Annotated in this window: 56 protein-coding genes, 6 tRNA genes, 1 other RNA gene and 1 riboswitch (1 of these 64 running past the window's edge); of the genes, 24 read left to right on the plus strand and 39 right to left on the minus strand. The window is 37.4% G+C overall.

Annotated elements, in window-relative coordinates; translation table 11 throughout:
- Positions 1–453, minus strand: a 453-nt coding sequence (locus SKM54_RS05130; protein ID WP_455350660.1) for a DUF6414 family protein, incomplete at its 3' end; no start/stop codon positions are given.
- 67 nt (positions 454–520) lie between these two features.
- Complete coding sequence (locus SKM54_RS05135; RefSeq protein WP_321094557.1) at positions 521–3,415, minus strand: valine--tRNA ligase; 2,895 nt, start codon at positions 3,413–3,415, stop codon at positions 521–523.
- A gap of 194 nt (positions 3,416–3,609) precedes the next feature.
- On the opposite strand from SKM54_RS05135, the gene SKM54_RS05140 reads away from it, so the two are divergent.
- Positions 3,610–4,278, plus strand: coding sequence for a hypothetical protein (locus SKM54_RS05140; protein ID WP_321094559.1), 669 nt, complete (start codon positions 3,610–3,612; stop codon positions 4,276–4,278).
- Positions 4,279–4,289: 11 nt separating this feature from the next.
- Complete coding sequence (locus SKM54_RS05145; protein ID WP_321094561.1) at positions 4,290–5,096, plus strand: SDR family oxidoreductase; 807 nt, start codon at positions 4,290–4,292, stop codon at positions 5,094–5,096.
- Between the two features lie 58 nt (positions 5,097–5,154).
- Here SKM54_RS05145 and SKM54_RS05150 read toward each other — a convergent pair whose 3' ends face one another.
- The 7 genes from SKM54_RS05150 to sdsA form a co-directional block, all read right to left on the minus strand.
- Positions 5,155–5,589 (minus strand): YbjQ family protein, encoded by a 435-nt coding sequence (locus SKM54_RS05150; RefSeq protein ID WP_321089213.1) that lies wholly within the window; start codon positions 5,587–5,589, stop codon positions 5,155–5,157.
- 5 nt (positions 5,590–5,594) lie between these two features.
- Positions 5,595–5,951, minus strand: coding sequence for a YbjQ family protein (locus SKM54_RS05155; protein ID WP_321094563.1), 357 nt, complete (start codon positions 5,949–5,951; stop codon positions 5,595–5,597).
- 102 nt (positions 5,952–6,053) lie between these two features.
- Positions 6,054–7,517: a multidrug efflux RND transporter AdeIJK outer membrane channel subunit AdeK gene (gene adeK / locus SKM54_RS05160; RefSeq protein ID WP_321094803.1), complete on the minus strand. Its 1,464-nt coding sequence runs from the start codon at positions 7,515–7,517 to the stop codon at positions 6,054–6,056.
- Positions 7,517–10,696, minus strand: a complete 3,180-nt coding sequence (locus tag SKM54_RS05165; RefSeq protein WP_321094566.1) for an efflux RND transporter permease subunit — start codon at positions 10,694–10,696, stop codon at positions 7,517–7,519. Before SKM54_RS05165 ends, adeK begins: the two co-directional genes overlap by 1 nt.
- A 12-nt stretch (positions 10,697–10,708) precedes the next feature.
- The gene (locus tag SKM54_RS05170; RefSeq protein ID WP_321091016.1) at positions 10,709–11,932 is read right to left on the minus strand and encodes an efflux RND transporter periplasmic adaptor subunit; all 1,224 of its coding nucleotides are present in this window, start codon (positions 11,930–11,932) and stop codon (positions 10,709–10,711) included.
- A 774-nt stretch (positions 11,933–12,706) separates the two neighbouring features.
- A complete protein-coding gene (locus SKM54_RS05175) occupies positions 12,707–14,758 on the minus strand; it encodes a site-specific recombinase (RefSeq protein ID WP_321094805.1) in 2,052 nt (683 codons plus the stop codon).
- Between the two features lie 50 nt (positions 14,759–14,808).
- Positions 14,809–15,786: an All-trans-nonaprenyl-diphosphate synthase gene (sdsA, locus tag SKM54_RS05180; protein WP_321088171.1), complete on the minus strand. Its 978-nt coding sequence runs from the start codon at positions 15,784–15,786 to the stop codon at positions 14,809–14,811.
- 420 nt (positions 15,787–16,206) lie between these two features.
- On the opposite strand from sdsA, the gene rplU reads away from it, so the two are divergent.
- The 8 genes from rplU (at position 16,207) to SKM54_RS05220 (ending at position 22,599) form a co-directional block, all read left to right on the plus strand.
- Positions 16,207–16,518, plus strand: a complete 312-nt coding sequence (gene rplU / locus SKM54_RS05185; protein WP_004280640.1) for a 50S ribosomal protein L21 — start codon at positions 16,207–16,209, stop codon at positions 16,516–16,518.
- A gap of 19 nt (positions 16,519–16,537) precedes the next feature.
- Entirely contained in the window at positions 16,538–16,792 is a 255-nt protein-coding gene (rpmA, locus tag SKM54_RS05190) for a 50S ribosomal protein L27 (RefSeq protein WP_005097774.1), read from the plus strand.
- A gap of 214 nt (positions 16,793–17,006) precedes the next feature.
- On the plus strand, positions 17,007–17,705 hold the full coding sequence (gene lolA, locus SKM54_RS05195) for an outer membrane lipoprotein chaperone LolA (RefSeq protein ID WP_321094568.1): 699 nt from the start codon (positions 17,007–17,009) through the stop codon (positions 17,703–17,705).
- A gap of 162 nt (positions 17,706–17,867) precedes the next feature.
- Positions 17,868–18,653, plus strand: coding sequence for an RsiV family protein (locus SKM54_RS05200; protein WP_321094570.1), 786 nt, complete (start codon positions 17,868–17,870; stop codon positions 18,651–18,653).
- A 121-nt stretch (positions 18,654–18,774) separates the two neighbouring features.
- The gene (serS, locus tag SKM54_RS05205; RefSeq protein ID WP_321088174.1) at positions 18,775–20,046 is read left to right on the plus strand and encodes a serine--tRNA ligase; all 1,272 of its coding nucleotides are present in this window, start codon (positions 18,775–18,777) and stop codon (positions 20,044–20,046) included.
- 82 nt (positions 20,047–20,128) lie between these two features.
- A complete protein-coding gene (cysG, locus tag SKM54_RS05210; protein ID WP_321094572.1) occupies positions 20,129–21,505 on the plus strand; it encodes a siroheme synthase CysG in 1,377 nt (458 codons plus the stop codon).
- A 35-nt stretch (positions 21,506–21,540) separates the two neighbouring features.
- The gene (locus SKM54_RS05215; RefSeq protein WP_171501227.1) at positions 21,541–22,020 is read left to right on the plus strand and encodes a tRNA (cytidine(34)-2'-O)-methyltransferase; all 480 of its coding nucleotides are present in this window, start codon (positions 21,541–21,543) and stop codon (positions 22,018–22,020) included.
- A gap of 198 nt (positions 22,021–22,218) precedes the next feature.
- Positions 22,219–22,599: a hypothetical protein gene (locus tag SKM54_RS05220; RefSeq protein WP_321094574.1), complete on the plus strand. Its 381-nt coding sequence runs from the start codon at positions 22,219–22,221 to the stop codon at positions 22,597–22,599.
- An 82-nt stretch (positions 22,600–22,681) separates the two neighbouring features.
- Here SKM54_RS05220 and SKM54_RS05225 read toward each other — a convergent pair whose 3' ends face one another.
- The 6 genes from SKM54_RS05225 to rpoD form a co-directional block, all read right to left on the minus strand.
- The gene (locus SKM54_RS05225) at positions 22,682–24,070 is read right to left on the minus strand and encodes an APC family permease (RefSeq protein WP_154772291.1); all 1,389 of its coding nucleotides are present in this window, start codon (positions 24,068–24,070) and stop codon (positions 22,682–22,684) included.
- A 261-nt stretch (positions 24,071–24,331) separates the two neighbouring features.
- Positions 24,332–25,516, minus strand: coding sequence for an iron-containing alcohol dehydrogenase (locus tag SKM54_RS05230; RefSeq protein WP_248102244.1), 1,185 nt, complete (start codon positions 25,514–25,516; stop codon positions 24,332–24,334).
- 2 nt (positions 25,517–25,518) lie between these two features.
- Positions 25,519–26,052, minus strand: a complete 534-nt coding sequence (locus tag SKM54_RS05235) for a hypothetical protein (protein WP_321094576.1) — start codon at positions 26,050–26,052, stop codon at positions 25,519–25,521.
- An 81-nt stretch (positions 26,053–26,133) separates the two neighbouring features.
- Positions 26,134–26,814 (minus strand): lipoyl(octanoyl) transferase LipB, encoded by a 681-nt coding sequence (lipB, locus tag SKM54_RS05240; protein ID WP_407061296.1) that lies wholly within the window; start codon positions 26,812–26,814, stop codon positions 26,134–26,136.
- A gap of 97 nt (positions 26,815–26,911) precedes the next feature.
- Entirely contained in the window at positions 26,912–27,199 is a 288-nt protein-coding gene (locus tag SKM54_RS05245; protein ID WP_321088179.1) for a YbeD family protein, read from the minus strand.
- A 111-nt stretch (positions 27,200–27,310) separates the two neighbouring features.
- On the minus strand, positions 27,311–29,191 hold the full coding sequence (gene rpoD, locus SKM54_RS05250) for an RNA polymerase sigma factor RpoD (RefSeq protein WP_321091024.1): 1,881 nt from the start codon (positions 29,189–29,191) through the stop codon (positions 27,311–27,313).
- 372 nt (positions 29,192–29,563) lie between these two features.
- Here rpoD and SKM54_RS05255 point away from each other — a divergent pair, with 372 nt between their 5' ends.
- Complete coding sequence (locus SKM54_RS05255) at positions 29,564–29,767, plus strand: PA3496 family putative envelope integrity protein (protein ID WP_171501229.1); 204 nt, start codon at positions 29,564–29,566, stop codon at positions 29,765–29,767.
- A gap of 66 nt (positions 29,768–29,833) precedes the next feature.
- Complete coding sequence (locus SKM54_RS05260) at positions 29,834–30,358, plus strand: YecA/YgfB family protein (RefSeq protein ID WP_154772296.1); 525 nt, start codon at positions 29,834–29,836, stop codon at positions 30,356–30,358.
- A 98-nt stretch (positions 30,359–30,456) separates the two neighbouring features.
- Here SKM54_RS05260 and SKM54_RS05265 read toward each other — a convergent pair whose 3' ends face one another.
- The 4 genes from SKM54_RS05265 to trhO form a co-directional block, all read right to left on the minus strand.
- Complete coding sequence (locus SKM54_RS05265; RefSeq protein ID WP_321089202.1) at positions 30,457–30,870, minus strand: ABZJ_00895 family protein; 414 nt, start codon at positions 30,868–30,870, stop codon at positions 30,457–30,459.
- A gap of 34 nt (positions 30,871–30,904) precedes the next feature.
- On the minus strand, positions 30,905–31,522 hold the full coding sequence (locus SKM54_RS05270; RefSeq protein WP_321094580.1) for a DedA family protein: 618 nt from the start codon (positions 31,520–31,522) through the stop codon (positions 30,905–30,907).
- Between the two features lie 42 nt (positions 31,523–31,564).
- A complete protein-coding gene (locus tag SKM54_RS05275; RefSeq protein ID WP_321094582.1) occupies positions 31,565–31,852 on the minus strand; it encodes a hypothetical protein in 288 nt (95 codons plus the stop codon).
- A gap of 295 nt (positions 31,853–32,147) precedes the next feature.
- Positions 32,148–33,080, minus strand: a complete 933-nt coding sequence (trhO, locus tag SKM54_RS05280) for an oxygen-dependent tRNA uridine(34) hydroxylase TrhO (protein ID WP_321088183.1) — start codon at positions 33,078–33,080, stop codon at positions 32,148–32,150.
- Between the two features lie 169 nt (positions 33,081–33,249).
- Between trhO and SKM54_RS05285 the strand changes: the two genes are divergently transcribed.
- Positions 33,250–33,738, plus strand: a complete 489-nt coding sequence (locus SKM54_RS05285; protein WP_321088184.1) for a DUF1289 domain-containing protein — start codon at positions 33,250–33,252, stop codon at positions 33,736–33,738.
- An 18-nt stretch (positions 33,739–33,756) separates the two neighbouring features.
- Here SKM54_RS05285 and ribB read toward each other — a convergent pair whose 3' ends face one another.
- Positions 33,757–34,416, minus strand: coding sequence for a 3,4-dihydroxy-2-butanone-4-phosphate synthase (ribB, locus tag SKM54_RS05290; protein ID WP_248102250.1), 660 nt, complete (start codon positions 34,414–34,416; stop codon positions 33,757–33,759).
- A gap of 123 nt (positions 34,417–34,539) precedes the next feature.
- Positions 34,540–34,681, minus strand: a riboswitch (FMN riboswitch).
- 168 nt (positions 34,682–34,849) lie between these two features.
- Here ribB and SKM54_RS05295 point away from each other — a divergent pair.
- Together SKM54_RS05295 and SKM54_RS05300 are read left to right on the plus strand one after the other, a co-directional pair.
- Positions 34,850–36,655 carry a DUF2157 domain-containing protein gene (locus SKM54_RS05295; protein WP_321094587.1) on the plus strand — a complete coding sequence of 602 codons (1,806 nt, stop codon included), beginning with the start codon at positions 34,850–34,852 and terminating at the stop codon, positions 36,653–36,655.
- Between the two features lie 2 nt (positions 36,656–36,657).
- The gene (locus SKM54_RS05300) at positions 36,658–37,233 is read left to right on the plus strand and encodes a GDYXXLXY domain-containing protein (RefSeq protein WP_321094590.1); all 576 of its coding nucleotides are present in this window, start codon (positions 36,658–36,660) and stop codon (positions 37,231–37,233) included.
- A gap of 80 nt (positions 37,234–37,313) precedes the next feature.
- Here the strand turns inward: SKM54_RS05300 and panD are convergent, their stop codons facing one another.
- The 11 genes from panD to SKM54_RS05355 all read right to left on the minus strand — a co-directional run bounded on the left by panD (position 37,314) and on the right by SKM54_RS05355 (position 43,399).
- Complete coding sequence (gene panD, locus SKM54_RS05305) at positions 37,314–37,694, minus strand: aspartate 1-decarboxylase (protein ID WP_153372096.1); 381 nt, start codon at positions 37,692–37,694, stop codon at positions 37,314–37,316.
- A 140-nt stretch (positions 37,695–37,834) separates the two neighbouring features.
- Complete coding sequence (pth, locus tag SKM54_RS05310; RefSeq protein ID WP_321094592.1) at positions 37,835–38,416, minus strand: aminoacyl-tRNA hydrolase; 582 nt, start codon at positions 38,414–38,416, stop codon at positions 37,835–37,837.
- Between the two features lie 19 nt (positions 38,417–38,435).
- Positions 38,436–38,732 (minus strand): 50S ribosomal protein L25, encoded by a 297-nt coding sequence (rplY, locus tag SKM54_RS05315; RefSeq protein WP_154772304.1) that lies wholly within the window; start codon positions 38,730–38,732, stop codon positions 38,436–38,438.
- A gap of 99 nt (positions 38,733–38,831) precedes the next feature.
- Positions 38,832–39,785 (minus strand): ribose-phosphate pyrophosphokinase, encoded by a 954-nt coding sequence (locus tag SKM54_RS05320; protein ID WP_154772305.1) that lies wholly within the window; start codon positions 39,783–39,785, stop codon positions 38,832–38,834.
- Positions 39,786–39,821: 36 nt separating this feature from the next.
- A tRNA-Gln gene (locus SKM54_RS05325) sits at positions 39,822–39,896 on the minus strand.
- Between the two features lie 91 nt (positions 39,897–39,987).
- Positions 39,988–40,062, minus strand: a tRNA-Gln gene (locus SKM54_RS05330).
- A gap of 19 nt (positions 40,063–40,081) precedes the next feature.
- Positions 40,082–40,156, minus strand: a tRNA-Gln gene (locus SKM54_RS05335).
- Positions 40,157–40,184: 28 nt separating this feature from the next.
- A tRNA-Gln gene (locus SKM54_RS05340) sits at positions 40,185–40,259 on the minus strand.
- Positions 40,258–41,088 (minus strand): 4-(cytidine 5'-diphospho)-2-C-methyl-D-erythritol kinase, encoded by an 831-nt coding sequence (gene ispE / locus SKM54_RS05345; protein WP_321094807.1) that lies wholly within the window; start codon positions 41,086–41,088, stop codon positions 40,258–40,260. Before ispE ends, SKM54_RS05340 begins: the two co-directional genes overlap by 2 nt.
- A 12-nt stretch (positions 41,089–41,100) precedes the next feature.
- Positions 41,101–41,679, minus strand: a complete 579-nt coding sequence (gene lolB / locus SKM54_RS05350) for a lipoprotein insertase outer membrane protein LolB (RefSeq protein WP_321088189.1) — start codon at positions 41,677–41,679, stop codon at positions 41,101–41,103.
- 7 nt (positions 41,680–41,686) lie between these two features.
- Positions 41,687–43,399: a tetratricopeptide repeat protein gene (locus SKM54_RS05355; protein ID WP_321094809.1), complete on the minus strand. Its 1,713-nt coding sequence runs from the start codon at positions 43,397–43,399 to the stop codon at positions 41,687–41,689.
- 76 nt (positions 43,400–43,475) lie between these two features.
- Here SKM54_RS05355 and hemA point away from each other — a divergent pair, with 76 nt between their 5' ends.
- Positions 43,476–44,759, plus strand: a complete 1,284-nt coding sequence (gene hemA / locus SKM54_RS05360) for a glutamyl-tRNA reductase (RefSeq protein ID WP_154772307.1) — start codon at positions 43,476–43,478, stop codon at positions 44,757–44,759.
- Between the two features lie 43 nt (positions 44,760–44,802).
- Here the strand turns inward: hemA and SKM54_RS05365 are convergent, their stop codons facing one another.
- Together SKM54_RS05365 and SKM54_RS05370 are read right to left on the minus strand one after the other, a co-directional pair.
- Complete coding sequence (locus SKM54_RS05365) at positions 44,803–46,692, minus strand: DNA primase (protein WP_321094594.1); 1,890 nt, start codon at positions 46,690–46,692, stop codon at positions 44,803–44,805.
- Between the two features lie 205 nt (positions 46,693–46,897).
- Positions 46,898–47,911, minus strand: coding sequence for an outer membrane protein assembly factor BamD (locus SKM54_RS05370; RefSeq protein WP_154772309.1), 1,014 nt, complete (start codon positions 47,909–47,911; stop codon positions 46,898–46,900).
- A gap of 71 nt (positions 47,912–47,982) precedes the next feature.
- Between SKM54_RS05370 and rluD the strand changes: the two genes are divergently transcribed.
- From rluD to SKM54_RS05385, 3 genes are read left to right on the plus strand one after another with little or no spacing between them, the layout of a single operon-like run.
- The gene (rluD, locus tag SKM54_RS05375; protein ID WP_154772310.1) at positions 47,983–49,035 is read left to right on the plus strand and encodes a 23S rRNA pseudouridine(1911/1915/1917) synthase RluD; all 1,053 of its coding nucleotides are present in this window, start codon (positions 47,983–47,985) and stop codon (positions 49,033–49,035) included.
- Positions 49,036–49,074: 39 nt separating this feature from the next.
- Entirely contained in the window at positions 49,075–49,815 is a 741-nt protein-coding gene (gene pgeF / locus SKM54_RS05380) for a peptidoglycan editing factor PgeF (protein WP_321094596.1), read from the plus strand.
- 39 nt (positions 49,816–49,854) lie between these two features.
- Positions 49,855–50,406 (plus strand): flavodoxin family protein, encoded by a 552-nt coding sequence (locus SKM54_RS05385; protein WP_321094598.1) that lies wholly within the window; start codon positions 49,855–49,857, stop codon positions 50,404–50,406.
- Positions 50,407–50,463: 57 nt separating this feature from the next.
- On the opposite strand, the gene smpB is transcribed toward SKM54_RS05385, so the two are convergent.
- Complete coding sequence (smpB, locus tag SKM54_RS05390) at positions 50,464–50,937, minus strand: SsrA-binding protein SmpB (protein WP_154772313.1); 474 nt, start codon at positions 50,935–50,937, stop codon at positions 50,464–50,466.
- 188 nt (positions 50,938–51,125) lie between these two features.
- Here smpB and coaD point away from each other — a divergent pair, with 188 nt between their 5' ends.
- The 4 genes from coaD (at position 51,126) to SKM54_RS05410 (ending at position 52,435) form a co-directional block, all read left to right on the plus strand.
- Positions 51,126–51,617, plus strand: coding sequence for a pantetheine-phosphate adenylyltransferase (coaD, locus tag SKM54_RS05395; protein ID WP_321094600.1), 492 nt, complete (start codon positions 51,126–51,128; stop codon positions 51,615–51,617).
- Position 51,618: 1 nt separating this feature from the next.
- Positions 51,619–51,882: a YfhL family 4Fe-4S dicluster ferredoxin gene (locus tag SKM54_RS05400; protein ID WP_321094602.1), complete on the plus strand. Its 264-nt coding sequence runs from the start codon at positions 51,619–51,621 to the stop codon at positions 51,880–51,882.
- Between the two features lie 26 nt (positions 51,883–51,908).
- Positions 51,909–52,286: RNase P RNA component class A (gene rnpB / locus SKM54_RS05405), an RNA gene on the plus strand.
- A 72-nt stretch (positions 52,287–52,358) separates the two neighbouring features.
- Positions 52,359–52,435: transfer RNA gene (locus SKM54_RS05410), tRNA-Met, on the plus strand.
- 58 nt (positions 52,436–52,493) lie between these two features.
- Here the strand turns inward: SKM54_RS05410 and SKM54_RS05415 are convergent.
- Complete coding sequence (locus SKM54_RS05415; RefSeq protein ID WP_321094605.1) at positions 52,494–52,835, minus strand: hypothetical protein; 342 nt, start codon at positions 52,833–52,835, stop codon at positions 52,494–52,496.
- Between the two features lie 254 nt (positions 52,836–53,089).
- Here SKM54_RS05415 and SKM54_RS05420 point away from each other — a divergent pair.
- Positions 53,090–53,166, plus strand: a tRNA-Met gene (locus SKM54_RS05420).
- Between the two features lie 129 nt (positions 53,167–53,295).
- Here the strand turns inward: SKM54_RS05420 and SKM54_RS05425 are convergent.
- The 4 genes from SKM54_RS05425 to SKM54_RS05440 form a co-directional block, all read right to left on the minus strand.
- Entirely contained in the window at positions 53,296–54,921 is a 1,626-nt protein-coding gene (locus tag SKM54_RS05425) for an NAD+ synthase (RefSeq protein ID WP_321094607.1), read from the minus strand.
- Between the two features lie 275 nt (positions 54,922–55,196).
- Positions 55,197–55,706 (minus strand): hypothetical protein, encoded by a 510-nt coding sequence (locus SKM54_RS05430; protein ID WP_321094609.1) that lies wholly within the window; start codon positions 55,704–55,706, stop codon positions 55,197–55,199.
- Positions 55,707–55,823: 117 nt separating this feature from the next.
- The gene (locus tag SKM54_RS05435; RefSeq protein ID WP_321094611.1) at positions 55,824–57,368 is read right to left on the minus strand and encodes a peptide MFS transporter; all 1,545 of its coding nucleotides are present in this window, start codon (positions 57,366–57,368) and stop codon (positions 55,824–55,826) included.
- 227 nt (positions 57,369–57,595) lie between these two features.
- A protein-coding gene (locus tag SKM54_RS05440) for an aminopeptidase P family protein (RefSeq protein ID WP_321094613.1) crosses the window boundary here: on the minus strand, positions 57,596–57,671 show its 3' end. 1,718 nt of this gene lie beyond the right edge of the window; only the last 76 of its 1,794 coding nucleotides appear in the window; its start codon lies off the right edge, out of view; its stop codon occupies positions 57,596–57,598.

A 57,671-nucleotide genomic window follows, 5' to 3' on the forward strand; every position in this document is an offset into this window, starting at 1 on the left:
ATTAAATAAAGGTTTTAATTGAGGTGTAATTGCTTTTAAAAGTTGTATTAGTTCAAAAAAATCTACAGGTCTAATGTTTGCTTTAATCCTTTTAAAAGGGGTATTACTTATAATTCCAGTATTAATTTGTAGCTCTTCAATGAGCTTATCTTCTACTAATTTATCTAAAGACTTCATATGCAGTGCACCTAAAGTTAAAGTTTTTATAGTGTTAAATGCATAATTACTATTAATCTGACTTTCATAATTAGCATCAATATTGCCACCTGCTTTTGCTATAAAATCTATAAAGCTACTTGACTCAACAGCTCCTGAAGCATTTAAATTTTTACTTGTATTTTCAATGCTCGTATTATTAATTTCTTGAGTGAGCCCTATACCATCAAATAGATATCCAGCACAATTGAGCAGCATTTTTTCATTAAGATATATTGGTTCTAATAAGTCTTTCATATTTATAAAAATAAAGGGCTGAATAATCAGCCCTTTATACTACAAATTAGATCAAACTAACAACATCTTAAAGCGCTGCAATTTGCTCCATATTTGCTTTAATCTTCGCTAACTGATCAGCAAACTCAGCAAGTTTAACTTTTTCACCTTCAACCACAGCGGCAGGTGCTTTTGCCACAAAACCTTCATTGCCAAGTTTAGTTGCAATTTGGTCATGTTGTTTTTGAACCTTGTCTAAGTCTTTTTGTAAACGCCCCAATTCCGCTTTAGGGTCAATTAAACCCTTCATTGGAACGAATACAGACACATGACCGACTACAGAAGATGAAGACAATGGCGGTTGTTCAGCATCTGCAAGGAAAGTAATGCTTTCAACTTTTGCCAATGCTTTAAACAATGGTTCAATACGAGCAATCTGTGCCTTTTCAGCTTCAGTTGTGTTTTGAAGCAGAACAGGCAATAAGCGAGCATTACCTAAGCCCATCTCACCACGGATGTTACGTACCGCACCAATCAAACCTTGCAGCCATTGCATATCTGCTTCAGCTTGGTCATTGATGAGCGCTTGGTCAGCAACAGGGTACTGTGCAAGCATAATCGTTTCGCCAACGATGTTGAGTTTCGGCGCAAGTGTTTGCCAGATTTCTTCTGTCAAGTAAGGCATCAACGGATGCGCCAAACGTAAAGACGCTTCCATCACAGAAAGAAGAACACGACGTACTTCAGCTTTACGCTCAATCGATACATTTTCGTCATTGAGAACAGGCTTCGTCAGCTCTACATACCAGTCACAGTATTCATTCCAAATGAACTCGTAAATCGCTTGTGCAGCCAAGTCTAAACGGTAAGTCGAAAATGCGGTTTGCACCGCTTGTTCCGCTTTTTGTAGACGGCTTACGATCCACTGTTCAGGCAATTCCCAAAGATCTTGGCGAACTTCTTGACCAATCACTTGCTCTTCGCAGTTCATCATCACGAAACGGGTTGCGTTCCAGATTTTGTTGGCAAAGTTACGGTAACCTTCAACACGTTTCATATCGAACTTAATGTCACGACCTGTGTTTGCAAGCGCACAGAATGTGAAACGAACCGCATCTGTACCGTAAGATTGAATCCCTTCAGGGAATTCTTTACGCGTTGATTTTTCAATTTTCGCCGCTTGTTTAGGGTTCATCAAACCTGTTGTACGTTTTTGTACTAAAGTTTCTAAATCAACACCGTCAATCAAATCTAATGGGTCAAGCACGTTACCCTTAGATTTAGACATTTTCTGACCTTCGCCATCACGTACCAAACCGTGTACATACACAGTTTTAAACGGAACTTGCGGTGTACCATCTTCATTTTTCATGAAGTGCATGGTCATCATAATCATACGGGCAACCCAGAAGAAGATGATGTCGAAACCTGTAACAAGTACATCAGTCGGGTGGAAAGTATTTAAGAAATAGTTTTCTTTATCTTTCGCAGCGTCGCCAGTCCAACCTAAGGTTGAGAATGTCCAAAGACCCGATGAGAACCATGTATCTAATACATCTTCGTCTTGATCCAATTGAACATCAGCAGGGATGCCATTTTTCGCACGAACTTCTTCTTCGTTACGACCTACGTAAACATTACCTTCTGCATCGTACCAAGCTGGAATACGGTGACCCCACCATAATTGACGAGAAATACACCAGTCTTGAATGTTGTTCATCCAAGCCATATACATGTTGCTGTATTGCTCTGGAACGAATTTGATGTCGCCATCTTTCACTGCTTTGATTGCAGGTTCAGCAAGTGGTGCAATTTTTACATACCATTGGTCAGTCAATAACGGCTCAACGATTACACCTGAACGGTCACCGCGAGGTGGTTTCAATGTGTACGGTTGAATTTGGTCTAACCAGCCTTCAGATTCCGCTTGTTCTACTAACTTTTTACGTGCTTCAAAACGTTCTAAACCAATATAGTCCGCAGGTGCAGGAATTGTTTTAGAAATTTGCTCGCCCGCTTTTGCGATGTATTCAAACTCAGCAAGAACTTCCGCATTTTTGTTGAAGATGTTGATGATTGGCAATTCGCAACGTTTACCAACTTCATAGTCGTTGAAGTCGTGTGCAGGGGTGATTTTTACACAGCCTGTACCGAATTCTTTGTCGACATATTCGTCTTTAACAATTGGAACTGCACGACCTGTAATTGGTAAAATGATGTTCTTGCCAACAAGTGCCGCATAGCGTTCATCATCAAGTGCAACCGCAACAGCCGTATCACCTAATAATGTTTCAGGACGAGTTGTTGCCACAACAATGTGATCTTTACCATCGTGTGTGCGAAGTGACTTATCTTCAAAGAAATATTTGAAGTGCCAAAGTGAACCTGCTTCTTCTTTATCAGACTCAACCTCTAAGTCAGAAAGGGCAGTTTGTAATTTTGGATCCCAGTTTACAAGGCGTTTACCACGGTAAATCAAACCATCTTCATGAAGTTTTACAAACACTTCTTTAACAGCATTTGATAAACCATCGTCCATTGTAAAGCGTTCACGTGACCAATCTACAGAAGAACCTAAACGACGGATTTGACGTGTAATTGTACCGCCAGATTGTTCTTTCCATTCCCAGATTTTGTCGATGAATTTTTCACGACCTAAATCATGACGGCTAATACCTTGTGCACCCAGCTGACGCTCTACAACCATTTGCGTTGCAATACCTGCGTGGTCTGTACCCGGTTGCCAAAGCGTGTTAAAACCAGACATACGCTTATGACGAGTGAGGGCATCCATAATGGCATTGTTAAAACCATGACCCATGTGCAAGCTACCGGTGACGTTTGGCGGTGGAATCATAATACAAAAAGACTCGCCATTTTCAGACGGCTTAAAGTAACCACGCTCTTCCCAAGTTTGGTACCATTTTTTCTCGATCTCAGTCGGATCGTAAGTTGTAGCAATATTTTGCGCTGAATCAGTCATAGTTCGAACAGATCAAAAGTGGATAAAAAATTGCATCTATTGTAGCAAAAAAACAGGACTTGAGGCACTTTAACCAAATGCAAACTGTATGTAATTAGAGTGATGTTGTAATAGCCTTGATATGTTATACATTTTGAAAGTTATTAATTTTTTGAAAAAGTACAAATAGATAAAGATAGACAAAGGATGTTTCTATGCAGAATATGGTTTTTCTTGGCTTGGAAAAAAATACATTTGAACAGTTTCAAAGTATTTCAGAGCGCTTAAAACAAGGAACTTCATCTAGTATTGCTCAAGAATTAGGTCAAGTTTTAGCAGAGATGTCTTGTCATGTGGTTGATCAAGTTTTTGGAGAAATTGCGAAAATTCGTGCGCATACTGATTTAGAGTCTGAAAATACCTTACAGCAAATTAAAGATAATTTAAAAAAATATATGCCGTGGGCAATTGCCCTTTTTAGTAATGAGCGATTAAATCCATTGGTTGAATATTTACAAACGCAAATACAGTGTAAAAATGGGCAACATTTTTTGACGTATTACGTAGATCAATCTTTACTAAATGAGGCTATAAATTATATGGCGCAAATTGAAAAGGGTGATCAATCTTATATTGTGCCTGCCTTTCAAGTATTTACTAAAATTGTCGATCAAGGTATTGATCAACTTATTTATGCGCCAAAAAAATTGCTGAAATTTAATTTTGTGGTCGATAAAACCTTAACAGGTGTTATTCATTTAACAACACAGTTGGGTTATAAACGCATTGAAAAGGTTTCAACGCAGTTCGATTTTATTCATGCACAAAAAACATTAATGCACTTTTTTAGCTTTTTAAAACAGCCAAATCAGCCATCTACATAGGGGAATATCAGATGACCGCATCGAAAGAATTAGACCAAAAAGTTGTTTGGATTACAGGCGCTTCTTCAGGGTTAGGAAAGGCATTAGCTGTGGAATGTGCGAATCGCGGTGCACAAGTTATTTTATCTGCACGTCGTTTAGAAGAATTAGAAAAAGTTCGTGCAGAGCTTGTTGAGCCGAATAAGCATTTATCTGTTGTTTTAGATGTAACTGATGAAAGCCAAGTGCAAAATGCGTATGAAATTGTTCTTAAAGAAAAGGGCAAAATTGATTGGTTAATTAATAATGCAGGTTTAAGTCAGCGTGCATTAATTACAGATACAACCATGGAAACTGAACGTAAAATCATGGAGATCGATTATTTCTCGCAAGTGAATTTAACCAAAACAGTTTTACCAACATTCTTAACGCAAAAAACGGGTCGCATTGTATTTGTTTCAAGTGTTGCAGGATTATTGGGTACACAATATCGTGCAACGTATTCGGCAGCAAAAGGTGCAATTCATATGTGGGCAAATAGCTTACGTGCTGAAGTTGCAAATGAAGGTGTAAATGTTTCCGTGATTTTCCCAGGTTTTGTAAAAACCAATGTTTCATTTAATGCTTTAAATGGTGCAGGGCAACCACAGCAACATCAAGATGATGCAATTGAAAATGGTTTAGAAGCAGATGAATTTGCCAAAATTGCTGTGAATGCTTTGGTGAAAGGGCAGGAATACATTGTAATTGGTGGGCAAAAAGAAGTGCTTGGTACATGGATTTCACGTTTATCACCAAGCACACTTTACAAAATGATTCGAAAAACTAAAGTGAAATAAAACAAGATAAGCCTCCCTTTTTTAAAGGGAGGTTGGTGGGATTGTGAAACAAAAAATCTTATTTTTTAATTGCCGTCCCATAAGCAAAAACTTCAACCATTCCGCCTTGCATACCTAATTCTGTGGTGCTTAAACGTAATCCTAAAATTTCCGTTGCTCCCATTTTTTCAGCTTCTAGTTTTAAGCGAATAACCGCTTCACGTCTTGCACGTTCTACAATACTTTCATAACTTGTTAAACGTCCGCCAAAGAAATTTTGAATATTGGCAATTACATATTTAAAGTAGTCATGAGAAATAACCACATTGCTACTCACAAGCTGACCTGTCGTTTCACTGGTTTTAAAACGATTTGTTTCTATGTGTATGTAAGCTAAACGATTTTCTTGTTCTTTCAAGGCTTGAAAATGTTTTCTTTCTGTATGTCGACCAAAGCCCCAGCCAATTGAAAACAAAACAACAAAAATGGCAACTTTTAGTAAAAAAGCATCCATGTGCATTAACCTTGGGTAGGAAATGGATTTGGAAGAGGTGCTAAATTTGTTTCTACAATTACTGCCGTGCCGTATACAAAAAGCTCAGATGCACCTTGAGCAATGTTTGATGTAGAAAAGCGTATGCCGACAATTGCATTAGCACCTAAAGATTGTGCTTTATCTATCATGCGTTGCATGGCTTCTTGGCGAGATTCTTCTAAAAGTTCCGTATAGCCTTTAAGCTCACCACCAACAATATTTTTTAAACCTGCCATTAAGTCGCGACCAACATGTTTACTACGAACAGTACTTCCATAAACAACATCGAGTTGACGACTAATTTTATGACCTGGAACGGACTCTAAATTGCTTAATAACATAAATATTATTTCTAAAAATTATTAAGTATGAAGATATGAAAAATTAACTATAAATGCAATAAAAAGCCCACCGAAGTGGGCTTTTTACTTTAAATCAAAACATTATTTTTGATCTACTTTTTTGTATTTAACATCTGAAGAAGAGGGTTGTTTTTCCACTTGATCAGTTGTGTTGGCTTTTACGCCACCACCTAAAGTTTTGTAAAGTTCAACTTGGTTGTTTAGGTTTGCTTGCTCTAAAAGTAATAAGCCTTGTTCTGCACCATAAGCAGAACGTTGTGCATCTAATACAGTTAAGTAGCTATCAATACCTGCACGGAAGCGAGCATTTGAAAGTTTATACGTTGTATTTGTTGCATCAACCAAACGACGTTGAGCTGCTAAACGATCACCAATATTTTGACGAACAGCAAGCGCATCATTTACTTCACGGAAAGCAGATTGAATAGATTTTTCATAATCAGATAAAGCAATTTCTTGATCTGTTTTTGAAATTTTAATATTCGCTCTACGTGTGCCCCAATCGAAAATTGGAAGATCTAGGCTAGGACCAATAGACCAAGCAAAATTACCAGATTTAAATAAATTGTTTAAATCTGTAGATGCGTAGCCTGCGCTACCAGTCAAACTAATTGTTGGAAATAAACGAGCTTTAGCTGCACCAATATTTGCACCCGCAGCTGAAAGTTTATATTCCGCAGCACGAACGTCAGGACGATTATTTAATAAATCGCTTGGTAAGCCAGAACCAATAGAATTTGTATTAGTAATGCGCGTTATACGCTGTGCAGGAAGTAAATTTTCAGGAACTGTTTCACCTACAAGTAGGTTTAGTAAGTTCTTCGCTTGAGCAACTTGAGTTTTATAATTCGCAACATCGTTACGTGCTGTCTCAACAGAAATTTGCGCCTGACGTACAGGAATTTCACTGTCGATACCTACATCAAAACGTTTTTTGTTGAGATTATAAGACTCTAATTGAGCTTTAAGTGTTTGCTCTGCAAGCTTTAAGTTCGCATTTGCAAAAGCATGATTTAACCATGCTTGTGAAACTTGACTAATTAAAGCAATTTGCGTTGCATCACGGGCACTTGACGTTGCTAAATAAGTATCTAAAGCATTGTCTTTTAAGCTGCGAACACGACCCCAAAAGTCAAGTTCATACGCCGTTACACCCAAACCAACATTGTAAGATGAATAAGGATTATTCGGATCTCGAGTAGGCGTTACTTGACGTAAAACACTACCGCTTGCACCAATTGTTGGAAGTTGGTTGTTTTCAGTAATTTGATACTGTTGCTGTGCACGCTGAATGTTTAATGCAGCAATACGCAAATCACGGTTATTGGTCAATGCTAAATCTAACACTTGTAATAAGCGCTGATCTGCAAAGAAGTTTTTATAACCTTGTTCAGCAACAGAAGTACCAGAAGCATTGGTATAGCTACTTGGAATACTTGCTTTCACTACGGGCTCTGGGCCACGCATGCTTTGACATGCAGTCAAAGCAAGCGCAAGTGCAGAAACCGCAATGCTACGACCTGAAATAGACCATATTTTTTGCATCACGATGATTGCTCCTGATTATTTTGTTGTTTTGGTTTGAACTTAAAGATACTTCGTACCCAAATATAGAATACAGGGATAAAGAAAATACCAAGAAGTGTTGAGCTAATTACGCCACCAAGTACGCCATAACCTACAGAGTGCTGACTACCTGCACCAGCACCTGAAGCAAGTGCAAGAGGAAGTACACCAAAACCAAAAGCTAAGGTTGTCATAATGATTGGACGTAAACGCATTTTCGCTGCATGTAAAGTTGCATCGAAAAGTTCTTCACCTTTTTCTTGAAGTTCTTTTGCAAACTCAACAATCAAAATCGCATTTTTAGCAGATAGACCAATTACAGCAATTAGGGCAACTTTAAAGTAAATGTTATTTGAAAGATTTGGATCTTTTGTTAATAACATACCAAGATATGTCAGCAATACTGCACCAACAATACCCAGTGGAATCACCATAATTACAGAGAATGGAATAGACCAACTTTCATATAATGCAGCTAGGCAAAGGAATACGATAAGAATCGAAAGCGCCATTAGGAATGGAGTTTGAGAGCCAGAGTCACGTTCTTCTAGTGATAAACCAGTCCACTCATAGTCAAATCCTGATAAGCCCATAGATGGTAACTTAGCCGCAATTTCTTCCATTGCTAACATTGCATCACCAGAACTGACACCAGGAGCAGGTGTACCTTGAATGTTCATAGAGGCAATACCGTTATAACGCTCAAGACGCGGTGAACCATAAGTCCATTCGCCAGTTGCGAATGCAGAGAATGGAACCATGGTGCCTTGGTTGTTACGAACGTACCATTTGTTTAAGTCTTCAGGCACCATACGAGCATCTGCTTCGCCTTGAACATAAACTTTCTTCACACGACCACGATCAACAAAGTCATTAATGTAAGAACCACTCCAAGCCATCCCCATAGTCGCGTTGATTTCAGCAATACTAATGCCCATAGCACCTGCTTGCGCTTGATCTACAGTAATTTTGTATTGAGGAGTATCTTCTTGACCATTTGGACGTACGCCTGTTAAGCGCTTATCTTGCGCCGCTAAACCAAGAATGGTATTTCGTGCAGCAAGAAGAGCATCGTGACCTTTACCGCCAGCATCTTTAAGTTGGAAGTTAAAGCCCGCACTTACACCTAATTCAGGCATAGCAGGAAGCTGTAATGGCATGATGTAAGATGCATCTTTCACAATCATGTTCAGCGCCATACCACGTTGGATAATTGCACCTACTTGTGATTCTGGTGTAGTACGTTCGCTCCAATCTTTCAATTTAATGAAAGCAAGACCAGCATTTTGACCAACACCTGTAAATGAGAAGCCCGCTACACTAAATACAGATTCGACATAGTCTTTTTCATTGTTCAAGAAATAGTTAGTCATTGCTGTAACGGTTTTATCTGTACGATCTAACGATGCGTTTGGCGGTAATTGCACTAAGGTCATCACGACACCTTGGTCTTCATCTGGAAGGAATGAAGTCGGTAGTTTTGTGAATAACAGTCCCATTACTGCAATAACAGCAACATAAATAACGCCAGAGAAAACTTTCGCGTGTGTTAAGCGGTTTACACCACCTTGGTATTTGGTCGATAACTTGTCGAAGTTAGTATTGAATGAACGGAAGAAACGAGCAAAGAAACCATTACTTTCAGCTTTGTTTGGATCATGTTGTTTTAACATGGTCGCACAAAGCGCAGGTGTAAATGTAAGTGCAACAATTAATGAAAGAATCATTGCGGTTACAAGCGTTACAGAGAACTGACGGTAAATTACACCTGTTGTACCACTCATGAATGCCATTGGTACGAATACCGCAGTCAATACAGAAGTAATACCAATTAACGCACCTGAAATTTGCTTCATTGAATTTTCAGTGGCTGTAACAGGATCTAGATGTTCCTCAACCATTAATCGTTCAACGTTTTCGACCACAACAATCGCATCATCCACCAATAAACCAATGGCAAGAACCATTGCGAACATAGTGAGCGTGTTAATTGAGAAACCGAATACATTAATAACTGCAAATGTACCTAATACAACAACAGGAACTGCCATTGTTGGAATAATCGTGGCACGCCAGTTTTGCAAGAATAAGAACATTACAAGGAATACAAGTACAACAGCTTCGATTAACGTGTGTACTACACTTTCAATTGAAAGTTGAATAAACGGCGTTGTATCGAATGCCAGTTGGTCTTTCATGCCTTCTGGGTAGTTAGGACGTAACTCGCTTAAACGTGCTTCAACAGCTTTTGCTGTATCGAGTGCATTCGCACCTGTCGCAAGTTTAATTGCAACACCACCAGCAGCTTTACCATTAAATTTAGAATCGAATTGGTAGTTATCTGCACCTAGTTCAACACGAGCAACATCACTTAAGCGAACTTGAGCACCATTTGCTGTGTTTTTAAGGAAGATGTTTTTAAACTCTTCAGGTGTTTGCAATAAGCTTTGAGCATTTACAGTTGCGTTAAGTACTTGACCTTCAACAGATGGAGCACCACCTAATTGACCTACTGCAACTTGAGCATTTTGAGTACGTAAAGCTGTTGCAATATCACTAGGAGTAACTTGCAAACTTGCCATTTTGGATGGATCCATCCAAATACGCATTGCATAAGAACCACCAAATACTTGTACTTCACCAACACCAGCAACACGGCTAAGCGGTTCTGAAATATTAGAGTTTACATAGTCTTTAATATCATCTGCAGAAAGGCTGTCATTTGTCGAATAGAATGCTAAAACTTGTAAAAAGCTTGCACCAGATTTCGTTACTTTTACACCTTGACGTTGAACATCTTCAGGTAAAAGGGCAGTTGCAGATTGTAATTTGTTTTGAACTTGAACTTGTGCGATATCTGGGTCGACGCCTTGTTCAAAGTTAATTGAAATAGATGCTTGACCGTTACCCGCACTATTTGAAGAAATATAGCGTAAGCCATCTAGACCATTCATCTGTTGTTCAATGATCTGAGTTACAGTATTTTCAACAGTTTCGGCAGATGCACCAGGGTACGTCGCAGAAATTGTGACAGTGGGTGGTGCAATGGTCGGATACTGTGCAATTGGCATTTTTGTTAGGGTAAGAATACCAGCTAACATAATCACCAATGCAATCACCCAAGCAAAAATTGGGCGATGGATAAAGAATTGAGCCATTCAGTCTACCCCTTATTTATTTGAAGTAGCTTTTTGTTCGGTAGTCGCCGCAGGTTGAGCACCTTGAGGAGCAGCACCTTGTGGCTGATATGGTTTAGCAACTACAGCTTGTTCAGGTTTTACTTTCGCAATACCATCAACAATCACTTTGTCACCAGCTTTTAAGCCTTCAGTCACAATCCAGTCTTTACCTTGAGTTGCTACAGTTGTTACAGGACGTGGTTCAACTTGACCCTTCTCATTTACAATCATAGCCATTGCTTGACCTGTTGGTGTGCGAGTAAGCGCTGCCTGAGGAATAAGGTAAGCATTTGGAATTACACCTTGTACGATTTGTGCATTTGCAAACATACCAGGAAGTAGTAAATGATTTGGGTTCGGGAATACTGCACGTAAAGTAACAGTACCAGTATCTGGATTCACGCTTGCATCAGAAAACGCTAAACGACCTTCAATACCATAATCGCTGCCATCTTCAAGCTTTAACTTCACTTTAGTGTTGTTGCTGCTATCTAAACTACCTTTGCTTAATTGTTGACGTAAACGCAATAGCTCAGCGCTAGATTGGTTAATATCAACATAAATAGGGTCTAGACGTTGAACTGTTACTAAAGGCGCTTCTTGGTTTGCTGTTACTAATGCACCAGCAGTGACTGTTGAACGGTTTGTTTGACCTGAAATAGGTGAACGAACAGTTGAATAGCCTAAATTGATTTCAGCATTTTTAACTTCAGCACGAGAAGCTGCAACATCTGCTTCAGCTAATTTTACTTGAGCTACAATGTCATCATATTCTTGTTTAGAAATGGCATTTGTACCTACAAGTTGACGGTAACGACCTTCTTTAATACGTAACACATTTAGGTTTGCTTGTTGGCGAGTTAGAGCAGCACGAGCGCTGTCAGCACTTGCACGATTAGTACGAGAGTCAATTTCATACAGCGCTTGACCTTCACGTACATAACTACCTTCAGCAAATAAACGCTTAAGGACAACACCACTTGTTTGTGGGCGTACTTCTGAAATTTCAAATGCAGTTGTACGACCTGAAAGTTCTACAGACTGTTCTACGCTTTGAGGTTGTGCAACGATAACACCAACTTCAGTAGGTGGCATTTGTTGAGCTGCAGCAGCTTGCTGAGCATCCTTGGGATCTTTGCTACAACCAACAAGTGCAATACTTGTTGCTAATGCGCAAGCAGTCAGGGCTGGTGCCCAAAGCTTTGCCGACATCATTCTTCCACCTCAATTAGATTTTCTATCTAAATTATAAATTCTTTTGCACCACAGTATTTGATGGAAATCAGATAGAGCAGTGACGTCCAAATTAAACCTATATCCCGACTAGAAATGACATCGGGATGGACATATATACCTAGGTACAGTCTAGATACCTCAATAAATAAGCATCCACATAAAGTTAATACTTTAAATTGCAGATGTTACAAATTGGTGTGTATAAATAAGTAACCTAAAATTGCAACATAGAAAGTATGTGCGCTTGGGTGTGAATCCCAAAATTTCGACTATTTGGAAGTTTGAGGATGGGCAAAATATGGAGACTAAATATATTAGCGTCCAAAGAATTGCAATGCTCTCAACGATTGCCAAAAAGTAGAATGCAATAACCATATATTTTTATAACAAGACATGTATATAACACATTATGTGGCTATAAATAATACAGAAATTGTGTTGCCAATAGTTGATAAATTAACGGTTATTTCATTAAAAAGTCTATTCTAAAAAGACATAAGCGTTAGATAAAGCTTAAGTTAAAAGATTTGAGACTTTGTGTATTTGTATATAAAATACTGATTAATAATAGAAAACAACCTAAATTAGTCGGATTTATTGGCATGTTGAAATTTTTGTTGTTTCAACAGGCTAAAGTGCACCCAATAAGGAGAATAAAGTGTACCCGTCAGTACACTTTTTTTCAAGCGCATATTATTTATTCATATTTCATGTGATTTTGTGTGATAATCAATGAGTTTAATCACCTAATAATTAGTGATGATCTTTTTTACTCTCTTGTTTCTCTTCTATTTCTAACTTGTTCTTAGGCGGCCAAAAGAAATCTGTAGGGCGCGTTAAAAAGTGAGTGAGTACTAATTTTGCTAATGGATTCCATTGTTCAAAACGTACACGACGGGCGCGTAATGCAACAATAATTGTGAGCGTAAAACTGACAAATAAGTTGGTTAAGCCAATAAGCAAAACACCTAGAAATGAAACAATAATTAAGCCAATTTCTGGTGTGCCATTAATGAGCATTAAACCTTGAATAAAGTTTGCAGAAGCAAATGCAATATGGCGAATATCTAAAGGTAAACCTAAAATATAACCAAGCGTTCCCATGCTTCCGAGCATAATACCAAACAGGAAGTTACCTGCTAATGCACCTAGGTTACGCTCAATATATTGAGCGAACTTATCTAAGCGTTCTTGTTTTATGTATTTGCGAAGTTGAGGATGAGCCTGAATACGTGGTCCAACTTTACGATAGACCGCCATATTATCGAAATAACCAGCCAACAACCCAGAGAAGAAAAGACAAACACCTGCAATAGCAGCATGAGGAACAGCTAAAGAGGTAAATGGATTTAAATCATGTAAAGTTTTTGTAGCTTTGTAATGGTTCATTAAAGGTTCATGTAAGGTAAAATCCCAAAACATGACAATAATGGCGGCAACAGGAATCGCAATAGAGATATTCCCTAAAATTGCCACAAATTGGGTTCGAATAATATTAATAATTAGCGCAGCAAGTTCTGCAATTTGCGCTGTTTTAGAACCTTTTTGATGCTGTACGGTAGATGCAAGTGCTGCCGCCGTCATCGCAGGTTGTTTGGTTGCAACGGTAAAATGCAAAACATGAATGAGCATGAATCCTAGTGAGTAATTCATGCTATATGAAAATGCTTGCATTAATGGTGCTAAAGATGCGCGAGCCATTAATACTTTTAAAGTTGCCATAGTGGCAATAATCACGCCTGCGCCAGCAGCCGATTTATACATTCCGAAAAATCCAGATTTATCTGTACTTACGTAATGTTCACCAGTTTTACTCGCATTTTCTGTTACTTGAAGTGCAATAAGTTCGCTGTTAGTGACCAATAATGAACGAACACTACGTTCGCTATAAATGGCAGTTGTAATATCGTTTAACAGCCAGCCTAAAGAGTTGTAACGAACATCATCTTTTTCAACAATGAAGTTAATTAAAATTTCTATGCGTTCTAGGCATTGTTCAAGCAATGAAAGTAAATAAGTTAAGCTAATACTTACGCCAATACGTTTGGTCGATCTACGGATTTTTGCAGTAACATCTTTACATTGTTCAAGCATTACTAAAGCTTGAGCTGCATCGGGTGGGGTAATGGCAACTAAATTATTGTCATTTAAATGAAGCTGTTTATATTGCTGAATAAAATCATTGATTTCACGGTTTTGAACCAAAAATGGAGATTCATATTCAGTTAATTCTGGGTGTGCATTAATAAATTCAGGATATAACCCAATACCGCTTACACGATAAGATAAAACGGTAATCGCTTTAATAATTTCACTACGGATTAGCCGTTTTTCTTCTTGGTTGCTATGACCTTGATTAAGTAATCTGAAAAGTTGTTGCCACTGTTTATCTTCAATGCTGTCTAACCAATATTGATCTGAATATTGATGAAAAACTCGACGTACAAGTTCTTGAAGTTGGCTTTCATCACTTATAAGCGGAAGAAAATGAGAGCCTAAGCGTTGGAAAATTTGGTTCCAAAAACCTTCTAAAGACAAAATACCGGTATCGGCATAAAGACTAGTTTGCTTGTATTGGCTAATAAGTTTTAAAACAAAACTTTGTAAGGTAGATGCTGCATCTGGTGTAATTAAAATGGCTTGAACAAAGGCATTAAATTTTGCCTGAACTTCATCTTGATTTCTGGTGTCATTAGGACGAATACGGTTCACTAACTCAATAAGCAAAGCATCATCTAAAACAGCTTGATTTTGATCAAGCTGTTCTTGCATTTCTAGGAATAAATCATTGAGTTTTATATGCATAAGCAAGTATTAAATCTTTCTTTAAATGAGCTGTAAGATTTGGCTATGCTTTATTGAATACGGTTTAAAGCTAATTTAGCCAAATTTTCAAGAGCTTGACGATATGGTGTATTTGGTAAGACAGCTAAAGCTTGAAGTGCTGCTTCTGTTTCTTCAGTTGCACGTTTGCGGCAATAATCTAGTGCACCTGAAGATTGTACAATTGAAATAACACGTTCTAAGTTTTCTGTTCCGCCAGTAGCAATACTTTTTCGAACAATTTCACGCTCTTCACCAGAGGTATTTGCTAAAGCTGAGATTAAAGGCAAAGTAGGTTTACCTTCCATTAAATCATCACCAATATTTTTACCTAATGTTTCAGCATCTGAAGTGTAATCCAAAATGTCATCAATAATTTGGAAGGCATTACCAAAGTGACCTGCGTATTTACGTAATGGTTCACGGAATTGATCTTTCCCACTTAAAATTGCTGAACCTTCGGTTGCTAGTTCAAATAAGCGTGAAGTTTTGCCGTGGATAATACTTAAATAAGTTTCTTCTGTTGTATCTGGTTGGTGTTGAGATTGTAATTGTAAAACTTCGCCTTCAGCAATTTCACATGTTCCTGTAGAGAAATCTTTTAATAAGGTCATGTTGTCTAAATCGACCAAAAGATCGAATGAGCGTGAAATGAGAAAGTCACCTACTAAGACTGCTGTTTGATTATTCCAAGTTGCATTTGCAGTAGGGCGTCCACGACGTAAGCCAGATTCATCTACAACATCATCATGAACTAAAGTTGCTGTATGAAGCATCTCAATAATTGCAGCAAGTTTTGTGTGTTTTTCTAAGTTTTCTTCACCACATGCTTTTGCAGCAAGTAAGCACATAATTGGGCGCATACGCTTACCGCCAGCTTCAACAACATGCTTACTAACAGCCATGACTAAAGCAACTTTTGAAGTAATCCCTTCGTTAATAAATGTATCCATCGCGGCAAAATCAGAAGCAACAGGAGCGAGAATGTCTTGCTTAAAATCGATGGTCATGTGAAGAGAAACCTCATTTTTGGAATTGGAACTTAGTTTAACAAATATCTAAAGCTTACAAGCATCATTGCAGATTAATGCAGCCAAATCATACAATTTTAACGATAGCCTGAGAATAGTAACAGGAGTTGCACGTGTAATTAAATATATCAACAACAAACACATTATTTATTATGCTTATTTTACTCTTGTTTTCTTTAAATTGGATGGTTGTTCTTTGTATGAAATACATTCAAATATGAAAAAGGATGGGTGTTTATAAAATAATCAGTGAGCTTTGTCATTTTTTAAGGCAAATCACTTGTTGTTTTTTTGAATATCGCTTAAAATCTCTGCCCTTGTATAACCCCCAGTGGCGTACGTCTTAAGTTCGGTATATTCCTTTATCGGCACGACGACACGGGTAAGTTGGAGTACATTATGTACGCAGTAATCCAAAGCGGTGGTAAACAGCACCGTGTAGTTGAGGGTGAAACCCTTAAAGTAGAATTATTGAAAGCTGAAACTGGCGCTACAATTACGTTTGATGACGTATTAATGTTAGTGAACGGCGAAAGCATTCAAATCGGTGCTCCAGTTGTTGCTGGTGCTACTGTAACTGCTGAAGTAGTTAGTCATGGTCGTCACGACAAAATCCGCATTATCAAAATGCGTCGTCGTAAACACTATCGTAAACAACAAGGTCACCGTCAATGGTTCACTGAGTTGAAAATTACAGCTATTTCAGGCTAATTACGAGGAGTAAATAGACATGGCAACTAAAAAAGCCGGTGGTTCGACTAAAAACGGTCGTGACTCGAATCCTAAAATGTTAGGTGTTAAAATGTACGGCGGTCAATCTGTGACTGCTGGTAACATTATCGTTCGTCAACGTGGTACAGAATTCCACGCTGGTCAAAACGTAGGTATGGGTCGTGACCATACTTTGTTCGCGACTGCTGACGGCGTAATCAAATTCGAAGTGAAAGGCCAATTCGGTCGTCGCTACGTATCTGTTGAAGCGTAAGCTTTAGTAGAAAAAGACCCGCTTTATTGCGGGTTTTTTTATGCCTTGCAAATGTAAAAATTAGTTAGTTATCTTCATCATGATGGATGAAATACGACTTTTAATACTAATAACAATACAAAACTTCTTATTATCTCTAAATTTAGCGATATATTTTAGTTTAAGATAAAAGTCATAAAACGAATTGCGTTGTGCAAATATAAAAGGTGAATGTATGAATATGCTTCGTAAAACAATCTGTGCTGTAGCTATTGGAGCTGTAACTTTGGCACCCGTTATGAGTACGTCTGTTTTTGCTGCAACGCCTGTAGCAGCATCGGAGCAACAAGCAGCAGCTAGCTTGGTGAAACAATTAGAAAGTTTACAAAATATTTCTGCTAATTTTGAGCAAAAGACTACAGTTGAAAATGCTAAACCAGTAAAAAATAAAGGGCTGTCATCTCAGCACATGAATCAAACTTTTAAAGGTGTGATGAAAGTTGCGTCACCTGGTAAGTTTTATTGGGAAATTACATCTCCTGTAAAACAAACGATTGTGACATCGGGAAAAACAATTTGGATTTATGATCCAGATTTACAACAAGCTGTTCGTCAAAGTTTAGATGAGCAAGTTTCAAATACGCCTGCGTTATTGTTATCTGGTAATACAAGTCAAATTATGAAGACCTATCGTATTACTCAGCCGAATAAATCAAAAACTTATTACACGCTGTATCCGAAACAAAAAGATGGTGCATTTCAAAGTTTAACAATTAGCTTTGGAGCAAAAAGTGCGCCTACGCTCATGATTTTGCAAGATTCATTGGGGCAAACAACTTATGTGCGCTTTAGTAATGTTAAAGTGAATGCGGGTGTGCCATCTTCAATCTTTAATTTCACACCGCCAAAAGGCACCGATATTATTGATCAATAAGTATTTATGACTTTAAAAAGCAGCGGAAACGTTGCTTTTTTTATGTAAATTGATAAAGCGTTGCTTGTTAATACAAACAATACTATTTCGTTGTTCCATGTGGCGCTACTAGTTTGTATAGTGTGATTATAGTTGTAAGAAAATAATATTTTGGGGGATGAAATGCTAGGTTCACAATATAAAGTGTTAGGGCTTGTCACTGCGATGATACTTGTGGGTGGTATTTTAGGGTGTAAACCTGTGAATGAGCCTGTAAATGATGGCTCATCAAAAAAGGCAGAAGTTACTGACAGCGCAACTCCAGTCATTATTTCAAAAGTGGTACCAATGGAGCTACCAAGTGCTGAAGTATGTTTACCTGAGGGATGTACACAATATAGTATTCAAAATGTTGAAACGAATATTGATTGGATTAATGACTATTTTTCAGATCGTATTCACAAAGCAGATCCAATAGCATTTGAACCAAAATCTGCGGAAAAAGTTGTTTTTAGTGAGCCTGAAAATGTGGGTTTAAGCCAAAGTACAACAACGGTTCGTTTTATTAGTCAATTTGGTAATATCGCAACTTTCACTATTGATAGTTATATCTACAATGCAGGTGCTGCACATGGTATGTATCATACCGAATATGTAAATTTTGATTTAAAAAATAAAAAGCGTTTATCACTTGAAGATATTGTGATGAAAGATGCTCAGCCTAAAATTTTAAACGCATTATATGATTCAAATTCAATTTGGTTGGAAAATCATGTGATTGAGCGTGCAAAACTTCAATTAAGCGATAATTTTTATTATGGCGTAAATGGTATTGTCTTTGTTTATCCGCTGTATGAGCTTGCAAGTTATGCTGAAGGTATGAGTGAGTTAACATTGCCTTATAGATCTGCAAAAGCATTATTTAAGCCAGAATTTATGCCTAGTTTGCCAAAGTATGTAAATCTGTAATATTTCAATGAGATCTGTATTTTATTGTTCTAATAAGGTGCATGTGTAAGCTGTTTCACTATATTTTTTGCTATGAAGAGCTTACACTATAGCCAGTTTTTTTCTTTCCAAAAGATTGGCTATGATCGACCCAAAATTACTCAGAAATAATATTGAAGCTGTAAATTTAGCTTTAGCTAAACGTGGTGTCCAACTGAATGTTGAAGAGTGGGCATCTTTAGAAGCTCGTCGTAAAGAAATTCAATCGAAGACAGAGTCATTACAAGCAGAACGTAATGCGGGCGCAAAACAAGTCGGTCAAATTAAAAAATCCGGTGGTGATGCATCTGAAATCATGGCGCGCATGTCTGCGATTGGTGATGAAATTAAGGCTGCTGAAGTTGCTCTTGCAGAATTACTTGCAGAAATTGAAGCAAAGTCTTTATCTATTCCTAACTTGCCACATGAATCTGTTCCTGAAGGTAAAGATGAAAACGATAACGTTGAAGTCTTGAAATGGGGCACGCCTCGTCAATTTGATTTTGAAGTGAAAGATCATACTGACCTTGGTGAAATGATGGGTGGTTTGGAATTTGAAACAGCAACGAAGCTTACAGGTTCTCGTTTCAGTGTTCTAAAAGGTCCTTTAGCGCGTTTACAACGTGCTTTAACACAATTTATGTTAGATACGCATACACTTAAAAATGGTTATACAGAAGCGTATGTTCCATATTTAGTGAATGCAGACTCTTTACGTGGTACAGGTCAACTTCCTAAATTTGAAGAAGATTTGTTTAAACTTCAAGGCGAAAAAGAATTCTATTTAATTCCAACTGCTGAAGTACCTGTAACGAACTTTGTGCGTGATGAAATTATCGATGCAGATCGTTTACCACTTAAATATGCAGCGCATACACCTTGTTTCCGTAGTGAAGCGGGTTCTTATGGTCGCGATACTCGTGGTTTAATTCGTCAGCACCAATTCGATAAAGTTGAAATGGTTCAAATTGTTAAACCTGAAACATCTTTAGATGCTTTAGAAGAGTTAACAGGTCATGCTGAAGGTATTTTGCAAGCTTTAGGTTTACCTTACCGTAAAGTTGTACTTTGTGGTGGTGATATGGGCTTTGGTGCAATTAAAACTTACGATTTAGAAGTTTGGGTACCAAGTCAAAATACATACCGTGAAATTTCATCTTGCTCATGTATGGGTGATTTCCAAGCACGTCGTATGAAAGCACGTTACCGTGTAGACCAAAAGAAAACTGAATTTATTCATACATTAAATGGTTCTGGTTTGGCTGTTGGTCGTACATTACTTGCAGTAATGGAAAACTACCAACGTGCAGATGGTTCAATTGAAATTCCTGAAGCATTACGTCCATACATGGGCGGTGCTACATACATCGACTAATAGGTCTTTGTAAGTTCGATAAAGTGCACAAAATTTTGTGCACTTTTGTTTTAAACAGTCAGATAAAGTTTTGAGGTATTTCGTGGATATTTTTCCAATCTCTTTAAAGTTGCAACAGCAACCTTGTCTGATTGTCGGTGGTGGACGAATCGCTTACCGAAAAGCAGTTTTACTTGCGAAAGCGGGTGCGAAAATTCATGTGGTTGCACCTGAAATTGAAGAAAGCTTGTTAGATTTGGTTCATAAAAGCCAAGGGCAATATGTTCAAGCACCATTTTCTTTAGATATTCCATTACGTCAATATAGACTTGTGATTGCGGCAACAAACGACAAAGTTGTTAATGCGACTGTGTTTGAAGTTTGTGAAGCTGAAAAAATTCTAGTAAATAGTGTGGATGATCCTCCGCATTGTCGCTTTATGGTTCCTGCAATTGTAGACCGTTCACCTTTAGTGATTTCAATTGCAAGTAATGGAACATCGCCTGTTTTATCTCGTCAAATTCGAACTCAATTAGAAAGTACAATTCCACATGGAATAGGCAAACTTGCTGAGTTTTCAGGAAAATGGCGCAGTGCGGTAAAAGCGAAAATTCTAAATCCTGATGAGCGTCGTATTTTCTGGGAAGATTTGTACGCAAGTCCACTCAAAGAACAGGTATTTAATGACAACATTGCAGAAGCAGATTGTTTAATTGAACAAGCGTTAATTGAATGGAAAAAACCCAAAGGTGAAGTTTATTTGGTGGGTGCAGGGCCGGGTGATCCTGAACTATTAACACTGAAAGCTTTGCGTTTAATGCAACAAGCAGATGTTGTGATTTACGATCGTTTGGTTTCACAGCCTATTATGGATTTATGCCGCCGTGATGCTGAAAAAATTTATGTCGGTAAAGCACGATCAAACCATGCTGTTCCACAAGGAGGTATTAATGCTTTACTTGTGAAATATGCGAGCGAAGGTAAACGAGTTTGTCGCTTAAAAGGTGGTGATCCATTTATTTTTGGTCGTGGTGGTGAAGAAATTCAAGAACTATTTGATGCGGGTATTGCATTCCAAGTCGTTCCGGGGATCACTGCTGCATCAGGCTGTTCTGCCTATGCAGGTATTCCTCTAACGCACCGCGATTATGCGCAAAGCGTGCGCTTCTTGACAGGACACTTAAAAGAAGGTTCACCAGAACTTCCTTGGAATGAGCTTGTTTATGAAAACCAAACGCTTGTGCTTTATATGGGATTGGTTGGATTGGAAAAAATCTGCGCTAAGTTGATAGAGTATGGTCAACGATCAAATATGCCTGTTGCATTAATTTCGAAGGGAACAACACCACAGCAAAAAGTAGTGGTGGGAACTTTGGGAGATATTGCATCTAAAGTTGCAGAACATCAAATTCAAGCACCAACTTTAACCATTATTGGTGAGGTGGTAAGCTTGCGTGAACAATTACAGTGGCAAGGCTAATCGCCTTGTTACATTGAAAAGAGAAGAGAAAGCCTGTGATTCATGTAGTTTTATATGAGCCTGAAATTCCAAGTAATACAGGGAATATCATTCGTTTATGTGCGAATACAGGCGCACAACTGCATTTGGTTAAACCTTTGGGTTTTGAGCTAGATGATAAAAAATTGAAACGTGCAGGTTTGGATTATCACGAATATGCGCGTATGCAAATTTGGGAAAACTTTGATGAATGTCTTGCGAACTTAAAATCGCAAGGAATTGAGCTAGATGCAATTTATCCTTTAACGACAAAGGGTTCTGAAACACCTCATACATCAAATTTAAACCGTCCTGTTGCTTTATTGATGGGGCCTGAAACACGTGGTTTACCTGAAAATATTCGTATGATGTTTCCTCAAAATCATTGGATCTGTTTACCAATGGCAGCGAACTCACGTAGTTTAAACTTGTCGAATGCAACTGCTGTTATTTTGTATGAAGCTTGGCGTCAGCAAGATTTTAAAGCACTTATATAATTTTGTTTACATATTTAAAGTCACCGAAAGGTGGCTTTTTTTTATCTGATGAATTAATAATTATGTAAAGCTTTTTTAACATGGCTTTGTGAATAATAAAATAGTGTGTATAAGAGCGATATAGCTAATATTTGAGGGTGATTGACGTTGTTAAAAAAAATTAAAAAAATAAATATTTCTATATTTTGCTTAACACTTATGTTTAATGTTGTTGTTCATGCAGATGAGCCTGTTGTGAATAATCAGCCATTAACTAAAGCAGAAATACAACAAGGCATACTTGTGATGAAGCAAGATTTACATGACCGCATAGATGCGTGGGGTGCAAACTTAAAGGCTGAAGATTTTGAAAGAGGTGTATTTTCTGGTCGTCAATTAAATAAGCAAAAGCGCCAAGAAGTTTGTGGGATTTTTCAAGGCGTGATTGATCGTAGTTATAAGCTTGCTGTAGAAAATAAAGCTCGTTTATCTGAAAGTGATCATAAAATTATTGAAGATAGAAATTTATTTATTCAAAGTTTTGGATATAAAAATAATATTGTAGATACCCAAATGGGTTTTAATTGTCGTTTACGTTAAAACGTAGAAATTATCTTTATATTATGGAAATAAAAAAGGCGCATGAAGCGCCTTTTTTATTTTTGAATTAATCTGATGTAGATTAATCAAATTCGTTATGTTGTGGAGCAGGGTGTTTGAAACCTTTAGTTTTATAGCCAAGGTATAAAATACCGAACATTGCCCACCATAAACCGTATTTCAATGCTGTTTCTTCAATTTCTAGCCACATCGCAAAAATACTGATGAAGCCTAGAAGCGGAATCACTACAAAGCTAATAATGTCTTTGGTTGTTTTAGTGCGACCATCACGTAATGCGTAACGTGAAATTACAGATAAGTTCACGAATGTAAATGCAGTTAAGGCACCAAAGCTAATCATAGAAATAACAATGTCTAAGTCCATGAAGCCAGCTGTTAATGCAACCGCACCAACAATCATAATGTTATATGATGGTGTGAAATTTTTCGGACTAATGTGACCAAAAATCTTCTTGTTAATTACGCCATCACGACCCATTACATACATTAAGCGAGATACACCTGCGTGTGCAGAAATACCTGAAGCCATTACAGTCACAATTGCGAATGCAAGAACATAAGCTTGGAAAAGTGATCCACCTACCAGTAATAAAATTTCTGGTTGAGTTTCAGCAATATTCTTAAAGTATGAACCTGGCGCATTCGGGAAATACAACTGCATGAAGTATGTGCTAACAATGAAAATGATACCTGCAATTAATGCAGTTAAGAAAATAGCTTTTGGTAAAGTCTTTTCTGTATCTTTTGTTTCTTCAGCTAGAGAACTTAACGAGTCAAAACCTGTGAATGAGAAACACAGTAAAGTTGCACCAGTAATTAATGGAGCGACAGCAGTAAGCTCATTCCAGAAAGGATCTAAACTCCATAGCTGATAACGTGTTTCTGATGTAATAGGGCCATCAGCGTTGAAGCCAGCTTGTAATTTAGTAAAAATGAGGTAAGTAAATGCAGCAATTACAATTAGCTGAATTAATACAATTAAGCTGTTAAAGTTTGCAACAAATTTAGCACCGCGAAGGTTAACACCTGTCATAAATGCTGTAAGTACAATTACCCATACCCAGTGGTTAACATCTGGGAATAATGCTTCAAGGTAAATTACCGCAAGGATAATATTTACCATTGGAGAAAGTAGATAATCTAACCAAGAAGACCAACCCACCATGAAACCAACGTTCGGGTGAATTGATTTTTGTGCATAGGTATATGCTGAACCTGACGATGGGTAACGGCGAATCATATGACCGTAACTAATCGAGGTAAATAAAATTGCAATAAGAGCAACAATGTATGAAGTTGGCACATGGAAGTGACTTTCTTCAGATACTAAGCCAAACGTATCAAACAATGTCATTGGTTGGATGTATGCCAAACCAATGATAATGATGTGCCAAAGACCTAATGTCTTTTGCAGTTTAGCTGTCGATTGAGTCCCAGAGATATTTGTCAACGGCGTTATCCTCTTAATCGTTGATCAAGGATCAGTCATGTTATAAGGATCGTTTGAGACGAACGATCCCCCCTACATTTGAAACAAAGTGCGCCAATCTACTCTAAATTGAAGCAGTTTGCTAGTAACTTTCTGAATTTTTTTAGCAAACTTTCTGCCAAGTTTTTTTCAAAAAATTAATTATTTGATAACATAATGAAAAGCCTGATGTTTAAAAAATCATCAGGCCTATTTTTGCTATATTGTCCTATTTTTTTTAATTTACCAAGCCTTTTTTAGAATAGTTTTTAGCTCTTCTAAATTTGCTTCTTTAGGATTGTAAATAATAGAACCATCATTGAGTGCCTTTTCAGCAACTTCATCTAATTGTGCTTCAGAAACTTTAGCAGTTTCACGTAAATTACGTGGCAATTTAGTTAATGCATATAAACGATCACGCATTGCTAAAATACCTGAAATTGTTTTTTCTGCACGTAAATGGGCAGGGGTTTGCGCATAAACATCTGCACCAGAAAGGTGCAGTAAAAGTTCGGCAATTTTATCGCCGTTTACATCTTTGTTGTATTCCAGCACATAAGGCAAGAATAAATTCATGCATAAACCATGTGGCAAGTGTGCAACTGCACCTAAAGCATGTCCTAGTGAATGTACAAGTCCAACCATTGAGTTAGAGAAAGCAATTCCCGCCATTGTTGAAGCTTGTGCAAGTTCAAGACGACCTTCTGCATCTGATGGATTATCTAAAACATTAAAAAGATTTTTACTGATTTTTTGAATTGCAGCAGTTGCATATGCATCTGAAATTGGATTGGCTGCCATGCATGAATAAGCTTCAATAGCATGTGTTAATGCATCCATTGCAGTCATAGCGGTTAAATGCGGTGGCAGTGTTTGCGTCATGCGTGGGTCTAAAATGGCAGCATGAGGCATTAAATAATATGAAGCAAATGCAAGTTTTACATTTTTCACAGGGTCGGAAACAACAGCAACCATAGTTACTTCAGAACCAGTGCCAGAAGTTGTTGGAATAACGAAAAATGGTTTTAGTGGTTTTGGTAAATTGTGCGCGCCCGAGTATTTTAGTAAATCATTTCCACCTTCGGATACTAAAATATTGGTGGCCTTAGATGTATCAATTACAGAACCGCCACCAACAGCAATAATGGCATCACAATTATTTTCGCGATAAAACTGTGCAGCCTTTTGCACTGTTTCTAGGCTTGAATCTGGTGGTACATCATCAAAAATATAACCAATATTGGTATCGGTAGACTCAAACGCGGTTTCAATTGGAGCAAGTAAATTATTACTACGCACGCCTTTGTCTGTAATAATCATTGGGCGTTTTGCGCCTAATGTTGAAAGCTCAAAAGGAATGTGCTCGAGTGCCGCATGACCAGCAATGACTTTTACAGGGCAGAAAAATTCATAATACGATTTGGTCATGATTAAGCACTCCGTTTAAAATATGATTGTGCAACTTTTAAGTAAATATTGGCAGCGCCTGTTAATTTATCTTTTAAGCTTAAATTTGCTGGATATTCTTTTACTGCAAGCTCTGCAAGAATTTTTGGTAAAATGAGAGATTCCATTTTATTTAAACAACGAACTAAACGAATGGCGTAAGATAAATCACCATCTGCAATCATTCGGTCGTTGGCAAAAGCTTGCGCTGTACTTTCTTGAAATGAAAATACAAGATAGGCATGGCTTAAATGTTTAAATGTGATTGTTAAGTCTGGCTTGGTTTCACTTGATGAAAGTAAAACAAGTTGATGATCTTCAGTGACTTTGGCGATAAAAGCAGGGCCACTGGGGAATACGTTCATTGAGAGCACAAAGTTCGTTGGAAATTTTGCAACTTCCTGTTGAATTTCTTGATCGACTTGACTAGCCATAACTAAACCACGTCCAATCACATCCATCATGAGTTTAACGTAGGCTTGTTGAAAAGCGGGCTTTACGGATTTATTAGAAATCACAATTGCATCCCATTTAACAATAATTATTTATTTAGAGTATTTACTCTAAAATATTTTAGGTAGAAATGCAAAGTTATTCAATTAATATTGAATGACCTGTACGTCATTAAAGTAACCACTGTTTTGAAAATTTTCAATTACATCAGCACTTAGCTTTGTAAATTTTGGATAATCTTGCATTAAATCCATCATGCGAACCATTTCAAGCCCTGCATAACCACATGGATTAATCGTGTGGAAGCCCATCAATTCACAATCAATATTTAATGCTAAACCGTGGTAGCTACGACCTTTCCGAATTTTAAAGCCCAAAGAGCCAATTTTGCGTTCATCGACATATACGCCGGGTGCATCTGGTTTTGCGTATGCTGTTATATTGTATTTTTTAGCGAGATCTATCATCAGATTTTCAGCATAAGTCACTAATGTTCTTACATTCCAACCTAAACGGTTTAAGTCGAACATAAAATAAATGACCATTTGACCAGGGCCATGCCAAGTAACTTGTCCGCCACGATCTGTTTGTACAACTGGAATATTTGAAGGAATTAATATGTGTTCAGGTTTGCCTGCTTGACCCTGAGTGAGTACATCATGATGTTGTAAAATCCATAATTCATCTGGCGTAGATTCATCACGATTTTCAGTCAAGCTTTTCATTTCATGAAAGCGCGCTTCGTAATCTGTTAAGTCGTTATATTGGCGAATGACAAGATTTGGCTTTGAAACAGCATTCAATGTTGATGCATCCTTAAAATACATAAATACAGTTTTATTATAGTAAATTGATGAGACAAAGAGGGGAAATGTTGCATATCAAATTGATATAAAAAAACACGCTCGAAAGCGTGTTTTAAAATTAAAGCGCTGTCTTAATTAAAGGACAAGCTGCTAAGTCGGCATAAAGCTGATGCACTTGCTCTAATGCTTCAAAACGCAATTGAGCTGTAAGAGAGTGATACTTACCTGTGCGTGATGGCTGAGTGTTAAGAGTGTCAGCATCGAAATCAGGGAAGTGTTTAACCAAAATTTCGAGAACAGCAACACGTAAGTCATCGCCTGCCAAACCAATGAGTTTGATAGGATAATCCATTGGGAAGACCCAAAGATGTTCTTGTAATTCGCGAGATGGTGTACGGTCTAACATTGTAGTCCCCCTTTATATCAAACGCCTGCAAGAGTGCAGGCGTTATGTTTCTCTTCATTACTAAATGGAGATGAAAGTTTAATTTTCAAGTCTCCATTCTGTAATCAAAAATTAGTCATTTTCTAGGAATGAACGAAGGTGTTCAGAACGAGAAGGGTGACGTAATTTACGTAAAGCTTTTGCTTCAATCTGACGAATACGTTCACGTGTTACATCAAACTGTTTACCTACTTCTTCTAAAGTATGGTCAGTTGGCATATCGATACCGAAACGCATTTTTAAGACTTTTGCTTCACGTTCAGTTAAGTTTTCTAAAACTTCACGTGTTGCTTCTTTAAGTCCTTCAGAAGTTGCAGCATCAATTGGAGATGTGATGTTGCCATCTTCAATGAAGTCACCAAGATGCGAATCTTCATCATCACCAATTGGTGTTTCCATTGAAATAGGTTCTTTCGCAATTTTTAGAACTTTACGAACTTTAACTTCGTCCATTTCTAAACGTTCGCCTAGTTCTTCAGGAGTAGGCTCACGACCCATTTCTTGAAGTAATTGACGAGATACACGGTTGATCTTGTTGATTGTTTCGATCATGTGTACTGGAATACGAATCGTACGCGCTTGATCGGCAATAGAACGTGTAATTGCTTGGCGAATCCACCATGTTGCATAAGTTGAGAACTTATAACCACGACGGTATTCAAACTTGTCTACCGCTTTCATCAAGCCGATGTTACCTTCTTGAATCAAGTCGAGGAATTGTAGACCACGGTTGGTATATTTTTTCGCAATCGAAATTACCAAACGTAAGTTTGCTTCAACCATTTCTTTCTTAGCACGACGAGCTTTCGCTTCACCAACTGCCATACGCTTAGAAATTTCTTTAATTTCTTTAACGCTTAAACCTAGGTCTTTCTCGATGTCAGCAATCTTTTGTTGGAAAGCTAAAACATCAGGACGAACTTTTTCTAAATAAGGGCGCAATTCAGCAGGTGTTTTTGCAATTTGCTCATCTAACCATGCAAAGTTAGATTCTTGACCTGGGAATGATGTACGGAATTGATTACGATCCATACGACCACGACGAACTGCATAACGCATAGTTTCACGTTCTGAAGTACGAATGTTCTCATGTGTGCCACGAATCATTTCAGAAATGATGTCAAATAAGCGAGGTGTGAATTTGAACATCATGAATACGTCAGCAAGTGCTTCTAGTGCTGCTGCACCTTCTTTGCTGTTACGACCATGTTTTTCGAAAATAGTACTAGCATTTTGCCAAACTTTTTCAAGTTCAGTGAAACGCGCTTTTGCAATTTCAGGATCTGGACCAGACTCACCTTCAGAATCATCATCACTTTCAGATTCTTCATCTTCATCATCGTCAAGTTTAACGTCTTTTGTCGTTTTAGTTGTTGCTTCTTCTGTTTCGAGTTCAGCTTCTTCTTCTAAAACTTCAGGAATTTCTTCATCACTTTCAGGGTCTAAATAACCAGAAAGAATGTCAGCAAGACGACGTTCACCTGTTTCATAATCTTTGTATTCTTGAAGTACGACTTCAACAGCATTTGGCCAGTAAGCGATTGAATGAAGGACATCTCGAATACCTTCTTCAATACGTTTAGCAATACTGATTTCGCCTTCACGTGTTAAAAGTTCAACTGTACCCATTTCACGCATATACATACGAACAGGGTCAGTTGTACGACCTGGCTCATTTTCTACAGAGGCAAGTACTGCGGCAGCTTCTTCTTCAGCTACTTCATCGGCAGCTTCGCTGTTGCCTTCAAACATCGTATCATCAGATTCAGGCGCACGCTCATGTACAGGAATACCAACGTCTTGAAGCATTTGAATAATGTCTTCAATCTGTTCGCTCTCTGTAATAGAGTCGGGTAGATGATCGTTAACCTCGGCATAAGTTAAGTAACCTTGCTCTTTGCCTCGGCTAATCAGAGCCGCTACTTGCGAAGTAGGGGAATTCATATCGCTCATCTTTGCTTACTCTTTGTTGAATCTGTGGCGTGGAAAAACCGTGCATGATAGCACAATTTGCTTCAAATAGCTTTTGAATTGATCGGTCAAACCAAATTTTATTAAAATGTCTGAATTAACAATTGTATATAAATATGGGGCCAGACTTCGTTTTTTCAAGTCTTGCTTCCTGTTTAAGCTAAAATATTTTTGTAATTTTACCATAACAATAATAGCAAATTTCGTAATGAATAAATACACGATATCTAAGAATATTTTCAAGTGTAAAATCGTGAAAAAAAGAAGATAAATTAAATATTTCTTGACAAGTTTTGTAAAGAACGATAAATAGCGCCTAGACCCATTCACTTTTTTCATTCAGAGGTAGTTTAAGTGTCTTCTACAGATTTTGAACTAGACGATAGCTTCAGTAATGATGACGATGTTAATTTCGATGAATCATCAAGTAAAATTAGTGCAAAAGAGTCATTAGAAAAACGTCGTTTGATTGATGAACTACTTGCACAACGCCGCTTAGAGCGCGAATTAAAAGATTTTGATTACGACTTCGACGACGATGACGATTTAGATGACTAAAACCTACAGTAAAGCAAAAGTTAAATGCTATGCTATACATCTTGAATATCTAAGTTTGGATTTGAAATGAGTGCTTTAGATTTAGACCTGTTGAGTGAATATCTAGATGGTGACCAAAACGAATATGGTCTAGATTTCGCAGCAACTCATGGTTTTTTGTGTGCAGTTGCAGTTGGTCCTCAATTTAGCAAATGGCTAGATGAGCTTTTTGATAATAATCAAAAGAAAGTACCTGCTGAAATTATTACGCAAGTGAAAGCTTGGTTGGAAGCTCTTCGTCAAAATTTAGCCAATGAAGAAGGAATTGAGTTTCCTTTTGAAATTGAAGAAGCAGACGTAGAATCGAGCCTTGGTGATTGGAGTGTGGGCTTTGTTGATGCAATGTTCTTAAACGAAGATGCATGGTTTACGCCTGAATTTGAAGATCAATTAATTGATTTGACATTGCCAATGATGGTTTTCAGTGGTGTAGATGAAGAAGATCCACAAATGGAATCTTTCCGTCGTAATGGTCAGTTGATGGATGAAATTGCGGAAGAAATTCCAGATAATTTAAATGAATTGTACTTGATGTATCACACACCAGCTTAATTGAAATATTAAGTTGCTCTAACAGTGACTTATGTATTACTTAAGCGAATTGTTTGATTTTAAAAAAGCACCGAATACGGTGCTTTTTTTTGCAATGATTATTTTAAATTTTGGTAGGTGTGTTTTGCGTACCATCCATAAGCAATCTGAAATATTGCTCCATGTAATGCAACAAGGCAAAGCATTACAACAGCAGCAAGAACTAGGCCTGCATTATCAGCAGATTTTAAAATTTCTTCTGCATTTGGGTTCATTAAAATTAAAAAGAAAATGAAGAAGCTACCAATAATGAGTGCGACAGCGCTACTTCCCCAAACCAGTTGAATTTTTTCTTCTGGCAATGGAAGTCTTAATTCCTTTTTAACAAACTTTCTTGCACAAATAAATGCAGATGCAATTAATGCAGGGAGTAGCGTGATTCCACCCAGGTTTAGAACAAAAATAAGAATTGTGGTTGCGAGTACTAAAGCAATGCTATAAACAGCAGCAAAGTGTTTTAAATAATACGCCATAAATTCCCCAAGCAAAGTTTTAACATTCTAAGTTTTATAAAATTCGAGATTTTCTCTGATTACGACGATACCATATCCAAGCAACAATAATCAGCACGATTCCTATAATGAAATATCCAACTTGACTGAATATTTTCTGCATAAGAGCTTGGTTTTCACCAAAATAGAAACCAATACAAGCAAGGAAAGTTGTCCAAATAATAGTTCCTAAACTGCTGTAAAACATAAATTTCCAAAAAGGCATTCGACTCATTCCAGCAGGTATGCTGATAAGTGAACGTACAGCAGGAATCATTCGTCCAAAGAACACAATTCTATGGCCATATTTTTCAAACCAAGAGAGTGATTTTTTTACATCTTCAGATTTAATAAATAAAAACTTCCCGTAGCGATCTACAAAATTGAATATAGTTTCGTGTTTGAATTTATAGCCAATCCAATACAGTAGCGTGGCTGCAAGTAAAGATCCTATACATCCTGCAATAATAACGCCTACAAGCAGTAATTGATTTTGCGAAGCCGTATAACCCGCAGAAGGCATAATGATTTCAGAGGGAATAGGAGGGAATACGTTGTCTAAGAACATAAGAATGGCTATACCTAAATAGCCAAGTTGTTCCATTATGGAGATTACCCATTCGGTTAAATTCATAATTTTAAGGAAATAAAAGATTAAATTTTTGTGATCACAATATTAATCAATTTTGACCAAAGTGTTGATATAAACTTTTCTTAAAATGTAAGCAAAGCCAATAGGCAACAGACATAAGAATATTAAAAAATAGAAGGTTGCATTTAGATGGTAGGAAATAAATAACGATAAAATTCCGCCAATAACTGCACCCAAAAATACAATCAAAATGTGTGATTTTCTTTCGAGATTATCTTTAAGCTCAAGATATTTATTTTCAAAGTGAAGTTCAGAAAATGCATAGTTAGGATGTAAATTAGGATTGGATGAGTTTTCTATTAATTTTGACATTTCGAGCACCTATCTTATTTTTCTAAATGATTTAAGCGATTAAATGCAGTTCAAAAATTAACTTAGCAAACTAGAATTATGGATAAGGTTTATTCTTGTGGGATTTACAGCATGAATTTGTTGTTAAGATATTTGATTTGTTTGTTTTTGGTTAAGTGCTTGAATTTTAGTAATAAGTTTTAATGTGTTGTCTGGCTTAGGTTTGGTGGTTAAATTTCAATCATATTTTTTATTATTGTAAATGGACTGTAAGAATGTAAAAAAGGGGCAAATAATTGCCCCTTTTTCTGTCTAATTAAAGACGTTTACGTTTTGCTGCCAAAATTTGTGATTGGCGCATACGGAAACCTTCTTTTTGCTTTTCTGTTGTTTTTTCAATGCAGTAAACACAAGAAACGCCATGTTCATAACTTGGAAGCTCAACTTCTTCCGGAAGTAGTGGCCAACCGCAAGCATGACACTTAATGTTTGCGCCTTCTTCCATACCATGAGTAACAGCAGTACGACCATCAAATACGAAGCATTCGCCTTCCCATAAGCTTTCTTCAGCAGGTGTTTCTTCTAAATATTTTAGAACGCCACCTTTAAGATGGTAAACCTCGTTAAAACCTTCTTGTAAAAGTAAAGATGTCGACTTTTCACAACGAATACCGCCTGTGCAGAACATTGCGATTTTCTTATCTTTATGTTGTTCAAGATTTTGTTTTACGTATTCTGGGAATTCGCGGAAAGTTTCCGTTTTAGGGTCAAGTGCACCCTTAAAAGTACCTGCTTTATATTCGTAATCGTTACGTGTATCAATCAAAATAACATCGTCACGAGCAATAAGTTCATTCCATTCTTTAGGATCTAAGTAGTGACCCACTAAGTCACGTGGTTTAACCTCTACGCCTAAAGTTACAATTTCTTTTTTCAGTTTAATTTTCATTTTACGGAATGGTTTATCAGAGCTGTGAGACTCTTTATATTCCATGTTTGTAAAACCTTCATTTAAAAGAAACTGATGAATTGTATCAACAGCATCACGGTCACCAGCAACAGTACCGTTAATACCTTCGCCTGCAACAATAAGAGTACCGCACAGATTGATTGTTTTTACCAAATCTAATAAACGTTGTTGAAGATCGGCTGGATCTTGAACTTCTTTGAACTGGTAAAGCGCTGCAACAACCCAATCAGTGGTCGCTTGCTGTTCTACAGGTGCAAGCTGTTCTACAGTAGCGTTCATGGAGTACTCCAATATATGTAGGATAAAAAATAAGGCGCATATTCTAACCTGAAAAGTCGGAATTGGCGAGAAAACCCATCCGTATTTATGGTTTTTAAATCTGCATGCAACAGGTATGATGCATATTCGAATTCATTCACACGTTACTGTATTTGTATTGGAGTAGGTTTTGAGTACTGATCGTCGAATCGCATCATTAACACCTTGTGCAGGGCGTTGCTCTACGGTATTTGGTGATTCAGTATGTCGTGGTTGTCGTCGCTTTAATCATGAGGTGATTAAGTGGAATACATATTCACTTGAACAGCAAAATGCTGTTTGGCATCGTTTAGATGCACAGCTTGATCAAATTTTAGTGCCAATGCTACCTTTGGCAAATATTGAAGTAGCTGAAAAATTTGTGTTGTCTAAGCGTGTTCGCTTACGTGATGATGCATCAAAAGGGCGTAAGCTTTACCATGCGTTAAAAATTTGTGAAAAAAATAAAAACTTTGCAGATGAAAGTGGATTAGGAATTCAGTCAAAACAAGTAAAAAGTATTTGGCAAGAATTTGAGCGTCGAGTTTTAGCTTTGGCGACTGCTAGTTTTGAAATGGCATTTTTAAGAGCCGATGTCATGAGTTTAAGTTTGCTAAAAGATATGGAAGAGAGCGATTAAGCTCTCTTTTTTTATAGTTTAAAGGTTGTGTACTAAACGATATTGCACAATTTCTTCAATAGTAATGACCGTCAAATGATGTGTTTGAGCATAAGCCAATACTTGAATGCCTGAAGCCATTGTTCCATCAGGATTGGTAAGTTCACATAACACACCTGAAGGTTTTAAACCTGCTAAGCGAGCTAAGTCAATCGTACCTTCAGTATGACCTCGACGTTCTAGAACACCACCTTTACGTGCACGTAAAGGGAAAACATGTCCAGGTCTATTTAGGTCTGTTGCTATAGCATCATCTTTAATAGCAGCTTTTACTGTTGTTGTGCGGTCTTTTGCAGATACACCAGTGGTTACACCTTCAGCAGCTTCAATAGTAATGGTAAATGCTGTTTTAAACTGACTTGAGTTATCTACAACCATTGGTGGAAGTTCTAGATGATCTGCCAACTCATCGGTTAAGCATAAGCAAACAATACCAGAGCCATCACGAATCATACGTGCCATGGTTTCATCTGTTAATGTTTCAGCAGCAACAATTAAGTCTGCTTCATTTTCACGATCAAAATCATCCATAACCAAAACAGGTTTGCCTTGGCGGATATCTTCAAGTGCTTGTTGTATACGTTCTTCTGCGGGTCTTAAGGCAGAAAAGAAAATTTCGGGTTGAATTAAACTAGACATTGAAACGCTCGCGTAAATTTTAAGTACGATTGAACATTTCAGGACGTGTGAAAATAGGCTCGTAGCGAATTCACTTAATATCTTATAAATAATAAAAGATGAATTAAGTGAATAATAAAGTGCTGTCGTCTTCTTTCATCCGGACTATACCGTCGGCTTTGGAGTTTCACCAAATCTGCGTCATGTAAAATTACATTCGGCTCGTGGGCTAAAAGCTTGAGCTTATTACCACCGGTGGGGAATTACACCCCGCCCTGAAGCGATTAAATTTATTATAGCTCTTTTTGTAGAAAGATAGGATGTTTGAAAAGGATTGTAATTTGCAGAATTTGATATAAGTAAAAAAGAAAATCTGGATTGTTCAGCTTTTTAGCATAATGCAGGAAATATGCTATCGTGCTAGCAATATTAAAATTCATAACTCATTCTAACAATGGATAAGACCAAATTAACTCAAAACCATCAATTTTCTCCCTTACTCTTCTGTCATGAAGGAGTACTGCGTTATTTAAATATTTTAGGACTTGCACTGATTGCAGTCAGTTTTTTGTATTTAATCGCAGCGAACTGGTGGATGCTGCCCAATTGGATTCAACTAACAATTCCAATGTTGATTTTATTTTGTAGTGCTAGCGCAAGTGTCTACTTTAGCAAACAGGAGTGGATTAGACAGGGTTTAGATACAGTAGCAGGATTGATGTTGGGCTTAAGTCTGGCTGTAATTGGACAGATTTATCAAACCGGTGCGGATAGTTATTTATTATTCTTACTGTGGTCAGTCATGCTGTTGCCTTGGTTGTATCGTCCGAATATTGGCATTTTTGCCATGTTGTGTATCGTTAGCCAGTTGGCGCTGTATTTGTATTTTAAGCAAAGTTTTTGGATGGAAAGGGCAGAAGGACTTTATCTGCTAGGTCTGAATGTACTCACTGCGATAAGTTTTGTTTTTGCAGTACGTTATTACTCGATACTACGGTTTTTGTTTATTGCATTCATGATCGCCATTTCGATTGGTAGCATGATGCTCTTCATTAATCAATTTCAGCTGATCTATTTAGCTTCATCAATCATTCTTCCTATTACTACGGCTTTCTATTTTTATCGTAAACATCAAGCATTAGAAACAATTTTGCTCATTGCAGGTTTGGCTGCAAGTTTAAGTATATGGATGTTTGAACTGGTAGATGAACAGTTAACTCACTCTGCTCTCGGCTTATTTGTATTAGCAACGCTGATTTTTGGCTGGTTTGCCATGATCAGTTTTGCGTTAAAGAAAATCTTTCCTCAAACTAAATTTTCAGTGATTCCACTAGCACTTGGTGCTTGGATTTCCGGAATTATTCTCGCGACTTTGCTTTTGACCTATTGGGAAGTGTTTTCAATATTGATGGGCATTATCTTTATTGGTATTGCGTGGAGATTGCTAAACAAGCAGCCTTCAGTTTTTATGCGCCAGTTTGCTTATTGTTTGTGGGTATGTGGTCAGGCTGCAATTTTAATTCATACCGGATTGCTTACCGAAAATATGTTTGTGGTTTGGCTTTTGCAATTGGTATTACTCGCTTTGACTGTAATTAAACGAATGCACTGGTTCATTCTTACCTTGCAGTTACTTATTTCTCATGCTTTAGGAATAGCAGTTTTAGCCTTAGAAACTTCTTTTCAGTACGATGATGTTCTGATTCATATTGTCTTAAGTCTTAACTATGTCATTTTTATTGGGCTATTTTTAATGTCTCAATATTGGCAGGCTTCAAACTATCAGAAGAGTATTTATCTTTGGATGATTGCCATGCTAACAGGTTCAGCTATTGTTCAATCTGTGACTGGACTAGAGCGCTGGAAGGGCATTGGACAAATTGGTTTTGATCAAATATTGCTGTTCTATATTCTTCCGAGTTTGCTAATGCTTAGCTTTATTTGGCAAAACAGACAGCAGTTTTCTGAGCGATGGCTATGGCTGATTCCTATCTTTGGTATTTTGTTAATTTTGATAGGTTATTTTGAAATTTTTATCATTATGTTGCTTATGGCGTGGGCTGTAGTGTATCAGCAACGTCTTTTACAAGGGCTATTGATTTTATTGCTGATCTTTTGGCTTTGGATGCTGTATTACAATTTAGGACTTAGTTTTCTTGTGAAGAGTCTGACTATTTTCATTTCAGGTCTTATGGTTTGGCTTGTAGTTTATGGCTTAAAACAGGTAAAGCTGAATCAGATTAGAGGAGATAAAGCATGAACATGAAAAGGTTATTTCCTCTAATTTTAGCTGGGTTCAGTATTTTAATTTTTGTAGGTTTGATTCTGAAACATGAAAATCATTTAGCAAATAGTCAGTCAATTTTTGTTGAGCTTGCTCCTGTCGATCCACGTTCGATTTTGCAAGGCGACTATATGATACTAAATTATGAACTGTATTTTGAGACTGGTATTGATGATGGTGCTGAAGCTTTACAAAATTGGAAAATTTTAGCTTTAGAGAAACACATTCAGAATAAAGCACATCCTTTAAGTTTTGTGTTGTTGGATGAGCAACGTCGTGTGATACAAACCCGTTTTGATGATAATTTTATAAAAGCTGATTCACAGATTTCCTTGCGTTTAGTTTTAAAGAATCCGTCCAATCAATTACAAAATTTATATCCAGCAGCAAATAGCTTTATGTTTGCAGAAGGGTTAGAGCCATGCTACAGCAAAGCAAAATATGCCGAAATTAAAGTAAAAGAAAATGGATTGGCATTATTGGTAAATTTAGTGGATCAGAACTTAAAACCATTAAACTGTGAAAATTCAAAAAAATGGGGGCAGGGTAGCTAGCTAAAATAAATTTTAGTAGAAATGCTTTTCAATAAAAAAGCCCGCATATTGCGAGCTTTTTTGAATTTTGTAGATGCGTATTATGCAACTTGTACAGGAATGCAGTTAGCTGTGTGATTTACAGTATTGTTTGGATTTGCATAAACAAGACGTGGTTTATGTGCATCAGCTTCAGCTTCTGTGAAATCACCAAATGTCGCGATAATCATTAAATCACCAACATCTGCTTGAAGCGCAGCGCCACCATTTACAGAAATAATGCCTGAACCTTCTTCACCACGAATTGCATAAGTGGTAAAGCGCTTACCATTCGTCACGTTCCACATATGAATTTCTTCATATTCACGGATACCCGCTAAATCCAATAGAATACCGTCAATTGCACAAGAACCTTCATAATGTAATTCTGCTTGTGTAACGACGCAACGGTGAATTTTAGCTTTTAATAAACGAGATAGCATGGCTAGCGTCTCCTTAGTTGACCTAAGATTTTGTCTTAATAAACAAATTATTTTGAATGGGTAGTGCATTCATCGAGAGCGCATTTTGCTCTGAAAAAAGCAACAAGGCAAGCATGATTATTCAACAATTTATAGAATGATCAGTTTGGCTTATGGGCATTGATTTGATTCATGGCTTGCTGTATATCACCGTTTACTAGCAACTTAATGCGAGATAAAGCATGTGCAAGAGCATCATCCATTAAAGTTTGTTCGCTGCTTGGTGCTCTGCTTAATACATGACCTGACACGCGTTCTTTAGAACCAGGGTGACCAATACCAATACGTAAGCGGTGAAAGTTTGGACCTGTGTGCGGTACGATGTCACGTAAACCATTATGACCACCATGACCACCACCTGTTTTAAGGCGAATGATACCAGGGTTCATATCGAGTTCATCGTGTGCGATAAGCATTGCTTCTGGAGCGACTTGATAGAATTTTGCGAAGGGAACAACACTTTTGCCTGAGGCATTCATAAAGGTTGTTGGTAAAAGCAGACGAACGTCTTGACCTTCAATATTACCACGACCGCTAATTCCGTAGAATTTAGGATCTGTTTTAAGAGAAATGCCATATTGTTCTGCAAGGCGTTCTACGAACCAGAAGCCTGCATTATGGCGGGTTTGGGCATACTCTTTACCAGGGTTACCCAAACCTACAATCAGTGAAATATTTGACACTAATTTACACCATTAACACTTATGCGCGTTTGAAGTCAGCGTGCATTGGAGTGTTTTTAGCTGGGTGACGTTGTAAAGCTTGGATTTTAACGCTTTCAACTTTACCGTCGATGTTGATTTCAACAACTTCTTCAAAGAAAGCATTGCTTTCAAGAGCTTTAACAAGTTCACGAAGCTCTAAAGTAACTGCTACAGGAGCTGCTTCGCCACCGTAGATGATAGCTGGAACTTTAGCTTGAAGACGAAGGCGGCGGCTCGCACCTTTCCCTTGTACTGCTTCTTCACGTGCTGCTGCGTTTAATACGAAGTTTGCCATGATAGACATCCTATTTAAGTTTAATTGGACTAAATCTGCGACCGATTTAGTACTAGAAAAGCCCTGCAAAAAGCAGGGCTTTGAAAATTCAGCGCTCTATTATAGATAAGAATCGAACATTGCGCTAATAGATTCTTCGTTATTAATACGACGAATTGTTTCAGCAACCATACTTGCTACTGAAACTTGGCGAATCTTACCAAGTGCTAAAGCTTCTTCTGAAAGAGGAATAGTGTCTGTAACAACTAATTCATCAATAACAGAGTTCTTTAAGTTTTCAATCGCTTTACCAGATAAAACTGGGTGAGTTGCATAAGCGACAACTTTGCGAGCACCAAAAGTTTTTAATGCATCAGCGGCTTTACAAAGAGTACCTGCAGTATCCACCATGTCATCAACAATGACACAGTCACGATCTCTCACATCGCCAATTAAATGCATCACTTGTGATTCATTTGCTTTTTGACGACGTTTGTCGATGATCGCAAGATCGATATCACCCATTTGTTTAGCAACAGCACGAGCACGTACTACACCACCAACGTCAGGCGAAACAACCATAAGGTTGTGATGCGACTGTTGGCGTAAGTCAGCTAAAAGCGCTGGCGTACCGTAAATGTTGTCTACAGGAATATCGAAGAAACCTTGGATTTGGTCGGCATGAAGGTCGATCATTACAACGCGGTCAACGCCTACAGTTGTAAGCATATCTGCTACAACTTTTGCAGTAATTGGTACACGAGCTGAACGAGGGCGACGATCTTGACGAGCATAACCAAAGTAAGGGATTACAGCAGTAATACGACCAGCACTTGCACGACGAAGCGCATCAGCCATTACCAAGATTTCCATTAGGTTATCATTGGTAGGGGCACAAGTAGGCTGTACGATGAATACGTCTTTACCACGAACATTTTCAGTAATTTCGACAGCAATTTCACCGTCAGAGAACTGACCTACAGAGGCAGCGCCTAGAGGAATATGTAAGTGACTTACGACTTTTTGAGCGAATTGTGGATGCGCAGTTCCACTAAAAACGACAAGATTGGGCATGAAGCACCCTTGGCGGTTAAGAATGTATGGAATAGATGGCAGGGGTAGCTGGATTCGAACCAACGGATGCCGAGATCAAAACCCGGTGCCTTACCACTTGGCGATACCCCTAATGCGGCAGAACTTTAATATTTTTACAGTTAAATGTCAAGATTAATTAACATTTGAGCAGTAAAGTATTGCTCTGTCTTTTTTGAGAAAATGGCAGGGGTAGCTGGATTCGAACCAACGGATGCCGAGATCAAAACCCGGTGCCTTACCACTTGGCGATACCCCTAAATTTGATAACTGTAAGATGGCAGGGGTAGCTGGATTCGAACCAACGGATGCCGAGATCAAAACCCGGTGCCTTACCACTTGGCGATACCCCTAATACAGTACATCTACAGGTGAGTTAAATGGCAGGGGTAGCTGGATTCGAACCAACGGATGCCGAGATCAAAACCCGGTGCCTTACCACTTGGCGATACCCCTAACAAACTTCAAAATGGCGTAATGGTGATTCTTTCAAACTGCTAACCAAGTAAGATTTACAAGGTGCATTCTTAAGAATATCATCAACATTCATTTTTTCAGTTACCTCAATAAACACACAAGCACCTGTACCTGTAAGTTTTGCTTTACCGAACTGATCTAAGTATTGCATTGCTTCATTCACTTCTGGATATAAATTTCTAGCTAGAGGCTCAAAATTATTTCCAAAATTGGATGGCGTTAACTGATAGGCGCAAAATTTAGTAGGCTTCGTGTCTCTTGTCAATGATTTTTGCGAAAAAAGCAATTGAGTGCTGATAAAACAATCAGGTTTAAGCACAATGAATTTTTTTTGATCTAAGTCTATGAATGTTAAGTGTTCGCCAATGCCTTCAGCCCAAGCATTTAAGCCATGCACAAAAATAGGAACATCAGCACCTAATTTAACACCTAAATCTGCAAGTTGTTCTATTGCTAATCCGCATTGCCAAAGCTTGTTGACCACAATCAGCGTTGTTGCAGCATTGGATGATCCACCACCTAAGCCTGCACCCATTGGAATATTTTTTTCAATAGAAATTTTTAAACCTGTTGGCTTTTTCGCATAAGGTTTTAAAATTTCTGTCGCTTTGAAAATTAAATTTTGCTGTAAATCGACGCTGTTTAGACCATTAATTTGAATTTCATTTAATTCAATTGGTGTAAATTCCAACCAATCATATAAATCTATAAGTTGGAAAATGCTTTGCAATTCGTGATAACCATTTTCACGGCGACCAGTAATGTGCAAAAAAAGGTTAAGTTTGGCAGGCGAGGCAACACGAATCATAGACATACAAAATTAACGGTTTTGAATGATCATTGTAATACGATTTTCTTGTCCAGATTCAAGCGACTGCTTCAAAATTAATTTATTTGGTAGTGTTGCTTGTTCGTTATAACTTAAATCGACAGTCCAATCATTTTCAATAAATTGAGTTGGTCTATTGTTCTCATCTTTTTGAATTTGCGCAGTTGATGTTGCAGGTCGTGCTTGAATCCAGCTCACTAAATTTGTGATTGGTGTTTTCCATCCTGTTGCTTGTTCTAAAAGCTCTTCAGGAGTGTTTGCTGTGACTAAACCTGTATTTGCACTGTTCAGTGTAACTTGACCTGGCTTACCTGAAATTTGTGTTTTTCCAATACCAAGCATGCCACTTAACTCAATATCAAACTCTTGCTGTTCTTGAACCCAGCGGAAAAATGCACTGCCAGATTGTTGCGGTGTGCGAACGCCAATTTTCCCTTGTAAGTTAAATTGATTATTAGCTTCAACCATTTGTGTTGGTGCGCTACCAAGGGGGTTGGTGAATTGCTGACAACCTGTTAAGAAAACTGTGCTTGCAATTAGGCTTAAACTTAACTTTTTAAAAGTTCCCATGTTTTGCTTAACTCTTTTTTATTTGTTGCGGTAATAGTAAAGAATTTAATGGCTCTAATTGAGGATCATTTCGGTGATTTGTTTGTAATTCTTGTAACACCATCTCAAATTGCTGCATTTTACCTTGCATATAAAGTGACATTGCATAACGCACACCAATTTTTACGCTTGTACTTAATTCATATGCTTTTTTAAGTGCTTTTGCCGCTGCAGAAAAATCATTTTGTAAATAGGTGATATAACCCAATGTATCTAAAATTGAAGCTTGTTCAGGTGCAAGGTCTGCTGCATGTTCTGCAATTTGACGTGCTTCTTTTAGGTTTCTATTTTGTAATGCGAGTGTATAAGCATAAGCATTTAAATATGCAGGATTATTTGGCTCAATTTCTAATAAGTTTTGCAGGAGCTTATCTAATTTTTCTTTATCAACATGTGCATCAAGTAATAGAACTTCCGCATAAATGAGTTCAGGGTCATCAGGAATATTTTTAATGGCTTCATCAAGAAGGCGTAATGCTGCCTTTTTGTTGTTCATCATTATTAAAATTTCAGCTTGTGCCTGATACAGAAAACTTGCTTGATGAGGATAATTCACACGTTCTTGTGTTAAAAATCGTAAAGCATCGCTCAACTGATTTTGCTTGGCGAAAATAGAAATCATGCTACGACGTGAAATTGAATATAAACTTCCATCCACCAAGCGATAATAAGCTTTCGCTGTTTCATAATGCTCTTTGCGTTCTGCATTTACAGCTAAATAATAATAAGCTTCATTTTGATATTGATTGGAAGATCGTAATTCAACTAAATATTTTTCAGCTTTTTCATATTCCTTTAAATCAATACTGGTTAAGCCTGCAATAAACAAAGCTTCTTCTTGCTTTGGCCATTTCTTAATAATATTTTCAAGTCTGTTTAAAGCATCTATATTTCTATTTTGCTTAACTAAAAACTTTGCGCCAGCAATTTGAATATCATAGTTATTTTTATATTTTTTACTGGCTTTTTCATACCATGCTAATGTTGCTTGTTGGTCGCCAAGCGCATTTAAAAGATTGGCTTTCATTAAGATATAACTTGTTGCTTTAGGACGTTTTTTTAAAGCTAAATTAATTGTGTCTAATGCATCTTCTAGTTGACCATTTTGAGCTTTAAGACCTGCTATAAGAACTAAAATAGAAGGATTGTTTTTTTCACTACTGGTTTTTAAAGCGCGAATGAGATCTTCACGGTCAGATGCTTGTTCTGGTGAAATACTGGCTAAAATTTCTTCTAGTTCTGCATTTGGATCTATTTTTAAAATTTTATCGAGCGTTTCTGCAGCAAGTTCATATTCATGTGATTTTAGTGCAATATGTGATAAATAGAATAGAGCAGGAACATCTTTGGGTTCTTGTAAAACCCAATGCGTTGCAATTTCTAAGGCGGCACTTAAATCTTCTTGTTCAATGGCAATATTTAAGGCGCGTTGTTTCACAGAAGTGGAGTTGCCTTTAATTGCAAGAACGGTGTAATTGTGTAAAGCAGTCGGAATATCGTGGTATGCAATTGCAAATTCTGCAATCATACTTTGTTTTATCGCATTATTTTTTGAGTTGGCATGATATATTCCTCCAGCTGCATGAAGTTGTGCAACAGAGAACATGCTACCAATGAGTAAGATTGTGGTAGAATATTGCTTGATTCTTACGCCATTTATTTGGCTATTTATTTGACGAATTTTTCTTAATCCAAGTAATGTTTTTATGACACCAATAATCCACAATAGCATAAATTTAGTGAAATGATGATCTGATATGTCTTTCTTTGCATTGGGTGTCAACCATCAAACCGCTTCTGTAGAGTTGCGAGAAAAAATTGCATTTAACCCAGAAAAGTTAAGTGCTTTACTTGCAAGTCAAAGCCATCACGCCGATTTAAATAAAATGGTGGTGGTTTCGACGTGTAATCGTACTGAAGTTTACGCTATGTCCGAGAACGTTGACATGGTGTTAAATTGGCTCGCTCAAGTAAATAGTATTGATGTAAAACAACTTGCAAATCATGTATATCGTTATGAAGATGCCCAAGCTGTTACGCACCTAATGCGTGTAGCAAGTGGTCTTGATTCTTTAATGTTGGGCGAACCTCAAATTTTAGGACAAGTTAAAACTGCTTTGGCTTTAGCAAAAGATTCTGAAACAGTTTCTCCTGAACTTAACCAAATTTTTGAATATGCTTTTTATGCAGCAAAACGTGTTCGTTCTGAAACTGCAGTAGGAAGTCATGCTGTTTCAATGGGTTATGCTGTAGCTCAGTTGGCGATTCAAGTATTCAGTAAGCCTGAAGAATTGACAGTAATGGTAGTTGCTGCGGGCGAAATGAATAGCTTGGTTGCTAAACATTTAGCTGAAATGGGTGTTGGTAAAGTTCTTATTTGCAATAGAACACGAGCAAGAGCAGAAAGTTTAGCGCAAGAAATAGCGCATCGTGTAAATGTAGAAATTATTGAATTTGATCAACTTGCAGAAAATTTACATCGGGCAGATGTAATTTCAAGTTGCACAGGTAGTTTGCATCAAGTTATTCATTTTAAAGATGTAAAAGCAGCATTAAAGAAGCGGCGTTACCAACAAATGTTATTGGTCGATTTGGCTGTTCCGCGTGATATTGATGCCAAAGTTGAAACGCTAGACGGCGTTTATTTATATGGTGTAGATGATCTACAAAGTGTTATTGAGGAAAACTTAGCACAACGTAGACAGGCTGCGGTTGAAGCTGAAGTGATGGTAAATCAGCTTGCAACAGAGTTGGTTACACAGCAAAAAATTAAAGGTGCAGGAAGTACAATTCAGCAATATCGTGAACATGGCGATGTTTTGCGTCAAGAAGAGTTAGCACAGGCTTTATTGCAATTACAAAAGGGCGAAAATGCTGAGAAAGTTTTACAGGAATTTTCACATCGGTTAACGCAAAAGCTTTTGCATCCTGCATCAATTTTATTACGTGAAGCTGCAAAAGCTGAAGATCCTGAAGGATTGGAAGTTTTACAAAATAGTTTAAGTGATGTGATTGAGAAACGTCGTAAACCAAAGCCTTAACGTAATTTAAAATTTTAGAAATATGTTTTAAATAAAAGATCGTTTACTCATCAATTAAAGTAAGCGATCTTTTTTTATCAATCATATAAATTTGATGTTTTAGATTTTTCATTTCAGCAATACTGGTAAACTTTTTCGAACGAATTTTTTGTTGCAAGTATTGATGTTGCAATTTCGTTGAAAAATCTGCTGCGAGCTTATCTGCTTGCTCTGGTGAAGTAGTGTAATCGCTTACATTCGCTTGCTGTAAAATTCTTTGTAATTCAAAGTGGTGATTCGCACATGCACCAAGCACATAATATTTTGCATGTTCAGCATCATCAGGTAATTCATCAAAAATAATATTAAAAATATTCAGGATTTTATAAAGTAATTGATCTTGCGGAATGAGTGCGCGCAAAGGTTCAAAATGAATATACAAATATGGGTGATTCATTAAAATTGCGGCAACATATTCTTCAGCATCAATTTTTGTGCTAAAGCTGAGAGCTGCATCATTATTAACCTGAGGTTGCCATTTACGGTTAAAACCTAATTTTTCACGGAAATATTGTTGTAATAAATAGCGATAAGAACCGAATTTTGGAAGTAGTTCAGTAAGCTGTTTAAGCTCTGCCATTACCTGACTTTTGCCTTCGGGTGTGGTTATATTATGGTTTCGTGATAAATGGCTAAAAATAAATTCAGACATTAGTGGAGCATTTTCAAGCAGGCGCTTAAAGTTTTCAACACCTTCACGTCGAATGAGTGAATCTGGGTCGTGGTCGTTAGGTAATACAAAAAACTTAAGTTCTCGACCATCATTTAATAGCGGTAATGCAATTTCTAAAGTTCGGCGTGCCGCTTTTTGTCCCGCAGCATCACCATCAAATGCAATGGTAATGCGGTTATTTTGCTTAAATAAAATATTTAAGTGTTCTGTATTACTTGCTGTACCTAATGTTGCGACAGCGCCATGAATGCCAGATTGCTGTAACGCAATAACATCCATGTAGCCTTCAACCATTAAATAATCATGTGCTTTTTCTTTGCGTCCTTCATATAAACCATATAAAAGTTGGTTTTTATGAAATACTTCAGAATCGGGGGAGTTGATGTATTTTGGTTTTATTTCATCGTTAAGCGCACGACCACCAAATCCAACAACACGACCTTTTGTATCACGGATAGGGAAAATGACACGATCTCGTAATAAGTCGAAATCACGTCCGCTATCGCTTGTACGAATAAGTCCTAAAAGCTTTAAACCTTCAATATCTTGAGGAAATGCTTTTTCTAAATGTTGCCAATCTTCAGGTGCATAGCCTAAACGCCAAAACTGAATAGTTTTTTCTGTTAATCCACGCTTTTTGAAATATTGCTGTGCAGATTGACTGTTTGGTAATTGGCGCTCGTAAAATTGTGCAATATTTTCCAATAAATCAAAAAGATTACCTTCTTGCGCGGGTGCTTCATCTTCCATTTGGAATTGTTCAAAACCAGCAAAAGGATCGCTTGGAGCTTGAAAGTCCTCAAATGGATCGAAGGCAACAGGCGCACTATTTTCTACAATAGGTGAAGCCGTTTGTTGTTCAGCAGGTTTTGGCGCTGTCGGTTTTTTTGTTTCTCGTTTATAGAGAATTTTTTTAGATTCTTGATTGTCTTTTGGAAGATCAATACCTGTTTGGCTTGATAGATCTTTCATAACCTCAACAAAGTTGCGTCCATCAATATCCATTAAAAAGCGAATGGCATTACCATTGGCTTGGCAACCAAAGCAGTGATAGTACTGTTTGTCTGCATAAACATGGAAAGATGGTGATTTTTCTTGATGAAAAGGGCAACAGCCTGAATAGGTACGACCTGACTTTTTTAATTTCACACGTTGACCAATTAAATCGACAATATCTGTACGATCTAAAATTTGATCTATCGTGTGCTGAGGAATTGCCATAAGTCTTCTATCGGTCGCTATGTTGGTCTAAATCGATTTTGTGTTAATGCGAATATTTTCAGTATGTGATTCATCTACAATCACAATTTAGTCACTGAATTTGAATTTGTCTAGCTTTTAATCATGTTAAAAATAACGATACATGCAAAAGCAAAAGGGCAAGTATGATAACTTGCCCTTGCTGAAAATGCGATGCTTAAGAAGCTTAATTACGCTGTGGATCGTATAAACTTTCATTTGCTGTTGCAGGTGTTGTTGGTTCAACACGATTCGGACGATCTAATAAGCCAAAACTAGCACGATTCAACAAACTTGGTTTGTTTGTATCTTGAGGTGCTTCAATTTCAGTTGCTGTAGATGTTGTTGCTTCACGACCAAATAAACCTAAAGTTGCACGGTTTAATAAGCTACCTTGGTTACGTGCAGCACGCATATTTACAGTGCCATCAGCTTTAACAAGATTTGGTGAGTTCAGTTTAAGAACATCTGCATATTGCTGAGCAAGTTGTTGATCGCCCAATTGCGCATAGCCATTAGACATCATTGCAAGTGCTTCAGGAACTTGCGGTGTATTTGGGTAATGTTCTACAACCCATTGCGCACGCTCAATAGATGCAACCCAAGCTTTACGTTTTTCGTTAAAGCGAGCCGCATTCATTTCAGATTCAGCAAGTTCGGTACCAATAAATTTCATACGTTGTGCTGCATCTACAGCATACGTACTAGAAGGGTAGCGACGAATAAGATCTACAAAGTTTTGATAAGCAACTTTTAAATAGCTGACATCACGATGAGATTGTTTAAGCGAAGTGAAACGAATAAGACCGTCGTAATTTTGCTCCATATTCGCCACACCACGAACATAGTAAGCATAATCAACATTAGGATGTTGAGGATTCATACGAATAAAACGATCTGCTAATGCAAGCGCACCTTCATAATCTTTTTGCTGAAACTTAGCATATAAAAGTTCTAATTGAGCTTGTTGTGCATATTCGCCTGTCGGATAATATGTTTCAATTGCTTCTAAATGTTTTGATGCGTCTGTATATTGACCGCGTTCAAGTGCTTTTTCTGCTTTTTGAATATAAACTTGTTCGCTAGACTGCGGACCTGTATCGACCACTTCTTTTTTTGGATTACTGCTACAACCCACGATTGACGTAGTTATACCAATCGTTAGAGCAAGCATTGTAATTTTATAATGTGGTAGCGACATAAAAATTCCTCTGTTATTCCGGGCAATGAGCTACAATTGCACAATTAAACCACTTTTTTCTGAATGATCAAATGAGCCAAGCACAATCTTCCAATTCAAATACCCCTGAAACTGATTTCCATATATTTGATGATTCTGAGGAAGCAGATAACCATACTTCCGAAGTAACTGCAACACGTTTATCGTTGCAATTTCAACTGGATGAAAGCTATTTAGGGCAACGCATCGACCAAGTTGCAGCCTTGATTTGGAACGATTATTCCAGAGAAAGACTAAAACAATGGCTGAAAGATGGTCATTTATTGGTTAATGGTAACAGTGTTAAGCCAAAGTACAAGTGTGAAGGTGATGAAGTTTTAACATTAAATGTTGAGCTTGAAGCACAAACACGTAGCTTACCTGAAGATATTCCGTTAAATATTATTTATGAAGATGATGAAATTTTAGTCATTAATAAACCTGTTGGTATGGTTGTTCACCCAGGTGCGGGTAATTCAACGGGTACTCTGGTAAATGCTTTGCTTCATCATTATCCAAAATCTTCTGAACTTGCACGTGCAGGTTTAGTACATCGTATCGACAAAGACACAAGTGGTTTATTGGTCGTTGCTAAAAGCTTAGAAGCGCAATTTTCTTTAAGTAAGCAATTGGCTAAAAAATCGGTTTATCGTATTTATGATGTTGTTGTGTATGGCAACATTATTGCAGGTGGCACAATTGATGAGCCAATCAAACGTCATCCTGTAGACCGTGTGAAAATGACAGTATTACCTGGTGGTAAAGATGCTGTTACGCATTACAACGTAAAAGAGCGTTTCCAACACTTCACACGTGTTCAAGCACGTTTAGAAACAGGTCGTACGCACCAAATTCGTGTTCACTTTAGTTATATTGGTTATGGCTTAGTGGGTGATCAAGTGTATATGCCTCGTGTACGTTTACCTGCGGGTTCTTCTGAACTTTTAGCAGATACATTGCGTGGTTTTAAACGTCAAGCATTGCATGCCGCGAAACTTGGTTTAGTCCATCCTAAAACGGGTGAAGACATGATGTTTGAAGCACCGTGGCCTGAAGATTTTGCCCAATTGGTTGATGTACTTCGTACAGAAAACAAAGCGTACTAATCATTTAAAATTTGATGATGATTTTATAAGGGAATTGACATGCAATTTGTTCAAGGCTTACCACAAGGCGTTTTTGTGGGGCAGACAAGAGTGCATCACGAGAAAACATTAAATTCGGAACAGCCTGAATTAGCGGGATTTAATGTTGCATTGCATGTCAATGACCAAGCGCATCGCGTTCAGCAACATCGCATGACTTTGTTAGAAGATTTTGCTGAATTTGGTGTGAATAAAATTACATGGATGACGCAAACGCATAGCACTATTTGTCATACTGTAAATGATCAGATTACTTTCGATGCATTGGTTGGTGATGGTTTGGTTACGCAAGCCAAATCTCATGCGCTGATGATGATGACTGCGGATTGTTTACCTGTGGTTTTGGGAAATGCTGAAGGTTCGGAAGTAGCAAATTTACATGCGGGTTGGCGTGGTTTGGCAAATGGTATTATTGAAAATACCATTGCAACTATGCAAACTAAACCTACTTGGGCATGGTTAGGTGCTGCAATTGGTCAGCCCTGTTTTGAAATTGGTGCAGAAGTTAAAGATGCTTTTTGCTCTAAATATCCTGCATTGGAAAGTGCATTTTTAGCGGGGCAAGTAGCAGGAAAGTTCTATGCAGATTTATACGCAATTGCGCGCTATATTTTGAATCAGCATGGAATTGAAATTGTACTTGGTGGTAATCAATGTTCATATACTCAAGCAGATGAATATTTCTCATATCGCCGTGAAGCAAAAACAGGACGTATGACAACATTCGTCTTTATTCGCTGAAAATGCTAAACTTTCTCCAAATTTTTTGCTTTGATCGATATGTCTATATCTTCTAAATCTCTTGCTATTGTTTATCACAGTCCTTATGGACATACCGCTAAAGTTGCTCGTTATATTGAGCAGGGGGCTTTAGATGCGGGAGTTCGTGTTTCATTAATGAATGTGGAACAAATTGACTGGGATGTACTAGATACAGCCGATGCGATTATTTTTGGCTGTCCAACTTATATGGGTAGCATCAGTGCAGCAATGAAGTTATTTATGGAGCAATCATCAAAACGTTGGTTAGCACGCGCGTGGCAAGGAAAACTTGCAGCAGCATTTACCAATGGTGGTGGTTTAAGTGGTGATAAATTGGCGGTGTTACAGCAAATTAATTTATTTGCTATGCAACATGGCATGCTTTGGTCAGGTTTGCCTCTAATGGCAACAGGGCGTTCAGTTGAAGATGTAAACCGTATGTCGAGCTTTTTGGGCTTAATGACTCAGTCTGATAATGCGCCTGTAGATGTTACGCCACCACAAGGTGATTTGGACACTGCAATTTGGTTTGGTAAACATATTGCTTCACAAATGTTGCGTTTAAACTAAACAAACTAATTCCTAAAACTAAAAAAACCTCCAAATGGAGGTTTTTTTATGCGTATTTTATTTGTGGAAAATACGTGCTTTATCACGTTGCCAATCGCGGTCTTTTTCAGTTGCGCGTTTGTCATGTAATTGCTTACCTTTTACCAATGCAATTTCAAGCTTGGCATTTCGACCTTTCCAATAGCACGCTAAAGGTACGCAAGAATAACCTTTTTGGTTAATTGCACCTTGTAGTTTTTCAATTTCACGACGGTTAAGCAAAAGCTTACGTGTACGTGTTGCTTCAGGAACAACATGTGTCGATGCGCTGAGTAATGGTTGAACCTGCGCACCAAATAAGAAAGCTTCACCATTTTTAAACGTAATATAGCTTTCTACGATGGTCATACGACCAGCACGCATAGATTTAACTTCCCAGCCTTTTAATGAAAGACCAGCTTCAAATTTTTCTTCGATAAAATAATCGTGGCGGGCACGCTTGTTTAGCGCAATTGTTCCACTCGAATTTTTTTTAACTTCTACCTTCGCCATAATCAGTTACTTCCAAACTTATGTCTATTGTGCCCCAAACAAGGGCTTAAAGACAATTGATAAATGTAAAGGTATTCAAGTAATTTAAGGTACTTGTTTAAGATATTTCATAAAAATAACAGGTTTATTCACCTAAAAAATTACTTTTTGATAAAATAGCCATCTGTCACTAAAACAGAGCAAAATGGATGTCTAAAACTCGCGTAATTTATCCAGGGACTTTTGACCCAATTACCAACGGTCATATCGACTTAGTTTCACGAGCATCTAAAATGTTCGATGAGGTCGTTGTTGCAATTGCAATTGGTCATCATAAAAACCCAGTATTTACTCTGGAAGAGCGTGTAGCATTAGCAAAAGAATCTTTAAAGCATTTACCAAATGTAGAATTTCTTGGTTTTGATGGTTTGCTTGTAAACTTTTTTCGCGAGCAAAAAGCGACTGCTGTATTACGTGGTTTGAGAGCTGTTTCGGACTTCGAATATGAATTTCAGTTGGCAAATATGAACCGTCGTTTAGATTCAAATTTTGAAGCTGTGTTTTTAACACCATCTGAACAATATTCATTTATTTCATCGACACTTGTACGTGAAATTGCGCGTTTACAAGGCGATGTAACTCAGTTTGTACCACATGCAGTGGTAGAAGCATTTGAACGTAAGCATAAACAAGGTTGGTAACGTGTCTTTATATATAACTGATGAATGCATTAACTGTGATGTGTGCGAGCCTGTTTGCCCAAATGAGGCAATATTTATGGGAGAAATCATTTATGAAATTCACCCAGATTTATGTACAGAGTGCGTAGGGCATCATGATGAACCGCAGTGTCAGTTATTCTGTCCTGTCGATTGTATCCCGCTAGATCCGAATCATGCCGAAACGCGTGAACAGCTTCAAGCAAAGTACGAAAAACTAACTGATCAAAAAACATCAAGCAATTAGTTCGTATATTTGTTAATATGCGCCTCGAAGTGAGCCAGACGATCGCTGCTGTGGAAATCTCCGTGATTGAAGCAGGGGAGGAAAGTCCGGGCTTCATAGGGCAAGGTGCCAGGTAACGCCTGGGCGGTGTAAACCGACGGCAAGTGCAGCAGAGAGAAGACCGCCTTCATTATGTTTCTAAGCAATTAGAATCGAAGGTAAGGGTGAAAGGGTGCGGTAAGAGCGCACCGCATGGCTGGTAACAGTTCATGGCGAGGTAAACCCCACCGGAAGCAAGACCAAATAGGAATCCATTAGGCATGGCCCATGCTGGATTCGGGTAGGTCGCTTGAGCGCATGAGTGATTGTGCGCCTAGAGGAATGATCGTTCACGACAGAACCCGGCTTATCGGCTCACTTCACTATTTTTTGTACAATTAGCACGGTTAGTGCTTGACGCGAATATCATATCAGAAGATAATGCGCGCACAGTTTACGGCTATGTAGCTCAGTTGGTTAGAGCACCGCACTCATAATGCGGGGGTCACAAGTTCAAGTCTCGTCATAGCCACCATTTTTATAGACCACGTTCCAAAACGTGGTCTTTTTTTATCTAAAATTTGTTGAAAATATTAAAATTTATTTGTGCAATCAATTTCAGCATTATTAATGTGAATGTTATTTTGCAAACTTTGACTATGTTTTAATTTTTCTTGCTGTTCAGGTAAAACAAATATTTTTGAATCCACCCAATTTAATTTTTTGGCAGATACTTTTTGTAATGCGCAATATGTTCCAATAGCTCTGTCTTGCGCTAAACGGTTTTGTTGATCTTCACTTTGATATTGTGAACTTAAAATTTTCTGTTGTTCTTTAGCATAAGCAACAAGCACATGCCTGCTTGAAATACTGAGCAGTGTATTTTGATTGATTGCTGTCGCAACATCTCTCCTAACGCCATTATAGTCAACCATTAGAGGGGAGATTATTGAGCATGCACCTAATAGAGAAACTACAGCGCATATCGTGAATTTTTTCCAAAATTTCATCTTTTTAACTTAACTTTTAAATCATATATTCATAACCTTAATCTCATTTTTTTGATTAAAAAAGTAAAATTAAATCAAAAAATAATAAAAAAGTATTATTTCGTATAAAGACTGAACATTTGATGTGATTAGTGCTTGACGATGAGGGATGAAATTTAGATAATGCGTCCACAGTTTACGGCTATGTAGCTCAGTTGGTTAGAGCACCGCACTCATAATGCGGGGGTCACAAGTTCAAGTCTCGTCATAGCCACCATTTTTATAGACCACGTTCCAAAACGTGGTCTTTTTTTATCTGTAAAAAGCTCAATTATTTTAAGTAAAATAAAATGATTAAGTCATAAAAAAGCCCAAACAGATGTTTGGGCTTTTTTATTGGAAAGGATTAGATTCCAGGTTTCCAACCATTCACAATTGGGTATCTACGTTCACGTGAAAATGCACGTGAAGTAATACGAGGACCAATTGCGCCTTGGCGACGTTTGTATTCGTTGCGATCTACAAGTTTAATCACTTTCTCTACAATGTCTTTATCGAAGCCTTTAGCAATAATGTCATCTTGGCTAGCATCTTCTTCAATGTATGCATAAAGAATCGCATCTAACACATCGTAAGCAGGTAAAGAGTCTTGATCTTTTTGATCTGGACGTAATTCTGCTGATGGTGGGCGAGTGATTACACGTTCAGGAATAACTGGTGTTTCTGAAATGCTGGTACGGTATTTCGCAAGTTCAAAGACAATTGTTTTATACACATCTTTAAGTACAGCAAAACCGCCAACCATATCACCGTAAAGCGTGCAATAACCAACAGCTAATTCAGATTTGTTACCTGTAGAAAGTACAAGGTTACCAAATTTATTTGAAAGACCCATAAGCAATGTGCCACGAGAGCGTGCTTGTAGGTTTTCTTCTGTCGCATCGGCAGGGCTATTACCAAAGAATGGGTAAAGTGTTTGCATGAAGCTGTTTACAATAGGATTGATTTCGGCAATACCAAAAGTAACACCCATGTTTTTCGCTTGTTCTGCTGCATCTTCAACACTAATTTGTGCAGTGTATGTATAAGGCATCATCACGGCTTGTACTTTATCTGCACCAATTGCATCTACAGCAATAGCAAGAGTAAGAGCAGAGTCGATACCGCCTGATAAACCTAAAATAACACCAGGGAAGCCTGAGCGAGTGACATAATCACGTGTTGCTACAACAAGGCTTTGGTAAATTTCAGCCATTGTATCTAAAGCAGGAGCAATTGAACCTTGTTTAAATGCTTTATTTTCAATTTCGTATTCTGTAATAAGAAGTTCTTCTTTGAAGGTTGCTGCTTGAGTTGCAATAGTACCGCTATTGTTCACAACAAAGCTTGTACCATCAAAGATTAAATCATCTTGACCGCCAACTTGGTTGGTATAAACCAAATTGATGTTTAATTGTTTAGCAAGCTCAGACATAGTTGCTACGCGATGCTGTGGTTTACCCACTTCGTATGGCGATGCATTAAGTACAAGTGCAGTTTCAACATTTAATCTCGCAAGTTGTTGTACTGTTGGAAGTGACCAAACATCTTCACAAATTAATACACCAAACTTATGACCTAAATATTCAAATACAAGGTGTTGATGACCTTCGCTGAAATAGCGTTTCTCATCAAACACACTGTAATTTGGCAAGTTTTGTTTGTTATAAATACCTAAAATTTGACCGTCTTTCATAACGGCAGCAGAGTTATAGCGTTGACCATCTTCAGTTTGGTTTACAAAGCCAAAAACCATCACAATATTTTTAACTTGGCTAAGTGCTTTAAAAGCATTTTCGCTACGTTTTGTAAGACTTGGGCGAAGGAAAAGATCCTCTGCGCGATAGCCAATTGTAGATAATTCTGGAAAAACGATTAGATCTGCATTTTGTTTTGTTGCTTCATTTGCTTGATCAATCATTTTTTGAACGTTAGCGTCTATATCACCAACTACTGGAGAGAACTGAGCTAGGGCAATTTTAAAAGATTTCATTTAAATTTAATCCTATTCCTATAGGTTTAAAACACATCTAACCATTTGATTTTATTTTGCTTTAATTTGGCTTTGAGGTGTTTGATGCTAAAAATACTGCCACAAGGCAAAAACCATAATTATTTCACTGAAAAGTATTAAATTTAGCAGTGCAAAAACAGCGCTTTGTTATTTTATATTAAATTAGCAGAGAAGCTAGGGTTTAATGATGTTTATTCGTGGCTAAATGTATTGGCTTGTTATATGCAAAATTAAGGGTGTTGTTTTGATGTTTTTTAGTTCTTTAAAATAATATTCGGGATGCGTTTTAGAAAAATGTCTCGAGCAATATCTCCTTGTTGTTCAATATTGTATGCCCAAAAAGATTTACCCTTAATGATTTGATATTTATAGGGGTTATAATATTTTAAACTTAAGTAATAGGCACTTTGTAATAAAGTACCTTGCAATAGTACGTTTATGTTCTTTTGGTGTTGCAAAATATGCGTCATTTCATGAATGAAAACAGCTTGGAAATTAATATTTTCCTTTGAGTAATCTTCTCTATAAATTGAGTCTTTACTGTGAATATTTCCTTGTGGTGCCATAAAAATATAAGCATGTTGCCAAGGTAAATAGGGTTGATTCATAATTTTGACTTGCTTGTAATTAATTAAATCGCCAAAAACAGAACGACACAAATCAATTTCACCTGCTGTTAGTGATCGAGCTTTAAATAAATCCAGCTTAAGAAGATGAATAAAAAAGGGGAGAAACCTTAGAAAAAGATTCATGGTGTTTGACATGTAAGTTGATTCTTTCACTATAAAAGCTTCAATAAAAACATCAAGTATTGTGGTTATAAATTAGATATAAAAACCAAGCACAAAGGCTTGGTTTTTTATTGCAAGATGATTTATAGCTTAAGAGGCTTCAATATTTTTTGGCTTTTCATCACAATCTGAGATTAGTTTAAGAATAGGTTTTTTCAGTAGGAATAAAACCGCAGCACCAATCAGAAGAGCAATTACACAGCGCATAAATAAGGTAGGCAAATCATGAAGTGAATCTTGAGATACGTGACCACCAATTAAGCCTGCCATTAAATTACCAAGTGCTGAAGCTGTAAACCACAGGCCCATTACCTGACCTCGAATAACAGTAGGTGCTAATTTAGTCATAGTTGAAAGACCAACAGGACTTAAGCAAAGTTCACCAAGTGTAAGTAATAACAGTGTTGATACAAGCCATAACGGAGAAACTAAAGCACCGCCACTCGCAATAACAGATTGACTTGCAAGTACCATAACACCAAAGCCAGCTGCGGCTAAAAACAAAGCAATAATAAATTTAGTAATATAACTAGGGTCTTTATTTGACTTACCAAGTCTTACCCAAAGCCATGCAATAATAGGTGCGAAAATAATAATAAATAATGCATTTATTGATTGAAACCATACTGTTGGAATTTCAAATCCAAAAAGGTAGCGATAAGTAAAATCTTGAGCGAACAAATTGAAAGATGTAGGTTTTTGTTCAAATGCAGACCAAAATAAAGCCGCAACAATAAGTAAGATAAAACAAATCACCAATTGTTTCTTTTCTTGAGTTGTTGTTTTTGAAAACAAGAGAAGATAAGCAAAATAACTAACAATACCGACACATATAAAAATAGTTAAATAGGTGACAAGTAATATTGGATTAATGGTAATAATGCCAAGAGTAACTAGTGTCATTAATAGTCCGCAAAGTACTAAAAAACCTGTAACAATTTTAGGTGCTTTCGGATTGTAATTTGTTGCTTGATTCCATGTGTTTTGAATGCCACGAGCTTCATTAAACTGTTTGAGTTGTGGTATAGAAATAAAACGGAAAATGAGCAAGGCAACTAACATTCCAATGCCACCAATACCAAAGCCCAAATGCCATCCATTATCTTTTACTAATAACCCAGTAAGTAGTGGAGCAACAAATGCACCTAAGTTAATTCCCATATAAAAAATGGAAAAACCAGCATCGCGTCGTGAGTCTTGTGCGGCATATAGCGTACCGACAATAACGGAAATACATGTCTTGAATAAACCAGATCCTAATACAATGAGCACAAGCCCAAAATAAAAGAAAAACGTACCAAAGAGCGCTGTTAATGCAATAGATAAATGACCTAAAGCAATAATAATAGAGCCATACCAAACGGAGCGCGCTTGTCCTAACCAGTTATCGGCAACCCAACCACCAAAAACGGTTACTAAATACATAGAGCCAGCAAATAAACCGACAATTGCGGCAGCAGTAGGTCTATCTAAGCCTAAACCACCATTAATTGTCATTGCAGACATATAAAGAATAAGTAAAGGGCGAATACCATAATAAGAAAAACGTTCCCAAAGTTCGGTAAAGAATAGACCTCTTAAAGGTTTTGGGTGTCCGTAAAATTCCTCATCATATTTTTTGATATCATTAGGCATAAAAAATCCATTTTTCTTTTTAAATTAATTGTTTGAGTTTTGAATATATGGGCTTTTTTATGAGCAGTATGATGCTGAATGGTAATAAATTGATGTGTATTTAATTCAAATTATTACAATTATGTTTCATGTAAGGGAATTCATTTGACTTTGGAATAAATAATACAACCAAAAGGAATGAATTTTTTAGAGTGTAAAAAAGCCACCCAAAGGTGGCTTTTCTTTACTTAGATTTTTCGTGTGTTATGAATTAACCAATCTAAAACCTCACCTGTAAGTGAAGGCGAAAGTTGTTCACGAACA

Source organism: Acinetobacter faecalis (genome assembly GCF_034187745.1).
In the GTDB taxonomy this organism is placed as follows: domain Bacteria; phylum Pseudomonadota; class Gammaproteobacteria; order Pseudomonadales; family Moraxellaceae; genus Acinetobacter; species Acinetobacter faecalis.

Bases quoted from the DNA above. Each gene is read 5' to 3' on its own strand.
- SKM54_RS05135 (WP_321094557.1), bottom strand. From the start codon at position 3,415: ATGACTGATTCAGCGCAAAATATTGCTACAACTTACGATCCGACTGAG.
- SKM54_RS05140 (WP_321094559.1), top strand. From the start codon at position 3,610: ATGCAGAATATGGTTTTTCTTGGCTTGGAAAAAAATACATTTGAACAG.
- SKM54_RS05145 (WP_321094561.1), top strand. From the start codon at position 4,290: ATGACCGCATCGAAAGAATTAGACCAAAAAGTTGTTTGGATTACAGGC.
- SKM54_RS05150 (WP_321089213.1), bottom strand. From the start codon at position 5,589: ATGGATGCTTTTTTACTAAAAGTTGCCATTTTTGTTGTTTTGTTTTCA.
- SKM54_RS05155 (WP_321094563.1), bottom strand. From the start codon at position 5,951: ATGTTATTAAGCAATTTAGAGTCCGTTCCAGGTCATAAAATTAGTCGT.
- adeK (WP_321094803.1), bottom strand. From the start codon at position 7,517: ATGCAAAAAATATGGTCTATTTCAGGTCGTAGCATTGCGGTTTCTGCA.
- SKM54_RS05165 (WP_321094566.1), bottom strand. From the start codon at position 10,696: ATGGCTCAATTCTTTATCCATCGCCCAATTTTTGCTTGGGTGATTGCA.
- SKM54_RS05170 (WP_321091016.1), bottom strand. From the start codon at position 11,932: ATGATGTCGGCAAAGCTTTGGGCACCAGCCCTGACTGCTTGCGCATTA.
- SKM54_RS05175 (WP_321094805.1), bottom strand. From the start codon at position 14,758: ATGCATATAAAACTCAATGATTTATTCCTAGAAATGCAAGAACAGCTT.
- sdsA (WP_321088171.1), bottom strand. From the start codon at position 15,786: ATGACCATCGATTTTAAGCAAGACATTCTCGCTCCTGTTGCTTCTGAT.
- rplU (WP_004280640.1), top strand. From the start codon at position 16,207: ATGTACGCAGTAATCCAAAGCGGTGGTAAACAGCACCGTGTAGTTGAG.
- rpmA (WP_005097774.1), top strand. From the start codon at position 16,538: ATGGCAACTAAAAAAGCCGGTGGTTCGACTAAAAACGGTCGTGACTCG.
- lolA (WP_321094568.1), top strand. From the start codon at position 17,007: ATGAATATGCTTCGTAAAACAATCTGTGCTGTAGCTATTGGAGCTGTA.
- SKM54_RS05200 (WP_321094570.1), top strand. From the start codon at position 17,868: ATGCTAGGTTCACAATATAAAGTGTTAGGGCTTGTCACTGCGATGATA.
- serS (WP_321088174.1), top strand. From the start codon at position 18,775: ATGATCGACCCAAAATTACTCAGAAATAATATTGAAGCTGTAAATTTA.
- SKM54_RS05220 (WP_321094574.1), top strand. From the start codon at position 22,219: ATGTTTAATGTTGTTGTTCATGCAGATGAGCCTGTTGTGAATAATCAG.
- SKM54_RS05230 (WP_248102244.1), bottom strand. From the start codon at position 25,516: ATGACCAAATCGTATTATGAATTTTTCTGCCCTGTAAAAGTCATTGCT.
- lipB (WP_407061296.1), bottom strand. From the start codon at position 26,814: ATGTATTTTAAGGATGCATCAACATTGAATGCTGTTTCAAAGCCAAAT.
- SKM54_RS05245 (WP_321088179.1), bottom strand. From the start codon at position 27,199: ATGTTAGACCGTACACCATCTCGCGAATTACAAGAACATCTTTGGGTC.
- rpoD (WP_321091024.1), bottom strand. From the start codon at position 29,191: ATGAGCGATATGAATTCCCCTACTTCGCAAGTAGCGGCTCTGATTAGC.
- SKM54_RS05260 (WP_154772296.1), top strand. From the start codon at position 29,834: ATGAGTGCTTTAGATTTAGACCTGTTGAGTGAATATCTAGATGGTGAC.
- SKM54_RS05265 (WP_321089202.1), bottom strand. From the start codon at position 30,870: ATGGCGTATTATTTAAAACACTTTGCTGCTGTTTATAGCATTGCTTTA.
- SKM54_RS05270 (WP_321094580.1), bottom strand. From the start codon at position 31,522: ATGAATTTAACCGAATGGGTAATCTCCATAATGGAACAACTTGGCTAT.
- SKM54_RS05275 (WP_321094582.1), bottom strand. From the start codon at position 31,852: ATGTCAAAATTAATAGAAAACTCATCCAATCCTAATTTACATCCTAAC.
- trhO (WP_321088183.1), bottom strand. From the start codon at position 33,080: ATGAACGCTACTGTAGAACAGCTTGCACCTGTAGAACAGCAAGCGACC.
- ribB (WP_248102250.1), bottom strand. From the start codon at position 34,416: ATGTCTAGTTTAATTCAACCCGAAATTTTCTTTTCTGCCTTAAGACCC.
- SKM54_RS05295 (WP_321094587.1), top strand. From the start codon at position 34,850: ATGGATAAGACCAAATTAACTCAAAACCATCAATTTTCTCCCTTACTC.
- SKM54_RS05300 (WP_321094590.1), top strand. From the start codon at position 36,658: ATGAAAAGGTTATTTCCTCTAATTTTAGCTGGGTTCAGTATTTTAATT.
- panD (WP_153372096.1), bottom strand. From the start codon at position 37,694: ATGCTATCTCGTTTATTAAAAGCTAAAATTCACCGTTGCGTCGTTACA.
- rplY (WP_154772304.1), bottom strand. From the start codon at position 38,732: ATGGCAAACTTCGTATTAAACGCAGCAGCACGTGAAGAAGCAGTACAA.
- SKM54_RS05320 (WP_154772305.1), bottom strand. From the start codon at position 39,785: ATGCCCAATCTTGTCGTTTTTAGTGGAACTGCGCATCCACAATTCGCT.
- ispE (WP_321094807.1), bottom strand. From the start codon at position 41,088: ATGATTCGTGTTGCCTCGCCTGCCAAACTTAACCTTTTTTTGCACATT.
- lolB (WP_321088189.1), bottom strand. From the start codon at position 41,679: ATGGGAACTTTTAAAAAGTTAAGTTTAAGCCTAATTGCAAGCACAGTT.
- hemA (WP_154772307.1), top strand. From the start codon at position 43,476: ATGTCTTTCTTTGCATTGGGTGTCAACCATCAAACCGCTTCTGTAGAG.
- SKM54_RS05365 (WP_321094594.1), bottom strand. From the start codon at position 46,692: ATGGCAATTCCTCAGCACACGATAGATCAAATTTTAGATCGTACAGAT.
- SKM54_RS05370 (WP_154772309.1), bottom strand. From the start codon at position 47,911: ATGTCGCTACCACATTATAAAATTACAATGCTTGCTCTAACGATTGGT.
- rluD (WP_154772310.1), top strand. From the start codon at position 47,983: ATGAGCCAAGCACAATCTTCCAATTCAAATACCCCTGAAACTGATTTC.
- pgeF (WP_321094596.1), top strand. From the start codon at position 49,075: ATGCAATTTGTTCAAGGCTTACCACAAGGCGTTTTTGTGGGGCAGACA.
- SKM54_RS05385 (WP_321094598.1), top strand. From the start codon at position 49,855: ATGTCTATATCTTCTAAATCTCTTGCTATTGTTTATCACAGTCCTTAT.
- smpB (WP_154772313.1), bottom strand. From the start codon at position 50,937: ATGGCGAAGGTAGAAGTTAAAAAAAATTCGAGTGGAACAATTGCGCTA.
- coaD (WP_321094600.1), top strand. From the start codon at position 51,126: ATGTCTAAAACTCGCGTAATTTATCCAGGGACTTTTGACCCAATTACC.
- SKM54_RS05415 (WP_321094605.1), bottom strand. From the start codon at position 52,835: ATGGTTGACTATAATGGCGTTAGGAGAGATGTTGCGACAGCAATCAAT.
- SKM54_RS05425 (WP_321094607.1), bottom strand. From the start codon at position 54,921: ATGAAATCTTTTAAAATTGCCCTAGCTCAGTTCTCTCCAGTAGTTGGT.
- SKM54_RS05430 (WP_321094609.1), bottom strand. From the start codon at position 55,706: ATGTCAAACACCATGAATCTTTTTCTAAGGTTTCTCCCCTTTTTTATT.
- SKM54_RS05435 (WP_321094611.1), bottom strand. From the start codon at position 57,368: ATGCCTAATGATATCAAAAAATATGATGAGGAATTTTACGGACACCCA.